The following is a 57671-nucleotide window of genomic DNA, read 5'->3' as shown; positions in this document are numbered from 1 at the left end:
TCTGGCCAGCGCATGAACCAGAGGCGCCATCTTGATGGCCTCCGGCCTGGTGCCAAATACGGTTAGTACTTTCACATCGATTCTCTTCGATTAGACGATGAAGGCCGCAGCCTTCATCGTAGACGGCGTTCTTAGTTTGTGCGGCGACGTAATAACGCTACGCCAGCGCCAGTCAGTGCGCCCACAATCCCCCACATGATCATCAGGAATGCGCGACGCGGACTATCGCGTTTTACAGGCTCTTCAGGCGTTCTTAAATAACGATAGGTCTGAAAACGCGGGTCCAGCGTTGGACCGACGTTGAGCGTATTGAGCATGGCGCGGTTTTGGTCGTAATCAAGGTCAAAGTCAGGGCCAACGGCCTGGATATTTTCCAGACGTGCCTGAAGCATTGGGCGACCAAGAAGGAACATTTCTGAATCAGGGAGTTCGTCAGCCGGAACATCCGTTTCGCTACGGGAAATATTGTGCTGTTCCGCAATCTTCAGCGCCTGCTCAATATTATGCACGCGACGGGCGAAGATGGCCTTAGCGACCTCTTCCTGACGTTTGACCTGCGCTTTCATCTGGATAGTTCGCGCAGCCCAGGCGCCTTTCAGCTCGTCATTCAGATGACTGGCCGCACGCTGGCTGGCAAAAGCAACGTACTGACGCAACAGGTTATTGGCGTCAGGCGCCGTTTCCGCAATCAGCTTCACGCTGTCGCTAACGTTACGGAGCACATCGCCAGGCATAAACTGAATGTTGTTGATTAAATCATCCAGCAGCGCGGCATCCGCTTTGCTGTTACCGACCATGCGCTGCTTGTAGTAGTCTGTCTGGGACCAGAAATCGCGACGTGTATCCCACGACGCCAGCTGCATCACAAACTCTTTGTAGGACTCATCCATCACCGAGGCCTGATCCGGGGTCGCCAGATTGGCCTTGATATCAAGATTACGCAGGAATTGCTGCTGGGAGTAGTAGCCTCCAAGCATATTCACCGTTGGTCGGTCTGTGATCGCCGTGGCGCTCCACTCTTGTTTCGCAAAGAAGGTGTAGGCAAGCGCTAACAGCGCGAACCCCAGGCCAATCCCCATAATCCACAGTTTGCCCTGCCATAACACTCGAAACAAACCACGAATATCCAGCTCGTTCTCAGTGCCCACTGATTTCGCTCCCGCCAACGGTTGAGTCATCATAGTCCCGGTTTTACTTAGTTAATGTTGTGTTTTTGCCACTGTTCCGACGCATCCTGCGTTTTAAACGTTTAATAAAACGCGCGACTTTCCATGCACGCTTGATGCAGTAACCGTACATGAAAAATGCTAGCAAGAATAATACCAACATTACCCATTCAGGAATGAAATGAGCGTATTCCGCGGCAACGCCAATCGCAGCCAGAATAGCAGCCGCTAGCGTAATCAGCACAAACGCCTGACGAGACGTGAAGCCGGCGCGCATAATCAGATGATGAATATGCTGCCGGTCCGCAGAAAATGGGCTCATTCCTTTACGCAGACGACGATACATAATCGCCACCATATCCATCAGCGGAATGGCAATGATCCAAAGCGCTGTAACCGGGCTGATTGGATGTGTTTTACCCTGAGTGGTTTCCAATAAGATCCAGATAATAGTGAAACCAATCAATGTGCTACCCGCATCGCCCATAAAGACTTTATAGCGACGGCCCAGCGCGCCAAGATTTAAAAGAATATAGGGCAGAATGGCCGCAATCATAGCAAAACACCACATTGCCAGGCTGTATTGACCATCAAACCATAAGATTATGCCAATGGCAGCAAATGAAACACAAGATAGTCCGCCCAATAAACCATCAATCCCATCTACCATATTAAATGCATTGATGGCGACCCATACGGCAAAGAGTGTAAGGAAGTAACCAAACGGCCCAAGTACCATCTCCCAAGAACCAAAAATGTATCCAAGACTGCTAAGGTGAAGGTTTGCCGCCACCATCATGGCAAGAGCAACTGCAGCCTGCACGAAGGCTCGAATTTTTACACTGATATCGTAGCGATCATCAAGTGCCCCCACAACAACCAGAACAGACGCACAGCACAGGTACAGCCTGGCATGTGGGATATAGTAATCCGCGATAGCAAAAGTGAAAGAAACACCTGCAAAAACGGAGATTCCTCCCACCAAGGGAATCATACCTTGGTGCCGTTTACGGAAGTTAGGTTTGTCCACTAAACCGACATATTTTGCTACCTTACGTGCTAAAAAAAGAAAGCAAGTAGTGAACAAAAAAATACTGGTGAGTTCAGCAAACGTATCGAATAGGTTCACAACGGATGTTCTCAACATATGTTAGTCAAAGAAGTATAACCATGATGGCATCAAGCCAGAAGGCATAAAGCACACCTCTTGCGACCCATTTGTTTATTATTCAAGCTATTAATATTTTTACTGTGCGAATTTTCTTATTGTCGCACCGACCGGTCAAAATTGGGAGTGTGTGGTAATAGCGTATAGTCCATAAATAAAAAACGCCACGTAAAAACGTGGCGTTTACTGGGATTATTTGCGTTACGAGCGTTTCATCATGTCGAAGAAATCGTCGTTCGTTTTAGTCATCGCCAGTTTGTTAATGAGGAATTCCATTGCGTCGATTTCGCCCATTGGATGGATGATTTTGCGCAGGATCCACATTTTCTGCAGCTCTTCCTGAGTGGTAAGCAGCTCTTCTTTACGGGTACCGGAACGGTTGTAGTCGATCGCCGGGAAGACGCGTTTTTCTGCGATTTTACGAGAAAGGTGCAGTTCCATGTTGCCTGTACCTTTAAACTCTTCGTAAATAACTTCGTCCATTTTGGAGCCGGTATCGATCAGCGCCGTCGCGATAATGGTCAGGCTACCGCCCTCTTCCACGTTACGCGCCGCACCGAAGAAACGCTTCGGACGATGCAGGGCGTTGGCATCCACACCACCGGTCAGTACTTTACCGGAAGCCGGCACCACGGTGTTGTAGGCACGCGCCAGACGGGTAATGGAATCGAGCAGGATGATCACGTCTTTCTTGTGCTCAACCAGGCGTTTCGCCTTCTCGATAACCATTTCCGCAACCTGAACGTGGCGGGAAGCAGGCTCGTCGAAGGTTGACGCAACCACTTCCCCTTTCACCAGACGCTGCATCTCGGTCACTTCTTCCGGACGTTCGTCAATCAGCAGCACCATCAGCACACAGTCTGGATGGTTGTAAGCAATGCTCTGCGCGATGTTTTGCAGCAGCATGGTTTTACCGGCTTTTGGCGGCGCCACAATCAGACCACGCTGGCCACGACCAATTGGCGATGCCAGATCCAGCACACGAGCGGTTAAGTCTTCAGTAGACCCGTTACCACGCTCCATACGCAGACGAGAGTTCGCGTGCAGCGGCGTTAAGTTCTCGAACAGGATCTTATTGCGGGAGTTTTCCGGTTTGTCGTAGTTGACTTCATTAACCTTCAACAGCGCAAAGTAGCGTTCACCCTCTTTTGGAGGACGAATCTTACCTGAAATGGTGTCACCAGTGCGGAGGTTGAAACGGCGGATTTGGCTAGGGGATACGTAGATGTCGTCAGGGCCGGCGAGGTAGGAGCTGTCTGCAGAGCGGAGGAAACCAAATCCGTCTTGCAGTATCTCCAGCACACCGTCGCCAAAGATATCTTCGCCACTCTTAGCGTGTTGCTTCAGGATGGCGAAAATGATGTCCTGCTTGCGCATACGAGCCTGGTTTTCCAGTCCCATATTTTCGCCGAGAGTGATCAGCTCAGAAACCGGCGTATTCTTTAATTCGGTAAGATTCATAATGGTGTGGGTTCTTAAACTCGGGGTGATTCTCGAACTTAATGTTGTGAATGGTATGGCAGGGTCATCCATGCCTGTTTAGCGGCCATCACCTCATGTCTGTTCGCTGTCTGGTCACAGGGAAAGAACGCAGAACTGAAACGACAAGACGGATTGAGTGACAAGCCCGGAATCTAGCAACTTCACGCACTGTTTAAGTTAACAACGGGAAGTATCGGGTAAAACAAGATTCAAACAACAAGATATGTTTAAAACGTAGTCATAGCTAACTTAGCACGACTAAAGCCGGGCGTCCAGAGCTCACCATTAATTAGGCGCTCTGGACGCTCAGCGGAGAAACCTTACGCCAGGTTAGCGTCCAGGAACTCTTTCAGTTGACCTTTGGACAGTGCGCCCACTTTGGTCGCCGCCACGTCACCGTTCTTGAACAGCAGCAGGGTCGGGATGCCACGGATACCGTATTTTGGCGCGGTGCCCGGGTTCTGGTCGATGTTCAGCTTGGCAACGGTCAGTTTGCCCTGATATTCGTCAGCGATTTCATCCAGAATCGGAGCGATCATTTTGCAAGGACCACACCATTCAGCCCAGAAATCAACGAGGATCAGCCCGTCAGCTTTAAGTACGTCCGTGTCAAAACTGTCGTCAGTCAGGTGAATAATTTTATCGCTCATATATAACTCCACAGGAATAAGCCTGGTACGTTGGTTTTGTCTCCACCAACGACGTGTTGATGTCGCATTAACCAACTAAAGGTTGACTTTATTTCACCGGATACGCTTTCGTAAAGCAATAGTAAGCTGATATTCTACCACACTATGAGCAAAACACATTTAACAGAACAGAAGTTTTCCGACTTCGCCCTGCACCCAAAGGTGATCGAAGCCCTTGAAACTAAAGGGTTTCATAACTGCACGCCCATTCAGGCTCTCGCCCTGCCGCTGACGCTGGCCGGTCGTGATGTTGCAGGGCAGGCGCAAACCGGTACTGGCAAAACGATGGCGTTTTTAACGTCAACGTTTCATTATTTACTTTCTCACCCAGCGATTGCAGACCGCAAAGTTAACCAGCCGCGCGCGCTAATTATGGCCCCGACGCGAGAACTGGCGGTACAGATCCACGCAGACGCTGAACCCCTGGCGCAAGCCACTGGCCTGAAACTTGGCCTGGCCTATGGCGGCGACGGCTACGATAAACAGCTGAAAGTGCTGGAAAGCGGCGTAGATATCCTGATTGGGACCACCGGCCGTCTTATCGACTACGCTAAACAGAACCATATCAACCTCGGCGCAATCCAGGTCGTGGTGCTGGATGAAGCAGACCGCATGTACGATCTGGGCTTCATTAAAGACATCCGCTGGCTGTTCCGCCGTATGCCTGCGGCAAACCAGCGTCTGAACATGCTGTTCTCCGCAACCCTTTCATACCGCGTACGTGAACTCGCATTCGAGCAGATGAACAATGCGGAATATGTGGAAGTAGAACCGGAGCAGAAAACCGGGCACCGCATTAAAGAAGAGCTCTTCTATCCTTCTAATGAAGAGAAAATGCGCCTGCTGCAAACCCTGATCGAAGAAGAGTGGCCGGATCGCGCGATCATCTTTGCGAACACTAAACACCGCTGTGAAGATATTTGGGGCCACCTGGCGGCAGATGGTCACCGTGTGGGCCTGCTGACCGGCGACGTGGCGCAGAAAAAACGCCTGCGCATTCTCGACGAATTTACTCGTGGCGACCTTGATATTCTGGTCGCGACCGACGTGGCGGCCCGTGGCCTGCACATTCCAGCCGTGACGCACGTCTTTAACTATGACCTGCCAGATGACTGTGAAGACTATGTACACCGTATCGGTCGTACCGGTCGTGCCGGCGCAAGCGGTCACTCCATCAGCCTTGCATGTGAAGAGTATGCGCTGAACCTTCCGGCCATTGAGACCTATATCGGTCACTCTATTCCACAGAGTAAATACAATCCGGACGCGCTGATGAGCGAACTGCCGCCACCTAAGCGCCTTACCCGTCCACGTACCGGTAATGGCCCGCGTCGTTCCGGCGGTGCGCCGCGTAATCGTCGTCGTTCAGGTTAAAAAATGATGCTCAGTTCCACCTCGCTTTATGCGGCAATTGATCTCGGTTCGAATAGTTTTCATATGCTGGTTGTACGCGAGGTGGCGGGAAGCATACAGACGCTGACGCGCATCAAGCGCAAGGTCCGCCTGGCGGCGGGCCTGAGCAGCGATAATCACCTCTCTCCCGAAGCCATGGAACGTGGCTGGCAGTGTCTGCGCCTCTTTGCAGAGCGTCTGCAGGACATACCGCATGCCCAAATCCGCGTTGTCGCGACCGCGACGCTCCGTCTGGCGGTTAATGCCGTCGATTTTATTGCCAAAGCGCAGGAAATTCTCGGCTGCCCGGTGCAAGTCATCAGCGGTGAAGAAGAAGCGCGTCTGATATATCAGGGCGTGGCGCACACTACCGGGGGCGACGATCGCCGTCTGGTGGTGGATATTGGCGGAGCGAGTACTGAACTGGTGACCGGCACGGGTGCCCAGGCGACCTCGCTGTTCAGTCTGTCGATGGGCTGCGTAACCTGGCTTGAGCGCTACTTTACTGACCGCAATCTCGCGCAAGAAAACTTCGACGAGGCTGAAAATGCCGCGCGTGAAGTGCTGCGTCCGGTCATGGACGAACTGCGCTACCACGGCTGGAAAGTGTGTGTAGGGGCGTCAGGAACTGTACAGGCGTTGCAGGAAATCATGATGGCGCAGGGGATGGATGAGCGGATCACGCTTGCTAAACTCCAGCAGCTTAAACAGCGCGCCATTCAATGTGGTCGTCTGGAAGAGCTGGAAATTGAAGGGCTGACGCTCGAACGTGCGCTGGTCTTCCCCAGCGGGCTAGCCATTCTCATCGCCATTTTCACCGAGCTAAACATCCAGTGCATGACCCTGGCAGGCGGCGCACTGCGCGAAGGTCTGGTCTATGGGATGCTGCATCTTTCGGTGGACCAGGACATTCGAAGCCGTACGCTACGTAACGTCCAGCGCCGCTTTATTGTGGATACCGATCAGGCGCAGCGAGTGGGCCAACTGGCATCGCTCTTTGCGGATCAGGTTAAACCACGTTGGGATATCGAACCGTTAAGCCGCGATTTGCTGCTAAGTGCGTGTGCGTTGCATGAAATTGGGCTTAGCGTTGAGTACAAACAAGCGCCGCTACACGCAGCCTGGCTGGTGCGTAATCTCGATTTGCCGGGCTACACTCCCGCGCAGAAAAAATTGCTCGCGACCCTGCTGCTGAATCAAACCAACGCCGTTGACCTCTCTTCACTTCATCAGCAAAACGCTGTACCGCCGCGCGTGGCCGAACATCTCTGCCGCTTACTTCGTCTGGCGATTCTGTTTGCCAGCCGGCGTCGCGACGATCTCCTCCCGGCCATTACGCTGGTGGCAGACGATGAAAAACTGACGCTGACGCTGCCGGAAAATTGGCTAGAAGATCATCCGCTTGGAGCAGAGTTGATCGAGCAGGAGTGCCAGTGGCAGAGCTATGTGCACTGGGCGCTTGATGTGAAGTGACCCTTTGAAGCGTGCCGGGGGGCGGCTTCGCCTTACCCGGCCTACAAAATTGTTATCCTTTCTCTTTGGCTTTCGCCAGCATGGCGCGTATGTTCGCCACGTTGGCTTGACCCTTGTGCATCCGCTCTTCAGCGGTAATAGCTTTACGCTCCTGCTCCCAGATAAGATCGTCCTGAGGCAACTCCAGCAGGAAACGGCTCGGCTCCGGGCGCACCAGCTCACCATACTGACGGCGCTCTTTGCACAGCGTAAACGTCAGCTCTTTCTGCGCACGGGTGATCCCCACGTAGGCCAGACGGCGCTCTTCGTCGACGTTATCTTCATCAATGCTGCTCTGGTGCGGCAGCAGGCCCTCTTCCATCCCCACCAGATAGACATACGGGAACTCCAGCCCTTTCGAGGCATGCAACGTCATCAGCTGGACCTGATCGGCTTCTTCTTCACTCTCGCCGCGCTCCATCATATCGCGCAGCGTGAAGCGGGTGACCACCTGCGTCAGGGTCATCGGCTCGTCAATCTCAGATCCTTCAAGCATTTCGGTCATCCAGCTGAAGAGCTGGTTAACGTTTTTCATGCGCATTTCTGCCGCTTTCGGGCTGGCGGAGGTTTCATACAACCAGGATTCGTAATCAATGCCGTGGATCAGATCGCGTACTGCCGCCACGGGCTCGCGCTCTGCCAGACGCTGCACCTCACCCAGCCAGTGGGTAAAGCGGGTTAAGGCGTCATAGCCGCGCCCGGTCAGGGTCTGGCTCAGCCCCATATCGAAGCTGGCGGTGAACAGACTTTTGTTGCGGGTCATCGCCCATTCACCCAGCTTTTGCAGCGTCGCAGAGCCAATCTCGCGCTTCGGCGTATTTACAATGCGCAGGAAAGCGCTGTCGTCATCCGGGTTGGTCAGCACGCGCAGATAGGCCAGCAGATCCTTGATTTCCGGACGCGAAAAGAACGACGTACCGCCGGAGATTTTGTAGGGGATGCGGTTCTGCATCAGCATCTTTTCAAAGACGCGCGACTGGTGGTTTCCGCGATAGAGGATCGCGTAATCCTTGTATTCAGTTTTGTTGACGAAGTGATGGGCAATCAGCTCGCCGGTTACGCGCTCCGCTTCGTGCTCTTCGTTATTGGCGCTAAGGACTTTCAGCTCGGTCCCGTAACCCAGTTCAGAGAACAGGCGCTTCTCAAAGACGTGCGGGTTGTTGGCAATCAGGATGTTCGCCGCCTTCAGGATACGCCCGGAAGAACGGTAGTTCTGCTCCAGTTTAATCACCTGCAACGCCGGGAAGTCTTTGCTCAGCAGCACCAGGTTTTGCGGACGTGCGCCACGCCATGAGTAAATCGACTGATCGTCATCGCCTACAACGGTAAAACGCGCGCGCTGTCCTACCAGCAGCTTCACCAGCTCGTACTGGCTGGTGTTGGTATCCTGGTATTCATCCACCAGCAGGTAACGAATTTTGTTCTGCCAGCGCTCGCGCACCTCTTCATTCCGCTGAAGCAGCAGCGTCGGCAGCAGGATCAGATCGTCGAAATCCAGTACGTTGCAGGCTTTCATATGCGCGTCGTACAGGCCATAGCAGTGGGCAAAGATGCGGTCACGCTCGCCTTTGGCACTTGCCGCAGCCTGGGCCGGCGTCATCAGATCGTTTTTCCAGTTCGAGATCGTCGAGATCAGCTGTTGCAACAGCACTTTGTCATCTTCGATCAGCCCTTCCGTCAGCTCTTTGAGCAGCGCCACCTGGTCGGTGTCATCAAAGAGCGAAAAGTTGGACTTCATTCCCAGCGCCGCGTATTCGCGCTTGATGATATCCAGACCCAGCGTGTGGAAGGTGGAGATCATCAGCCCGCGCGCCTCTTTACGGCCCAGCGTCTGGCCGACGCGCTCTTTCATCTCACGCGCCGCTTTGTTGGTAAAGGTGACCGCCGCGATATGGCGCGCCTGGTATCCACAACCCCGAATTAAGTGGGCGATTTTGTTGGTGATCACGCGTGTTTTACCGGATCCCGCTCCCGCCAGCACCAGGCAGGGTCCGGTGACGAATTCGACAGCTTGTTGTTGTCCGGGGTTTAAACGCATAAATGATCACTCAATGAAAGTCGGGAGAGGAGGAAAAACGCGTGGTAGTATACCGATCGTAAACTCGTTGACTCAAGGCACGATCATGGCAAAAACAGCAGCAGCACTGCATATCCTTGTTAAAGAAGAAAAACTGGCACAGGATCTGCTCGAACAGATTAAAAACGGCGCCGACTTCGGCAAACTGGCGAAGAAACACTCGATTTGCCCGTCAGGCAAACGCGGTGGTGACTTAGGCGAGTTCCGCCAGGGCCAGATGGTCCCGGCGTTTGATAAAGTGGTTTTCTCCTGCCCGGTGCTGGAGCCAACCGGCCCACTGCATACGCAGTTCGGCTATCACATTATCAAAGTGTTATACCGCAACTAATCAAAAGCCCGGTGCATTAACTCACCGGGCTTTTTTATTTGAGTGTTCCAGCGTTCAGATACCGTCGCCGTATTCGAAGGTGTGGTGAATACCGTTAAAGTGCTGATCCATATCCATCGACGGTTTATCGCTGTCTGGCTTACCGACGATGCGCGCCGGGACGCCAGCGGCGGTGGTGTGCGGCGGTACAGGCTGGAGCACAACCGATCCCGCGCCAATCTTTGCGCCGCGTCCGACTTCAATATTGCCAAGGATTTTAGCACCCGCGCCGATCATCACCCCTTCACGAATTTTCGGATGGCGATCGCCGCTGGTTTTACCTGTACCGCCCAGCGTAACGGATTGCAGAATCGACACGTCATCTTCGATTACCGCCGTTTCACCGACAACAATGCCGGTGGCGTGATCGAGCATGATCCCGCGGCCAATTTTCGCCGCCGGGTGAATATCGACCTGGAAGGTCACGGAAACCTGGTTTTGCAGGAAGATGGCCAGCGCGCGGCGTCCCTCATTCCATAACCAGTGGCCGATGCGGTACGCCTGTAAGGCGTGGAAGCCTTTGAGATACAGCAGCGGCGTGGAGTATTTATCCACCGCCGGGTCACGCGTGCGCACGGCCTGAATATCGCAGGCGGCAGAAGCAATCATTTCAGGATCGGCAGCGTAGGCCTCTTCCACCACCTCGCGAATAGCGATAGCAGGCATGATAGGGGAAGCCAGTTTATTGGCGAGCATGTAGCTCAGGGCGCTGCCGAGATTTTCGTGCTTGAGTAGCGTCGCGTGATAAAAACTGGCCAGCATGGGCTCACAGTCGGCCAACGCTCGGGCTTCGGCTTTAATATTATTCCAGACGATATCCAGTTCTTCACACGGCATTGCTTGCTCCAGACGATAGTTAATGACCAGCCAGTTCTGCGCTGGCTGGGTCATTCAGGTGACGATACTTCCCGGCTAATTGCTGCTGCGCTCGTCCTTGCGCGCACGACCTAATAAGGTCAATGCTGCCTCGCGCGCATTTTTTCCGCAATACAATACCTGATAAATTTCCTCGGTTATTGGCATTTCGACACCGAAACGATGCGCCAATTCGCGAACTTCTTTGGTATTGCGATAGCCTTCAACCACCTGACCAATCTTCTCCTGCGCGCTTTTGACATCGCTACCCTGTCCGAGCATCATGCCAAAGCGGCGGTTACGCGACTGGTTGTCGGTGCAGGTCAACACCAGATCGCCCAGCCCAGCCATTCCCATAAAGGTGGCCGGATCGGCGCCCAGCGCTTCTCCCAGGCGTGACATTTCGGTCAGGCCACGGGTGATCAGCGCCGTACGCGCATTCGCGCCGAAGCCGATGCCGTCAGACATCCCGGCCCCGATGGCAATGACGTTCTTCACCGCGCCGCCCAGCTGTACGCCGATAAAATCAGGGTTGCTGTACACGCGGAAGCTTTTGCCGCAGTGCAGCAGTTGCTGAAGATCGTCGGAAAATGCCTGGTCGGTGGACGCCAGCGAGATCGCCGTCGGCAAGCCCGCAGCCAGCTCTTTGGCGAATGTCGGCCCGGAGATCACCGCCAGCGGGATCGCTGTTCCCAGCGCTTCGCGGGCAACGTCCTGCAACAGACGTCCGGTTTCCGCTTCCAGCCCCTTCGTCGCCCACACAATACGCGCATCCGCACGCATCAGCGGCTTAATCTGACGCAGGACTTCGCCAAACACATGGCTTGGCACCACAATCAAAATATTGCGGCTGACCGCCAGCGCGGTTGCGAGGTCGCTTTCCAGATACAGAGAGTCAGGGAACGGAACGTCCGGGAGAAACGCCACGTTGCAGCGGTCGTGTTGCAACGTCGCGATATGTTTTGGATCGTGGCCCCACAGGACCACGTCGTGACCATTTCTTGCCAGTGTGATGGCAAGAGCGGTGCCGTAAGAGCCGGCACCGATCACAGTCATTGACGCATTAACAGTGCTCATCAGGCATCCTGATGTTGTTCGGCACCTTCGCCAGCCTGCTGCTGTAGATAGTTCATAAACAGTGCATCAAAGTTGACTGGCGCAAGGTTCAGTTGCGGGAATGTACCGCGAGAAACCAGGCTGGTGATGCATTCACGCGCATACGGGAACAGGATGTTCGGGCAGTATGCACCCAGGCAATGCGCCATCTGGTTACCTTCGATGCCGCCGATAGAGAAGATACCGCCCTGCTGTACTTCGCACAGGAATGCAGTTTCTTCGCCCAGGGAGGCGGTCACGGTGACACGCAGTACGACTTCATACACGTCATCCGCCAGCTGGGTGGATGCGGTATCCAGATCAAGTTTAACCTCTGGCTGCCAGTCTTTCTGGAAAACGTGCGGCGCATTTGGCGCTTCGAAAGAGACATCCTTGGTGTAGATGCGCTGGATCTGGAAAGTCATCTCGGTGTTGTTTTGTTCTGACATGGAAAAACCCTTTTTAATTGTCCTAAAGTCTCTAGCTCAGCAGCGGATCGAGTCCACCGCGGGCGTCGAGCGCATACAAGTCATCACAGCCGCCAATGTGCTGCGCATCAATAAAAATCTGTGGAACCGTTGTGCGACCACTGCGTTGGATCATCTCTTCGCGTTTAATCGCGTCACCATCAATCGGCAGTTCCTTAAACGTTACGCCTTTGCTGGACAGCAGCGCTTTCGCTCGGTGGCAGAACGGGCACGTTGCTTTGGTGTAGATCTCAATATTGGCCATCACTTAACTCCTTATTTACCGCGCACTAAAGGAAGATTCTCCCCGCTCCAGCCGGAGATGCCTTCTTTCAGCACCGTTACGTTTTCAAAGCCTGCTTTATGCAGTGCGTTGGCAGATTCCTGCGCCTGCATGCCAGTGCCGTCAACAACAATAATCGGCTGGGCTTTATGCTTCTCCAGCTCACCAATGTTGTTCGCTTTAATTTCCGCTGGCAGCAGGTTGATAGCACCTGCAATATGGCCCTTGCGGAAATCGTCGCGCTGACGCAGATCGACAACCACGGCGTCCTCTTTGTTGATCAGACGTGTCGCTTCACCGCGGGTGATCACCTTAATTTTAGACGTCAGTCCCTTAAATGTGGTGAACAGTACAGCGACCAGCAGGCCAATCCACGCGATGCTCAGAACCGGGTGGCGGCTAACGAATTGCATAATTTCTTGCATGGGGGGTAACAACTCCCGACTAAGTGATTAAAAAAACCAGGACAGGAGTATACCTGTGCGCTGTGGCAAATACAGCCAGCGACATAAAGCTAATCTATTTTCTGCGGCATGCCACGTAAAAAAAGCCTCAAAATGGCCTGAGAACAGCCTTGCCCCCACGCTTTCTTTGATCTTCTGCGGCTATTTTATCGATTCAGCTGTAGTAAAATTACGCAAATTTTTTGTCTCTTGAGCATGAGGTTGTCGCAATGTCGGTTTCTAAAAAACCTATGGTACTGGTGATTCTGGATGGCTATGGCTACCGTGAAGATCAACAGGATAACGCCATTTTCAACGCCAAAACCCTGGTTATGGATGCGCTATGGGCAAAACGTCCCCACACCCTGATTGATGCGTCTGGTCTGGAAGTCGGCCTGCCGGATCGTCAGATGGGCAACTCTGAAGTGGGTCACGTTAACCTGGGCGCAGGCCGTATCGTTTATCAGGACCTGACGCGCCTGGACGTTGAAATCAAAGAACGTACATTCTTTGCCAACCCAACGCTCACCGGAGCAGTTGATAAAGCCGTTGCCGCAGGCAAGGCCGTTCATATTATGGGCCTGCTCTCTGCGGGCGGCGTTCACAGCCACGAAGATCACATCATGGCGATGGTAGAGCTGGCCGCTGAGCGCGGTGCGGAAAAAATCTATCTGCACGCCTTCCTGGATGGTCGCGATACGCCGCCACGCAGCGCAAAAGGTTCTCTGAAAGCCTTTGAAGATAAATTTGCCGCACTGGGCAAAGGCCGCGTGGCATCCATCGTTGGCCGTTACTATGCCATGGACCGCGACAACCGCTGGGACCGCGTTGAGCAAGCCTATGATCTGCTGACCCTGGCAAAAGGCGAGTTCCAGTTCCCGACCGCCGTTGAAGGCCTGGAAGCGGCTTACGCGCGTGATGAAAACGACGAATTTGTGAAGGCAACCGTGATCCGCGCTGAAGGCCAGGCCGATGCCGCTATGGAAGATGGCGATGCGCTGATCTTCATGAACTTCCGTGCTGACCGCGCGCGCGAAATCACCCGCGCCTTCGTCAACAGCGATTTCGACGGTTTCGCCCGTAAGAAAGTGGCGAAGATCGATTTCATCCAGTTGACCGAGTATGCAGCGGATATCAAAGCCCCATGCGCGTATCCACCCGCTTCCCTGGAAAATACCTTCGGCGAGTGGATGGCGAAAAACGATAAAACGCAGCTGCGCATCTCCGAAACTGAGAAGTATGCGCACGTGACCTTCTTCTTTAACGGCGGCGTAGAAGAGCCGTTTAAAGGCGAAGACCGCATCCTGATTAACTCGCCGAAAGTCGCCACTTACGATCTCCAGCCAGAAATGAGCTCTGCGGAGCTGACCGAAAAACTGGTGGCCGCGATCGAAAGCGGTAAATACGACACCATCATCTGTAACTATCCGAATGGCGACATGGTGGGCCACACCGGCGTGATGGAAGCTGCCGTTAAAGCGGTTGAAGCGCTGGACCACTGCGTTGAGCAGGTCGCGAAAGCGGTTGAATCCGTGGGCGGCCAGCTGCTGATCACCGCTGACCACGGTAACGCAGAACAGATGCGTGACCCGGCAACCGGTCAGGCGCATACCGCCCATACCAACCTGCCTGTTCCACTGATTTATGTAGGTGATAAGTCAGTGAAAGCAGTGGAAGGCGGCAAGCTTTCCGACATCGCGCCAACCATGTTGTCGCTGATGGGTATGGAAATCCCTGAAGAGATGACTGGCAAGCCGCTGTTCATCGTGGAATAATCGCTCCCCATGAGGGGAAAGGCGATTTTTTCAATCACATGGGTCGTGAAGCCGTTTCGGTTATCAGTCAGACCTCTGCTTTGCGCCAGCGCACTCAGCGCTGGCGTATTGCTGTGCGCCGCATCTGCCCACGCGGATGACCGCGACCAGCTCAAATCCATTCAGGCCGATATCGCCGCCAAAGAGCGTGTGGTACGCCAGCAGCAGCAGCAGCGCTCTGCCCTGCTTGCCCAGCTTAAAAAGCAGGAAGAGGCTATTTCCGCCGCCGCGCGTAAGCTGCGTGAAACACAAAACACCCTTGCCCAGCTTAATAAGCAAATCGATGAAATGAACGCATCGATTGCGAAACTGGAGCGTCAGCGCGATGCCCAGGAGCGGAACCTTGCTGCACAGCTTGATGCCGCTTTCCGCCAGGGTGAGCACACAGGCCTTCAGTTGATCCTCAGCGGTGAAGAGAGCCAGCGCGGTCAGCGTTTACAGGCCTATTTCGGCTATCTCAACCAGGCTCGTCAGGAGACCATTGCGCAGCTGAAACAGACGCGCGAAGAAGTCACCACGCAAAAAGCCGAGCTGGAAGAGAAGCAGAGCCAGCAGCAAACGCTGCTCTACGATCAGCAGGCGCAGCAGGAGAAGCTTGAGCAGGCGCGCAATGAGCGTAAGAAGACGCTCGCCGGGCTGGAGTCCTCTATCCAGGCAGGACAAAGCCAGCTGAGCGAAATGCGCGCCAACGAATCCAGACTGCGTAACAGCATTGCCCGGGCAGAAGCCGCGGCCAAAGCGCGAGCCGAAAAAGAAGCGCGCGAAGCGCAGGCGGTGCGTAATAAGCAGCAGGAAGCCTCCCGGAAAGGCACCACCTACAAACCGACTGAAAATGAACGTTCCCTGATGTCGCGTACCGGCGGCCTCGGCTCCCCGCGTGGTCAGGCTTACTGGCCCGTTCGCGGTACGATCCTGCATCGCTATGGCGAACAGTTGCAGGGTGAGCTACGTTGGAAGGGGATCGTTATCGGTGCGTCTGAAGGTAGCGAAGTGAAAGCCATCGCCGATGGCCGCGTGATCCTGGCCGACTGGCTACAGGGTTACGGGCTCGTGGTGGTGGTCGAGCACGGTAAAGGCGACATGAGTCTTTACGGCTACAACCAGAGCGCGCTGGTCAGCGTTGGCACTCAGGTGCGCGCGGGTCAACCCATTGCCCTTGTGGGCAGCAGTGGCGGTCAGGGCCGCCCGTCACTCTATTTCGAAATTCGTCGTCAGGGTCAGGCGGTCAATCCACAGCCGTGGTTGGGAAGATAAGTTTTGCTTCAATTTCGTCGAATTGTTTTTTCCGTCGTCAGCGCACTGGCGCTGGCTGCACCGGTTTATGCAGGCAAACTCGCGATTGTGATTGATGACTTCGGTTATCGACCACACTATGAAAATCAGGTGCTGGCGATGCCGTCAGCCATCTCTGTTGCCGTCCTGCCGAATGCGCCTCACGCGCATGAAATGGCGACCAAAGCGCACAATGGCGGCCATCAGGTCCTCATCCATCTGCCGATGGCCCCTCTCAGCAAGCAGCCGCTGGAAAAAGATACCCTGCGTCCGGACATGAGCAGCGACGAGATCGATCGCATCATCCGCGATGCGTACAATAAAGTGCCGTATGCCGTGGGTCTGAATAACCATATGGGCAGCGCGATGACCTCCAGCCTGTACGGTATGCTGAAAGTGATGCAGGCGCTGGAGCGTTACAATCTCTACTTCCTCGACAGCATGACCATCGGCAACAGCCAGGCGATGCGTGCCGCTCAGGGGACGGGTGTAAAAGTCATCAAGCGCAAAGTCTTCCTGGACGACTCCCAGAACGAAGCGGATATCCGCGTGCAGTTCAACCGCGCGGTACAGCTGGCGCGCCGTAACGGTTCGGCGATTGCCATTGGGCATCCGCATCCGTCTACCGTTCGCGTTTTGCAGCAAATGTTGCCGGGCTTACCCGCCGATATCACGCTGGTACGTCCGAGCGATCTGCTCAATGAACCTCAGGTGGATACTTCCCGTCCGGGTAGCGCGCAACCACCCGCAACGCAGCCGCGTAATCCATTCCGCGGCGTGAAGAACTGCACGCTGAAACAGCCGCCTGAACCGGTCTATGCAACCCGCTTCTTCACGGTGATTGGCGAAAGCATCAGCAGCAGTACGCTGGTTAAATACGTCCAGCAACAGTGGCAGGGTTGGGGAAAAAAAGCCTGATCGGCTAACGCCTATTCTGCCAGATAAGAGTCCGACTGCTCTTTTGCAACGGACTCTTTCTTTTCTCGATCCTGATACCAGGCCTTGAAATACTTCAAAAAACTGTACGCCGTGGCATAAAACCCTGTCACCACACCCACTTTGCCCTTACGCCACGCACCGCTAAACAGATACCATTTGAAAAATGCGCCGATAGCGCTGATCGCGCCGCGACCAAGAGAGGGACGTATCGTCTGATATTGAACCAGGCGAGTGGTATATCCGTTTAATTTATTCAAAAGTTCATGTAGTGAATAAAACGTATCATGTCTGACATAGCCAGGAATACGTTCAGAACGGAGAAAACCTTCAACCTGATCGTCTACTGGCCGGTTATTAAATCGCGACTGCGTACGGTTAAAAAGACGCACCGGATAATCCGGAGATGAGACTGGATAAATCGTTCGGACATTTTCTCCCAGAACAAACCAGTGACGACATATCCGCCACGCCATATCCGGTTCGGGTTCATCGCCCATTTTTAATTTTAAAATAGCACCAACGGTTTCTTGATCGAGTATTTCGTCACTGTCCATGCACAGCACCCAGTCGTTGTGCGCATGGGATACGGCATGATTCATCTGCTCGCCGTGCCAGCTATATTTTTTGAATATGGGCGACAATCCATAACTCTGGCAAATATATATCGTTGCGTCTGTACTGCCGGAATCAACTACAACGAATTCATCCGCTATTTTTAAAAGAGGAGGAATAACATCGTGCAACGTTCTTTCGGAGTTAAACGTTAATAAGCAAACCGTTATTTTAAACATATTCTCACTCTCTCAAAAACAACATAAAATTTTTGCGCTAATACTATCGAATTGAGAAGAGGCGATTAAAGTCTTAAATCGCACTTTTAAAATAAGCGCGTTTAAAACCTTTCCTTATAAAAAGACAAAGAAATACAAAAAATCTATTTTATTTCAGTAAATTCTTTATAATGCGGTCAGATGAAGGGTAGCATACGGATTCAGACATGCCGCAAAAACGTAAAATCCTCCTCCTGGACACAGGCAAAGAATGGGGGGGAGGTACCAACAGTATGCTTGAGCTTCTGAAGCGAATCAACCGCGACAAATTCGACATTACCTGTTGTTTTTACAGTGATTATAGTCGTGCTGAAGGTCAAACGATAGGCCAGGTGCTCAACAGCATTGGGATCCCATTACTCGTTATCCCTCAACGTAAGCAACCGGCATGGGCAAAACTCCTGAAAGAAGCGGGACGTGGTCTGCTGTTTTTCTCGCGTTCGGCGCGCAAAGCATTTACGCGGCATATTGATACCCTGTGGCGTATCCGGCCCAACGTCAGCAAGATCGAGACCATTTTCAGGGAAGGTGGATTCGATACGCTGTATATGAACAACCAGCCAGGCTCTAATGAAGAAGGGTATCTGGCGGGCGCAAACCTGCGTGCACGGATAATCCAGCACTGCCGGATTGAACCAGTGCTGACCCCGCCGCTGGTGAAGCTGGTGAATGCCCATGCCACAAAAATCATTGCCGTCTCGCACGGCGTTGAACGCGTGCTACTTCAGCATGGCGTCCGGCCAGAGCTGTGTACCACGGTCAACAATGCCATCGACATCCATCAGCCTTTGCCGGACCGATGCGCGATGCGCCAGCGACTGAACATTGAAGACGATACGTTTGTATTCGGCAGCATTGGCTCGTTAATCCCTCGTAAGGCCAACCACCACACGCTGGAGGCGCTGGCACAGTTCAGCCAGAGACACCCGCAGGCAAAATGGAAAATGGTGCTGGTCGGTGAAGGGGCTGAACGCGGCGCGCTGGCTGCACAAGCTGATGCATCAGGTATTGCTGAGCACGTCATTTTTACCGGTTTCCAGAACACGCCTTTTGACTATCTCGCCACTTTTGACGCGTTCATTCTGGCCTCGCAGAGCGAAGGCTTGCCCCGCGTCGTGCTGGAAGCAATGCTGCTCAACATCCCCGTGATTGGTTCAAAAGTGACCGGCACGGCAGAATTGATCGACCATGAGTCGACCGGGCTGCTGTTCCCCTGGAGCGACGTGTCGCAACTTGCTCAACATCTGGATAATATCTGGCAGGATCCTGCTCTGCGCGCCCGGCTCGCCGCAGCCGCGCACCAGAATGTCTGCAACATGTATGCCATTGAAAGCTATGTTAACGGTGTCGAGGCCGTTCTTGGCGCGCAATAACCAAACGAGAAGAACATGTTTAAATTCCTGAATGCTCGCTACCGCCACATTACCGGGCGTCATAACATTCCTTACGCTTCCCTTCCGGTCACGCGCGATCTCGTTGCGGTTGATTCCATTGTGATCCCGTGTACGGGCGCAGATTTCGTCGAAGAGGCGTTATTGTCAGCGACCTTTGCAGAGCGTTATGCCTCTGACGTCAGCGAGATTGTTATCGTCAGCGATCAGCCTGAATCCGCTTTCGGCGAACTGCCGCCAAAAACTCGCGTTGTTACCCTCACGCTTCCAAAACGTGAAGAAGGTTACCGCTATAAGCAGATCTACCTCAGTCGTCTGGTGAAGCTTAACGCTCCGTTGCAGGCGCGCGGTGAAGGTGTGCTGATGATCGACTCCGATCTCAACCTGCTTAAAATGCCAGAGATCAACATGGCGGATATGCACATCTACTCCAGCTTCCGTCAGGGCAAAATGATTGCCAAGCTGGACGGCGCGCCAGCGGAGAAAGTGCCGGCGTATTACAAAGAAACGGTGCGCCCGTATCTGGTCGATCATGTTAACGGCGCGTTTCTTGCCGCCACCAAAAAGACCTGGCGCCGTATCTGCCCGCTGTGGCTGACGCTGTTCCAGGATACCTGGGAGCTGATGGACGATACGCAGCCGCCGACCGATCAGCTGCCGCTCGCTGCGCTGCTGGACATGCTGGATGTCAAAACGGTTAACCTGGGCGACTGGATGAACTGGCCGGTCTCCAAGAAGATCGGCGGACAGGAAGCCGTTGTGCCGAAAGAGGTGATTGGCGCGCACGGCGGTTTCCCGCTTTCCGAATGGCAGAAGTATCTGGAATCACCGGATAATAAGCTGCTGTTCAAAGGTCAGGATTACACCCGCAAGGTGCGTTACCTGACGGACGAAGAGAAAAAGAATCAGTAAAAAAGGGGCCTCAGGCCCCTTTTTGATTACTTATCCCAGCTCAGGATCACTTTCCCTGACTGGCCGGAACGCATTGCGTCGAAGCCCTGCTGGAACTCATCGATGGAGAAACGGTGAGTGATAATCGGGGACAGATCCAGACCGGACTGGATCAGCGCAGCCATCTTGTACCAGGTTTCGAACATCTCGCGGCCATAAATGCCCTTAATGAACAGCCCCTTGAAGATGACTTTGTTCCAGTCGATGGACATATCTGACGGCGGAATACCCAGCATCGCGATTCGGCCACCGTGGTTCATGGTGTCGAGCATGGTGCGGAACGCCGGTGGCGCGCCGGACATCTCCAGACCCACGTCAAAGCCTTCGGTCATGCCCAGCTCTTCCATCACGTCTGTCAGGCTCTCTTTCGAGACATCCACCGCGCGGGTGACGCCCATTTTGCGCGCCAGCGACAGGCGGTATTCGTTCACGTCGGTGATCACCACGTTGCGCGCACCCACATGCTTCGCCACGGCTGCCGCCATAATGCCGATTGGGCCCGCGCCGGAGACCAGCACGTCTTCACCCACCAGGTCGAAGGAGAGCGCCGTGTGTACCGCGTTGCCGAACGGGTCGAAGATGGAGGCCAGATCGTCAGAGATATTGTCCGGGATTTTGAACGCGTTAAACGCCGGGATCACCAGGTATTCCGCGAAGCATCCCGGACGGTTCACGCCCACGCCGACGGTGTTGCGGCACAGGTGCGTACGTCCGCCGCGACAGTTGCGGCAGTGACCGCAGGTAATGTGGCCTTCACCGGAGACGCGGTCGCCAATGTTGAAGCCTTTCACTTCCTGGCCAATGCCGACCACTTCGCCGACATATTCGTGGCCGACAACCATTGGCACGGGAATGGTTTTTTGCGACCACTGGTCCCAGTTGTAGATGTGAACGTCAGTACCGCAGATGGCGGTTTTACGAATTTTGATCAGCAGATCGTTATGACCGACTTCCGGCTCCGGCACGTCGGTCATCCAAATCCCTTCTTCCGCTTTCAGTTTGGATAACGCTTTCATCACACGTCCTCAGGCAATTACGCCCAGCTGTTTGCCGATGCGGGTAAAGGCTTCCACCGCACGTTCAATTTGTTCAGGCGAGTGCGCCGCAGACATCTGGGTGCGGATACGCGCCTGACCTTTTGGTACCACCGGGAAAAAGAACCCGGTCACGTAAATCCCTTCTTTCTGAAGCTCACGAGCAAATTTCTGCGCGACAACCGCGTCGCCCAGCATCACCGGAATGATCGCATGGTCAGCGCCGGCCAGGGTGAATCCTGCGGCACTCATTTTTTCACGGAACAGGCGGGCGTTAGCCCACAGGCGGTCGCGCAGCTCAGCCCCGGATTCCACCATCTCCAGCACTTTAATAGAGGCGGCCACAATCGCCGGCGCCAGGGAGTTGGAGAACAGGTACGGGCGGGAGCGCTGACGCAGCCACTCAACCACCTCTTTGCGCGCAGCAGTGTAGCCGCCAGACGCGCCACCAAGCGCTTTGCCCAGCGTACCGGTGATGATATCTACGCGGCCCATTACGTCGCAGTATTCGTGGGAGCCGCGGCCATTTTCGCCGACAAAGCCAACCGCGTGAGAGTCATCCACCATCACCAGCGCGTCGTATTTATCCGCCAGATCGCACACGCCTTTCAGGTTGGCGATCACGCCGTCCATGGAGAACACGCCGTCAGTGGCGATCAGCACGTGGCGGGCACCGGCTTCACGGGCCTCTTTCAGGCGGGCTTCCAGCTCAACCATGTCGTTGTTGGCGTAGCGGAAACGCTTCGCTTTGCACAGGCGTACACCGTCGATGATGGAGGCGTGGTTCAGGGCGTCGGAGATAATCGCGTCTTCTGCACCGAGCAGGGTCTCAAACAGACCGCCGTTGGCGTCGAAGCAGGAGGAGTACAGAATCGCGTCTTCCATTCCGAGGAAGTTCGCCAGCTTTTGCTCAAGCTGCTTGTGGCTGTCCTGGGTACCGCAGATAAAGCGAACGGAGGCCATGCCGAAGCCGTGGGTATCCATGCCGTTTTTCGCCGCGGCAATCAGCTCAGGGTGATTCGCAAGACCTAAATAGTTGTTCGCGCAAAAGTTGATCACATGGCTGCCGTCGGCAACTGTGATGTCCGCCTGCTGGGCAGACGTGATAATACGCTCTTCTTTGAACAACCCTTCCGCACGTGCGGTGTCGAGGTCGCTGTTTAACTGTTTGTAAAAATCACCACGCATTGCAATTCTCCAGACTCGGCAAATTTTGGCACATATTACCCAAACCAATAGTTCATGACGAGATGACGCCGTATCTCTTCTCGTTTTTGCAGCATAAATCACGTGTACCCCTGCTGCATATCGGTGAATGGCTGAAGACCGGGCATTGTGATGATATGATAAAGAGATTAGCGTTCGGGATGTTCCCCGGACTCCACACTTCAAAGGTTACAGTTATGATCATCGTTACCGGCGGCGCGGGCTTTATCGGCAGCAATATTGTTAAGGCCCTCAATGACAAAGGCATCACCGACATCCTGGTGGTGGACAACCTGAAAGACGGCACCAAGTTCGTAAACCTGGTGGATCTGAACATCGCTGACTACATGGATAAAGAAGACTTTCTTATCCAGATTATGGCGGGTGAAGAGTTCGGCGAGATCGAAGCCATCTTCCACGAAGGGGCCTGTTCCTCCACCACCGAGTGGGACGGCAAGTACATGATGGACAACAACTATCAGTACTCCAAAGAGATCCTGCACTACTGCCTGGAGCGTGAAATTCCGTTCCTGTACGCCTCTTCCGCGGCAACCTACGGTGGACGCACTTCAGATTTCATCGAATCCCGCGAGTATGAGCAGCCGCTGAACGTTTACGGTTACTCCAAATTCCTGTTTGATGAGTACGTGCGTCAGATCCTCCCAGAAGCAAACTCTCAGATTGTCGGCTTCCGCTACTTCAACGTCTACGGACCGCGCGAAGGCCACAAAGGCAGCATGGCGAGCGTGGCGTTCCACCTGAACACCCAGTTAAATAACGGCGAAAGTCCGAAACTGTTCGAAGGCAGCGACGGCTTTAAGCGTGACTTCGTCTACGTAGGCGACGTGGCGGCAGTGAACCTGTGGTTCCTGGAAAACGGCGTGTCCGGCATTTTCAACCTGGGCACAGGCCGCGCGGAATCCTTCCAGGCGGTGGCAGACGCGACGCTGGCTTACCATAAGAAAGGCAGCATCGAGTACATTCCGTTCCCGGATAAGCTGAAAGGCCGCTACCAGGCATTCACCCAGGCGGACCTGACTAACCTGCGCGCCGCAGGCTACGACAAGCCGTTCAAGACCGTTGCCGAAGGCGTAACGGAATATATGGCCTGGCTGAACCGTGACCGCGATATAAATTCACAAAATCATTCGAGCGGTATCAAGGCGGCAACTAAGTGAATCTCCGGGAGCTTACAAAAGTAAGTGACTGGAGTGAACGCAGGCAGCCAACGCAGAGACAGCTTGAAGGATGAAGTGAATGAAAATACTGGTGATCGGCCCGTCCTGGGTGGGCGACATGATGATGTCGCAAAGTCTCTATCGCACGCTCAAGGCGCGTTATCCCCAGGCGATAATCGACGTGATGGCACCCGCATGGTGCCGTCCGCTGTTATCGCGTATGCCGGAAGTGAACGAGGCGATCCCGATGCCGCTCGGCCACGGGGCGCTGGAAATCGGTGAACGCCGCAAACTCGGCCATAGCCTGCGCGAGAAACGCTATGATCGCGCATATGTCCTGCCAAACTCCTTCAAATCCGCTCTTGTGCCCTTCTTTGCGGGCATCCCGCACCGTACCGGTTGGCGCGGTGAAATGCGCTACGGCCTGCTTAACGACGCCCGGGTGCTGGATAAAGAGGCCTGGCCGCTGATGGTAGAACGCTACGTGGCGCTGGCCTACGACAAAGGCGTGATGCGCAGCGCGAAAGATCTGCCGCAGCCGCTACTGTGGCCGCAGCTCCAGGTAAGCGACGGGGAGAAATCCCACACCTGCAACGCGTTTGGCATTTCGTCCGAACGCCCGATGATTGGCTTCTGCCCCGGCGCGGAGTTTGGTCCGGCAAAACGCTGGCCGCACTATCACTACGCAGAGCTGGCGAAACAGCTGATCGACGAAGGCTATCAAATTGTGCTGTTTGGCTCAGCGAAAGATCACGAGGCGGGCAATGAAATTCTCGCCACGCTCAGCACCGAGCAACAGGCCTGGTGCCGAAACCTGGCCGGGGAAACGCAGCTCGAGCAGGCGGTTATTTTGATTGCCGCCTGTAAAGCCGTTGTCAGCAACGACTCTGGCCTGATGCACGTCGCCGCCGCGCTGGATCGTCCGCTGGTGGCGCTGTATGGCCCGAGCAGCCCGGACTTCACGCCGCCGCTGTCGCACAAAGCGCGCGTAATTCGCCTGATCACCGGCTACCACAAGGTACGTAAAGGTGATGCCGCAGAAGGCTACCATCAGAGCCTGATCGACATTACGCCGCAGCGCGTTCTCGAAGAGCTCAACGAACTTCTGTTGAGCGAAGAAGGATAACGAATGCGGGTATTGATCGTTAAAACTTCTTCGATGGGCGATGTGCTGCATACGCTGCCGTCACTGACGGACGCGATGCGGGCCATTCCCGGCATTCGTTTTGACTGGGTGGTGGAAGAAGGCTTCGCGCAGATCCCCACCTGGCATGAAGCGGTTGATCGCGTGATCCCGGTGGCCATTCGCCGCTGGCGCAAAGCGTGGTTCTCCGCACAGATTAAAGCCGAACGCAAAGCCTTCCGCGAAGCGGTGCAGGCCCGGCGTTACGACGCGATCGTCGACGCCCAGGGGCTGGTGAAAAGCGCCGCGCTGGTCACGCGTCTGGCGCACGGCGTAAAGCACGGCATGGACTGGCAAACCGCCCGCGAACCGCTGGCGAGCCTGTTCTATAATCGTCGCCACCATATTGCGAAGCAGCAGCACGCCGTGGAACGTACCCGCGAGCTGTTCGCGAAAAGCCTGGGCTATGCAAAACCTGAAGCCCAGGGTGACTACGCTATTGCACAGCATTTTTTGCGCGAGACGGAGGAGCATGCCGAACCGTATCTGGTGTTCCTGCATGCCACAACGCGCGACGATAAGCACTGGCCGGAAACGCACTGGAGAAGGCTGATTGAACTAATGCAACCTTGCGGTATCCATATTAAACTCCCGTGGGGTGCAGAACATGAGCGGCAGCGTGCGGAACGTCTGGCAGCAGGCTTTTCCCACGTTGAGGTGTTACCCAAACTCACGCTGGCGCAGGTTGCCGCACAGCTGGCGGGCGCTAACGCCGTCGTTTCTGTGGATACAGGGTTAAGCCATTTAACCGCCGCACTGGATCGTCCTAATATCACGATTTTCGGCCCGACCGATCCGGGGTTGATCGGGGGTTACGGTAAAAACCAGCATCAGATGGTCAGCCCTACGCAACAAACGAAGGATATTAGCGCAGATGCTATTTTTTCATTTTTACATGGCAGCCATCGGCTTTCCAACAGGGATATTTAACCCATGAGTTATGTATTTCTGCTGATTTTACTCTTTCCGGTGAAACTCCTCCGGAAGCTGTTTCGAAAAGACACGGGCAAAAACCTTGTCATTCAGACAGCCAAAATCGGTGACTTTATTAATGCGACACCTCTACTGGCATATCTGCAAAAAAGCGATGTGTTGGTCAGTCGCAGCGTTGGTGCGCTGGCGAAGCATGATGAGACTATCGAGCAGATCTATTTCATTGAGCAGCATAAGCGCAACCTGTGGCGTAAACTGTGCTTCGCGTGCAGGATCATGAACCGCTACGACAACGTCTACCTGCTACAACCCAACAGCGTGAACCTCTTTTTTGCCGCCGTCTGCAATGCTAAAAACAAACAATTTTTAACCATTTACACGCGCAGGTGGTATCACGGGATTTTCTATCTTGCGGCTGACGGTACCGTTGAGCATGGCAAAAAAACGCTTTCGGTGTCGAACTACCTGAAACTGGCCGACCGCGCACTCACATGGCAAGACTCTCCCAAGCACGCCACAAAGCCGCTCTTTAAACCGACGACCTGGCCGGCCATTCTTGATAAACCTGACGTTATCCGCATCGGCATCAGTATTGCGGCGGGCAATAAAGCCAAAACCGTTCCTCCGGTTATCTGGAAACGGATTGTTGATCAACTCGCTGATTTACCCTGCGAGTTTTATGTCTTCGGTGCGCCAAATGAACAGTCGTGGATGGACGATATCACCCGCCTTTACGGTGAAATCCCTAATTTTATCAATCTTATTGGCAAAATTTCGCTGGAAGAGCTTCCCTGGGCCATTTCTAAGATGGACTGTTATATCGCGTCTGACTCGGGGAATGTGTATATCGCAGACGCCGTTGGCGTTCCGGTAGTCCTGCTGTTTGGTCCGTGTTGTCATTATGAACAACGTCCGCTTGGCAATGTGTTGCTGATCGGGAATGACGACAACATTTGTTCTTATGTGTTTGAAACGCGCTATTACTTCCCGCAAGAACGGGAAGCACTATTCTCTGTCACTGACTCCGCGTTACACGATCTTCAGCAGTTTATCCGTACATTACCCAAAGCCCGCTCACTGGCTAGCGCTACCGACGCTCAAGGAAACTAATTTTTATGGCTTTTTTAAGCGTCATTATTGCTGCGCATAACGCTGAAGCTACGCTGCATGCCACGCTTTCAAGCCTGCTGGCAGCCACCGTTCAAGACACTGAAATTATTATTTTTAATGACAGTTCTGAGGATACCACGCAGGCAATAATTGAAGAGTGGTCACCTAAATTTCCTCAGATCATAACGCGCACCGTGAACTTTCGTAACGTCGGCCGGGTACGAAACAGTGCTGTCGCACTGGCATCCGGTGAATATATTACGATGCTCGACAGTGACGATTGCTTAAAGCCGGGCAGCCTCAGGGACGCAATTACCTTTCTGAAAGCGCAACGTCCGGATATGTTACTGACACGTTTGCTTGAGATTCGCGATCCCCGGAAAATGACTTCAGACTGGCAGGGATTCAACCCTGTGCCATTGTCACAACATGAAGCAGTCGCTCGTTTCTTACGCCATAAAGACTTTCAGGCGCATCTCATTGGCCAGTTTATTCATCGTAGCCTGTACGAGAGCAACCCTATTCCTCCAATGTTATGTTATGAGGATTTCGCTGTCTTCCCCGGAATGTTGATGCAATCGAGCAAAATAGTCTATCAACGCCAGGGGCATTATTATTACGTCAAGCGTCGCGACAGTTTGTCGAGCAGTCTGGACGCCAGCAAAATTTCAACGCTTGTCGAATGCACGTTACAGATGGAAAGAACATTTCCGTCAAGCTACAGGCATCTTGTCAATTGCCACTGGTTTGATATTTACAGCAACCATCGGTCCTGTCTTACAGACCAACAATTGCAACTCGTGAAACAACGCGTAAAGGCCATGTACACATTGTCTTTTTTCCTGTCCACCGATGTTCGTTTTAGCTACAAAAAAAGGGTTATTGAGGCGTTATGGAAAAAATAAAGTTAAGAACTTACCAGTTAACACTCGCATTGAGCCTTATCTCTTTAGCTCTTGTGCTTGTTAATTCAGGGAAACAACGAGAGTTTTTCTATATTGCAATATACGCAAGTATCTTGGGTTTGGCATTTGAGTATAAAAAAATCTCCTGGCATCCTTTTAGTATCGCCTATCCTATTATGCTGATAGGGTTACTTAATCTTATTTGGTATGTCACTTATGAATTGCATAATGAGGGATTAAACGCATACAGTGATTATCTTGGATCGAGTAAAAAATTAATTCTGGCAAGCCTTTTGATTTTTTACCTTGACCGTTTCAAAAATTATGTACCAAAAGATAATTTTGTGAAATACTTCTTAATTAGTACAGCTGTAGGTTATACCCTTGCCACAGCTTATGGCCTTTATCAGGCTGTACAAGGTATTAATCGCGTAGAGATGGCTATAAACCGTCCAACTATCGCAGCGTATGTATATTCTGTTCTATCATTAGCCTTTGTTTACAGCTTATACCTAAAGAATAATGTGAAATTATACCTTTTGGCAGGCGTCGTAGTCCTGATATCTTTCTTCCTGATTCTTTTGACAGCCACGCGTGCCGCCATGGCCCTTTACCTGTTACTGGCTATTATTCTTACACTTTATCATTTCCGAAAAATTCACCTTAAATCATTAATGATTTTTTTATGCATCGTTGCAGGGATCATAATTGTAAGTTATAAACCATTGATATCACCTAAAATTCAACAAACAGTGACTGAGATAACTAAATATCAGGAAGGGCATGATGCAACTTCTCTGGGGGCTCGTTTTTCAATGTGGAACGTGGGTCTTATGACTGGCATTGCGCATCCACTGGGACAGTCTATTGAAAGCAGGGAATCATGGGTTCGAAATTATGTCGCAAATGGACATCAACATGTTGCAGCAGCGCTCGGTTACATTCGAATTCATTTGCACAATGAGTTTATTGAAAAATATTCACTGCAAGGCATTCCTGGACTGCTAATTTTGTGCTTCTTTTTTGTTTCGATAATAGCTTACTCTATTAGAAGTAAAAACGCACTGCTGCTAACCTCGATGCTACTTTTGCTTTTGTATGGACTGACGGATGTCATACTGCTCAGTTCAGAAGCCTTAATCTTCTTTATGGTTTTGTTTGCATTAAGTACACCTTTCACCCAAACAAAGCAGCAATAGCAAATATGCCCGCCTGGCGGGCATAACTATTTTTTGTACTGGTAAAACTCCGCCAGCGTCATCCCCACGGTCTTATCTGATAACCAGGTAAAGAGCTGCTCCAGATCCTGATAAAGCCCCTCAATCGCGGCCTCGTCTTTAAAAGTAGGGCTCCCGCCAGGCATAAATTCCGACGAATGCAGCATGAACTCTACGTAGTCATTTCCCTGAGACAGGCACTGCTGCGCAACCTTAATCATCTCCTGCGCGTTACCGCCGGACGGGCGTAACCAGTTAACTGACGGAGAACGGTATTTACCGCGCAGACGATCGTAACCCTGCTTCAGGGAATTCAGCCATGCCGGGTGTTTATACTGGATGCTCATTGGCACTTCGAGGAGAAGGCTGTTTCCCGGCCGGGAAATGTCGTCTACGTCCAAAAAGTAGGCGCGATCGGGAAAATGCTGGTAATTCGTTCCGCCATTACCCTGTGGGGCACCTTTCGCGTTGCGCCAGTTCACGCGCGGCGTAACGGAACAATCTACCTGATACCCCAGCTCAATCAGTAACCGGGCGTAACGGCTGTCGAATGCCCAGCGCCCGGCGCGATGGCTGAGCATTTTTGTCTGGAAGGTCTCTTCCAGTAGGCGGGTCATGAACAGCACTTTCTCACGCATGACCTCGTCTGAAAACTCAATCAGATAAGGCTGCCAGCGCCAGTCATCACCGGTCAGATCGTGCTCCGGAGGGCTGTTCCAGGCATGGAGATGCATTCCTACCTCGCCCTGCCCCCGGGCTATGACCTCTTTCGCGAACTCAATGAACACCGGTTCGACGGCCATCTCGTAATTGGTGAGCCAGACAGGCTTAAAGCCGAAACGCTCGCAAAGCGTCTGAAACCGCGCCAGGTAGCGCGCGTTTTCCGTTTTGATGACCCGGTGGTTCTGCCAGAGATTATCCCCTTCGGTATCGATCGTGATGATAAACGCTGGTTTTTTCATAATGAGTCCGCAAGACAAAATAGTTAGCGCTATGTTACGCACGCCCGAAAGCAGGAGTAAACCCTTCCAGGGAAATTCCTGACATTATGGAGAAAGAGTGCAAGTCGTTACCAGGTCTATTAGAATTGCCAACAGTACAACGCCGATAAGATGATGATGAATAACTTACCTGACACGCCTGATTTGCGCATTTTACTGATTAAACTTCGCCATCATGGTGACATGTTACTCACCACCCCCGTCATCAATTCATTGCGCCAGAAATGGCCTGAAGCCCAAATCGACGTGCTTCTCTATGAAGAGACGCGAGACATGCTCGCCGCGCATCCGGCAATCGGTACGATCTATGGTATCGATCGTAAATGGAAGCAGTTGGGGACGCTGAAGCACCTGCAAAAAGAGTGGCAGTTGCTTCGTGCTTTACGCGCTCAGCATTATCATCTGGTGATCAATCTTGCCGATCAGTGGCGCAGCGCGCTGGTTACCCGCTTCACCGGCGCACCGGTTCGGCTCGGGTTCGCTTTTAACAAGCGCAATAATGCCTTCTGGCGTTTTTGTCACAGTGAACTGGTCTCGGTCGCCAGCCATCAGAACCTGCACACCGTTGAACAAAACCTGTCCATACTGAAACCATTACCCGTTGCCGCCAGACCCGCCGTCACCATGGCTTACAGCGCGGATGACTGGCACCATGCTCATCACAAGCTGACACAAAAGGGCGTGGGGGAACGCTATATCGTTATTCAACCCACTTCACGCTGGTTCTTTAAGTGCTGGGACGAAGGCAAAATGGCGCAAACTATCGCCGCATTGCAGCAGGACGGCCACACTATCGTCCTTACGGCGGGACCGGATAAGAAAGAGCTGGCGATGATTGACCGCATTCTTGCCGCCTCCCCGCAGACGGGTGTTGTATCGCTGGCAGGGCAGTTAACCCTGCGCCAGCTGGCCTCGCTTATCGATCACGCAGCCCTGTTCATTGGCGTTGACTCCGTCCCCATGCACATGGCCGCCGCCCTTCAGACGCCCTGCGTGGCGCTGTTTGGCCCATCAAAGTTGACGTTCTGGTCGCCATGGCAGGTTAACGGCGAGGTCATCTGGGCTGGTAACTACGGCCCGCTTCCCAACCCTGACGCCATTGATACAAAAACGACGGAACGTTATCTCGACGCCATCCCCGTTGATGCTGTCGTCTCCGCCGCAAGGAGATACCTGCAATGAAGCTTCATCGTCTGGCCATTGTGCGCCAAAAATATCGGCCGGATGGGGGAGCAGAACGTTTTGTCTCCAGGGCACTCACCGCGCTGAGCAATCAAAATCTTGAGCTCAACGTCATCACCCGCGAGTGGCAGGGCGAAAAGCAGGACGACTGGCATATTCATATCTGCGATCCACGAAAGTGGGGCCGCATCAGCCGTGAACGCGGCTTTGCACACGCCGCGCGCGCGCTGTGGCAGCAACAGCAGTTTGATATTGTACAGAGCCACGAACGTATTCCGGGCTGCGATATTTACCGCGCCGGAGATGGTGTACATCGACGCTGGATGCTACAGCGTACGCGTATTCTTCCCGCCTGGCGCGCGAAGCTGCTCATGCACGATCGCTATCACCGCTACGTGATGAACGCCGAACGTGAAATGTACCAGGCTCCCGAGTTGAAAGCCGTTATCTGTAATGCGGAGATGATCAAGCGCGAAATCGTCGAAGACTTTGATATTGACGCAAAAAAGATACATGTGATTTATAATTCAATAGATTCCCGCCGCTTCGTTCCGGCAGAAGAGAGGCAGCGAGCTGTACTGCGTAAGCAATTTGGCTTACCCGCTGATGCCGTCATTTTCTGCTTCGTGGGTTCAGGGTTTGAACGCAAGGGGCTGGCAAGCGCTATTCAGGCTATAGCAGGAACATCGGCGTGGCTGGTTGTGGTCGGTCAGGATAAAGCGGAAAGCCGTTATCGCGACCTCGCCCGTTCATTAGGCTGTGAGGGGCAAATCCGTTTCCTGGGGATGCAAAAAGAGACGCTACCATTTTATCAGCTTTCTGATGGTTTACTGCTGCCGACGCTGTATGATCCTTTCCCTAACGTCATACTTGAAGCAATGGCCTGTGGATTGCCCGTCATTACGTCAGAGAGTTGCGGTGGTTCGGAATTTATTGAGCAAGGCCAGAACGGGTTTTACTGTGATGCACTTGATATCCACACATTGAAGGAGGCCGTCATGTCCATCCCTTCACTGGAAAAAAATAACAATATGGGGCTTGCGGCGCGTGAACGCGTCAGAGAAGCAACCCCTGAAAAACTATCAAGTCAGCTTATTTCGCTTTATCAAAAATTACTGGATTAATAATGCGCATCCTAATGATTATTGATGGTTTACCCGGTGGAGGAGCCGAAAAAACGGTTCTCACCCTCTCCAGCGGACTGACAGAACTGGGGCATCAGGTCACCCTTTTCTCCTTACGGAAGGTGTGCGACTACGCCGTTCCGGAAGGCATCGATTTTCAGGTCGTGCAGGATACCTGTAAAAAACCCTGGCGGAAGCTGACCGAGATCCCGCGTCGCGCCCGTTTGCTGGATCGCGCCATTGAGCAGGCAGAACGCAGCGGTAAATTTGACGTCGTCTTCTCGCATCTGCATAAAACCGACCGTATCGTGGCGCACAGCCGCGTGCTGGATCGCGATAAGGTCTGGTTTTGCGTACACGGGATGTTCTCCTTCTCCTATTTGCGCCATCGCAGCGGGCTTTCTCGCTGGTTTAAGCATTATAAAATTCGTCATACCTATGAAAACCGCAACGTGGTGGCGGTATCCGGCGCCGTGCTGCACGATCTGTCTGAAGTACTCGCGATCCCCCTGCGGCGCAAAGCGGTTATCCATAACCCGTTTGATATCCCTGAAATTCAGCGTCTGGCGGAAGCGCCCTTTGAGATGCAGGGGCAGAATTACATTATCCACGTTGGCCGTTTTCATGAGCACAAACGTCACGACCGGCTGCTGCGGGCGTTTGCGATGAGCAAGATTGACGCATCGCTGGTGTTGATGGGCAAAGGCTCTGACGTGAAAATTAACCAGCTCAAACAGCTTGCCGCTAAGCTGGGAATTGAAAACAAGATCGTCTTCCGCCCGTTTGAAACCAATCCTTATCCGTGGATCAAAGGTGCACGCCTTTTAGTGTTAAGTTCCGACTGCGAAGGTTTTGGTAATGTACTGGTAGAGTCCATTATCTGTCAGACCCCACCGGTGAGTACAAACTGCCCTGGCGGCCCTGCTGAGATCCTTACTGGCCCTCTGGCGCGTAGTCTGACCGCGTTAACCGACGAATCACTGGCGAAAACACTGGCAGAACTGTATGCCTCTCCGCCGGTTGTTGATCGCGAAACGATCGCATCGTTCGGTATCAACGCCATTTGCCAGCAATACATTGCTTTGGTCGACAACCAAAAATAATCAGGTTTCATATGCAAAATTCAGCGCCTTTATTAAGCGTGGTGGTTGCCGTTTATAACGGTGAAGCTTTTCTCGATCAGTTCTTTACCTGCCTTGTAAATCAACACATCGACAGTATGGAAGTCATCATCGTGAATGACGGCTCCACTGACCGCTCGATGCAGATTGTCGAAAAATGGCGCGAACAGCTGCCACAGATGCAGGTCATTGAACAACCTAATCAGGGCGTGTCCATCGCGCGTAATACCGGCCTGGCCGTTGCGACCGGCCAATATCTCTCTTTCCCGGATATTGATGATGTCTTCAAACCCGGCATGTACCAGCGTCTGCTGGATATGGCCGTCACGCAGAACCTGGATGTCGCCACCTGCAACGGCAACTACGTCTGGGAAAATAACAAAAAACCGTCTCGCCCTATCTTCCCTGAAGATAAGCTCGCCTCAACGAGCGTCATGAATGGCGCGGCATGGTTAAAAAAGGCGCTGGATTCACGTAAGTTCCTGCATGTGACCTGGCTGAATATCTATCGTCACGATTTTATTCGTCAGCACGGCTTTCGTTTCGAGCCTGGCCTGCGCCATCAGGATATCCCGTGGACGACTGAGGTGCTGCTTGCTGCAGAACGCGTTCAGTACACCAGCGAACGCTTTTACGACTACTACATTCACTCCGCCTCAGTATCGCACACCCCGGATAATGACGACACGCTGATTCGCTCAGCGCGCCATTACATGAAGATCCTGAAGATGCTAGATGCCATTAACCAGCGCTACCCGGATAAAGTGAAAAATATCCCGGCCTGTCACTGGCAAATCGCCAAAGAGGGTCTGGGAATTATTCATACCTTCGACAACATGAAGGATGAAGCGAAGAAATCAATGATAATCAAAGAGTTCTTCGACACCGGGATCTGGAAGCTCATCTGGAAAAGTGCCAAAAGCCCGCGTTTGCGCTGGCGCCTGGGCCGACGCTACTTCCGTTTAAAACGGTATCTGGCATAAGAGATAGCTTTAGCACGCTTAAATGCTTAGAATTTCCCGGCCGAAACTAAAAAAACGGATAATCGCTTGGAATTGTTGTATACCGCCCTGCTCTACATCATTCAGCCACTGGTGTGGCTGCGACTGTTGCTTCGTAGCCGTAAAGCGCCTGCGTACCGTAAACGCTGGGCCGAACGCTATGGCTACTGCCGCAATAAAGTGGCGCCGGACGGTATTCTGCTGCATTCCGTGTCAGTTGGGGAAACGCTGGCCGCCATTCCACTGGTGCGTGCCTTACGCCATCGTTATCCGTCACTGCCCATCACCGTCACCACGATGACGCCAACCGGCTCAGAGCGCGTGATGTCTGCCTTCGGTAAAGACGTGCATCACGTCTACCTGCCGTACGATCTCCCCTGCGCCATGAACCGTTTCCTGAATACCGTTCGCCCTAAACTGGTGATCGTCATGGAAACTGAACTGTGGCCGAATATGATTTCCGCCCTGCATGCCCGTAAAATTCCTTTGGTTATCGCCAACGCGCGTCTGTCGGAACGCTCGGCGAAAGGGTACGGCAAGCTGGGTAAATTTATGCGTCGCCTGCTCAGCAAAATTACGCTGATCGCCGCGCAGAACGAAGAAGATGCCGCGCGCTTTATCGCCCTCGGCCTGAAGCGCAACCAGCTTGCGGTCACGGGTAGCCTGAAGTTCGATATTTCCGTCACCCCTGAACTCGCCGCCCGTGCGGTAACGCTGCGTCGTCAGTGGGCGCCGCGACGCCAGGTCTGGATTGCCACCAGCACCCATGACGGCGAAGAGGCCATTATTCTTCAGGCTCACCGCCAGCTGCTGGAAAAATTCCCTGATTTACTGCTGATTCTGGTGCCTCGCCATCCTGAGCGTTTTAAAGATGCCCGGGAGATGGTGCAAAAAGGCGGTTTCAGCTTCACCCTGCGCAGCAGCGGCGAAATCCCCTCTGGCAGCACGCAGGTGGTGATTGGCGATACGATGGGCGAACTGATGCTGCTGTACGGGATTGCCGATCTTGCTTTCGTTGGCGGAAGCCTGGTGGAGCGCGGTGGTCATAACCCGCTGGAGCCGGCAGCCCACGCCATTCCCGTGCTGATGGGTCCACACACGTTTAACTTCAAAGATATCTGCGCGAAATTGCAGCAAGCCGATGGCTTAATCACCGTGACCGATGCGGACTCGGTGGTCAAAGAGGTCTCAACCCTTCTGACTGACGAAGATTACCGCCTGTGGTACGGTCGTCACGCCGTTGAAGTCCTGCATCAGAACCAGGGCGCACTGACCCGTCTGCTGCAACTTTTGCAACCTTACCTGCCGCAGCGGAGCCACTAATGTCAACGCGTCTGTCGGTCGTGATGATCGCCAAAAACGCCGCCGACCTGCTTCCGGATTGCCTGGCCTCTGTTGCCTGGGCTGACGAAATCGTCATTCTCGATTCCGGAAGTACGGACAATACGGCGGACGTTGCCCGTGCAGCCGGGGCAAAAGTCTTTACCGACACCGACTGGCAGGGCTACGGTATTCAGCGTCAGCGTGCGCAGAGTTACGCCACGGGCGATTACGTGTTGATGATCGATACCGATGAGCGCGTCACCCCGGAACTCCGACAGGCCATTCAAACGGTGCTTGCCGCGCCACAGCCCGGCGCGGTCTACAGTATCGCGCGTCGTAACTATTTCCTGGGCCGCTTTATGCGCCACAGCGGCTGGTACCCCGACCGCGTGATGCGCCTCTATGCCCGCGAGCGTTATCAGTACAACGACAACCTGGTCCATGAGTCTCTGGCCTGCGATAACGCTCAGGTCATCCCCCTGACGGGCGATCTGCTTCATCTGACCTGCCGCGATTTCGCCAGCTTCCAGCGGAAACAGCTGAACTATGCCACCGCCTGGGCACAGGAGCGGCATGCGCGCGGCAAGAAGGCCACGCTGACCGGCATCTTCACCCACACGCTGGGCGCGTTTCTGAAAACGCTGCTGCTACGTGGTGGCGTGCTGGACGGCAAACAGGGCTGGTTACTGGCGGTAGTGAATGCCCAGTATACTTTCAATAAATACACCGAGCTGTGGGCGCTGAACCGCGGCTACTCAGAGAAAACGTGAGCCATGAGCACAAAAGCGATTTATCCGGGTACCTTCGATCCGATCACTAACGGTCATCTTGATATCATCACCCGTGCGGCGTGTATGTTCGACAAGGTGATTCTGGCCATTGCCGCCAGCCCGAGCAAAAAGCCGATGTTCGACCTGAACGAACGCGTGCAGCTTGCCACCGATGCGATTTCGCATTTGTCGAATGTTGAGGTCGTCGGATTCAGCGATTTGATGGCAAACTTTGCCCGTGCTCAGCAGGCCAATATCCTGATCCGCGGTCTTCGCGCGGTAGCAGACTTCGAATATGAAATGCAGCTGGCGCACATGAACCGCCATCTGATGCCGGAGCTGGAGAGCGTATTCCTGATGCCCTCCAAAGAGTGGTCCTTCATCTCTTCTTCGCTGGTAAAAGAGGTGGCGCGCCATCGCGGGGACGTTACCCACTTTCTGCCGGTTAACGTCCACCAGGCGTTGATGGAAAAGTTAAAGTAACCCTACTTCTGGCACTGACGGCAGTAAAACGTGGCGCGCTGAGCGTGCTTCGTGGCAATAATCGGCGTCCCGCATGCTCTGCACGGTTCCCCCTTACGACCATAAACCTGCAACTCCTGCGCAAAATAGCCCGGCTTCCCGTCGCTTTGCAGAAAATCCTTCAGTGTCGTCCCGCCCTGCTCAATTGAGCGCAGCAGTACCGCTTTAATCACTCTGACCAGCAGCTCGCACTCCTGCGCAGACAGCGAAGAGGCCAGCCGATCGGGATGGATCCCGGCGGCAAACAACGATTCGCTGGCATAGATATTCCCCACGCCCACGACCAGCTTGTTATCCATCAGCCAGGGTTTAATCGGGGTTTTCTTTTTCGCGCACTTCTCTTTGAGATAATCTGCGTTAAACGCCTCTGAGAGCGGCTCAGGTCCAAGATGCGCCAGCACGTTGTGCCCTTCCAGCTCTTTGGTCCACAGCCATGCGCCAAAGCGACGCGGGTCGGTGTAACGCAGCACCTTGCCGTTACTCATCACCAGATCAACGTGGTCGTGCTTTTCCGCAGGCAACTCTTCGGTGAGGATGCGCAGGCTTCCCGACATGCCCAGATGGATAATGATCCAGCCGTCAGGCAGCTCCAGCAGCAGGTATTTCGCGCGGCGCTGTACGCTCAGGACGGGTTTATCGCTTAACGCGTGGATCTCATCGGACACCGGCCAGCGCAGACGCCCGTTGCGAACGACAGCATGAAGAATAGTCGCGCCAACCAGATGGGGCTCAATGCCGCGGCGGCTGGTCTCTACCTCAGGTAATTCAGGCATGGTTCCTCCGTTGAGATGCAGAATGCAAAAAACCCCGCAGATGCGGGGTTTTTCAATACAAGGAGACTAAAATTATTTGATTTTAGCTTCTTTGTACAGTACGTGCTGGCGTACAACTGGATCGAATTTTTTCAGTTCCAGTTTTTCCGGCTTAGTACGTTTGTTCTTCGTGGTGGTGTAGAAGTGACCTGTACCAGCAGAAGAAACCAGCTTGATTTTCTCGCGAATACCTTTAGCCATGATTTATTTCCTCTTTAAGTACTTAGTACTTTTCGCCACGGGCACGCAGTTCGGACAGAACTGTATCGATGCCTTTCTTATCGATTACACGCATACCTTTAGCAGATACGCGCAGGGTGACAAAACGCTTCTCGCTCTCAACCCAGAAACGGTGAGAGTGCAGGTTCGGCAGGAAACGGCGTTTAGTCGCGTTCAGTGCGTGGGAACGGTTGTTACCGGTCACCGGACGCTTGCCAGTAACTTGGCAGACTCGGGACATGTCTATTCTCCAAAAATCAAATTAGCTCGAGCTTCGTATGGGGTATCGGCGCCTCGTCAGGCTTTACAGCCCGGTCATCGCATAGTTCTATTGAACTCTCGATTGCCAGGCCCAAATGCCAAACCCGAGATTCTCAAAGGTGGCGTAGTATACGCTGACTCGGCGGTGTGCTCAAGTCCCGAACAGACAAAGATCCCGATGGATCGCGAGAAAAGGCCTAAATCCAGCCACGTTCGGCAAAAGAAATGTACTCTCCGCGGCCAATTATCAGATGGTCCAGCACACGAATGTCCATGAATTGACAGCATTTGATAATACGTTCGGTAATTGCTTTGTCAGCTCTGCTTGGTTCTGCACAGCCAGAGGGGTGATTATGCGCGAGGATCACGCCGGCTGCATTCACTTTTATCGCTTCCCGCACAATTTCACGCGGATGCACCTCAACGTGGCTCAATGTTCCCGAAAAAAGGCGGGTATGTTCCAGTACCCGGTTTTTGTTGTCGAGAAAGATCACCATAAAGATCTCCCGCTCCAGATCGGAAAGCTGGCTTTGCAGAAATTCGCGGGTCATATCGGGGGTGAGGATCGGGTCTTCTTCCTCCATACGCACGTTGTAAAATCGCCGGGCCAGCTCCGCAATGCCCCGCAGCTGGGCATATTTCGCCACGCCAATGCCCTCAACGTGCGTAAACGCCTCCAGCTCGGCGGTCAACAATCCATACAGTGAGCCGAAATGCTCTATCAGCTCTTTCGCCAGCGTAAATACCGTTTTCCCCGGCGTGCCTGTGCGTAAAAAGAGCGCCAGCAGCTCGTCGTCCTTTAACAACGTGACGCCATGGCGCAGCATTTTTTCACGCGGTAGCAGCAGTTCAGTCTCTTCCATGCCCGGCCTCCTTCTGTTTGCCATTATGCTGCCACAGGCAAATTCGGGGCTCGACGCTGGCGTTTCGTTCTTGCGTAGCGCCTCGCAAAGTGAATTAAGGACATCATCACCCCGTTTTAGGGATTGTGATAAAATGCCCGCTCTCTGGTGAAACCCAACAGGAAAGAATCATGATGAGCCTGGCCGGTAAAAAAATCGTTCTTGGCGTCAGCGGCGGTATTGCTGCCTATAAAACGCCAGACCTGGTGCGCCGTTTGCGCGAGCGCGGGGCCGACGTACGGGTCGCGATCACCGAAGGCGGCAAAGCCTTTATCACCCCGCTGAGCCTGCAAGCCGTCTCGGGATACCCGGTATCCGACAGCCTTCTCGACCCGGCAGCCGAAGCCGCAATGGGCCATATTGAGCTGGGGAAATGGGCCGATCTGGTTATCCTTGCCCCCGCCACGGCAGATGTAATTGCCCGCGTGGCGGCCGGGATGGCGAACGATCTGGTAACGACCATTTGCCTCGCCACGCCTGCGCCCGTCGCGGTTGTACCCGCAATGAACCAGCAGATGTATCGCAACGCCGCTACCCAGCATAATCTGGATACGCTGGCCTCGCGCGGCCTGCTAATTTGGGGACCGGAGAGCGGCAGCCAGGCCTGTGGCGACGTGGGGCCAGGGCGTATGCTCGACCCATTGACGATTGTTGATATGGCCGCCGCCCATTTCTCGCCTGTCAACGATCTGCAACATCTCAACATCATGATTACCGCGGGCCCCACGCGCGAGCCGCTGGATCCGGTGCGATACATCACCAACCACAGCTCCGGCAAAATGGGCTTTGCAATTGCTGCCGCGGCAGCCAAACGCGGCGCGAACGTGACGCTGGTGAGCGGCCCGGTGTCGCTTACCACCCCTGCGTTTGTGCGGCGTATTGATGTAACTACCGCGCTGGAAATGAACGCCGCCGTACAGGCGCATGCTCAACAACAGCATATTTTTATCGGCTGTGCGGCCGTCGCTGATTACCGCGCCGAAACCATTGCCGACGCCAAAATTAAAAAGCAAGGTGATGAATTAACAATAAAAATGGTGAAGAACCCGGATATCGTTGCCGGTGTCGCCGCATTGAAAACTCATCGTCCTTACGTTGTTGGGTTTGCCGCAGAAACGAATAATGTGGAAGAATATGCCCGGCAAAAACGTACCCGCAAAAACCTCGATTTGATTTGCGCGAACGACGTATCGCTGTCCACGCAAGGATTTAACAGCGACAGCAACGCATTGCACCTTTTCTGGCAGGATGGAGATAAAGTCTTACCGCTTGAGCGCAAAGAACTCCTGGGCCAACAATTACTGGACGAGATCGTTACCCGTTATGATGAAAAAAATCGACGTTAAGATTCTGGACCCGCGCGTTGGCGAGCAATTTCCGCTGCCAACGTATGCCACCTCCGGCTCTGCCGGTCTTGACCTGCGCGCCTGTCTCGATGACGCCGTAGAACTGGCGCCGGGTGCAACGACCCTGATCCCGACCGGGCTGGCGATTCACATTGCTGACCCGTCACTGGCAGCGGTGATCCTGCCGCGCTCTGGCCTGGGCCATAAGCATGGCGTCGTGCTGGGTAACCTGGTCGGCCTGATCGACTCTGACTATCAGGGTCAGCTGATGGTATCCGTCTGGAACCGTGGCCAGGACAGCTTCACCATTGAACCGGGCGAGCGTATTGCGCAGATGGTGTTTGTACCGGTGGTGCAGGCAGAATTTAACCTGGTGGCAGACTTCGACGCTACCGACCGTGGCGAAGGCGGCTTCGGCCATTCCGGGCGCAAATAACCGCCCGACAAACACGCATCTCACAGCGCCATAATGCAATAACAAACCGCAAACGTCAGTTTGCGGGTCGCTGTGTGGTTGCCAGCCTGACAAGTGCGTATTTTCAGGGGTATTTTGTAACATGGCAGAAAAACAAACCGCGAAAAGGAATCGTCGCGAAGAAATACTTCAATCTCTGGCTCTGATGCTTGAATCCAGCGACGGCAGTCAACGCATCACCACCGCCAAGCTGGCGGCCTCTGTGGGCGTGTCAGAGGCGGCGCTGTATCGTCATTTCCCGAGCAAAACCCGGATGTTCGACAGCCTGATCGAGTTTATCGAAGATAGCCTGATCACGCGCATCAACCTGATTCTGAAGGATGAAAAAGACACCAGCACGCGTCTGCGTCTGATTGTGCTGCTGATTCTGGGCTTTGGTGAACGTAACCCGGGTCTGACCCGTATTCTTACCGGCCACGCGCTGATGTTTGAACAGGATCGTCTGCAAGGCCGTATAAACCAGCTTTTTGAGCGTATCGAAGCCCAGCTTCGTCAGGTTCTGCGCGAGAAGAAAATGCGGGAAGGTGAGGGATATAATACGGATGAGACGCTGCTGGCAAGCCAGATCCTGGCATTTTGCGAAGGGATGCTCTCCCGGTTTGTGCGCAGCGAGTTTAAATATCGACCAACGGACGATTTTGACGCCCGCTGGCCGTTAGTGGCAGCACAATTACAGTAACGCCATCGCCGGATGGCGGCTTCGCCTTATCCGGCCTACGAACAGGTAGGCCCGGTAAGCGTAGCGCCACCGGGCAACGCAATTAAACCCCGAACTCTTCGCGATACGCTTTTACCGCCGCCAGGTGATCCGCCATCTCAGGCTTCTCTTCCAGATATGCAATCAGGTCTGTCAGCGTGATGATAGAGATCACTTTGCAGCCATAATCGCGTTCCACTTCCTGAATAGCAGAGATGTCGCCACGCCCGCGTTCCTGACGATCAAGCGAAATCAGCACACCCGCAAGCGTTGCACCGTTAGCCTGGATAATCTCCATCGATTCACGGATCGCGGTGCCTGCGGTGATCACGTCATCCACCAGCATCACGCGGCCCTGCAACGCACTGCCGACCAGATTGCCGCCTTCACCGTGGGTTTTGGCCTCTTTACGGTTAAAGCAGTACGGTACGTCGCGGTCATGTTGCTCCGCCAGCGCCACCGCCGTGGTGGTTGCAATTGGAATGCCTTTGTACGCGGGGCCAAACAGCAGATCGAAATCAATCCCGGAATCTACCAGCGCTTCGGCATAGAAGCGGCCTAACAGTGCCAAATCGCGCCCGGTATTAAACAGCCCGGCGTTGAAGAAATACGGGCTTTTACGACCGGATTTCAGCGTGAACTCGCCAAACTTAAGTACCTGCTTGTTAAGCGCAAACTCAATAAACTGGCGCTGATACGATTTCATGGATTTGCTCCTTTGTCTTTTCAGTCTTACAGGCAAAAAAAAGGCGACTCATTGGTCGCCTTAAAATCAATTTTCTAACGCCGCTTTCTGCGTCGCTACAATAGATTCAATACCCCCTCGGGCCAACGCCAGCAAGGTGAGTAGTTCTTCGTGAGTGAATGGCTCGCCTTCTGCCGTGCCCTGCACTTCAATGATGCGACCATCTTCGGTCATCACCACGTTCATGTCGGTTTCTGCGGCAGAATCTTCAACGTATTCCAGATCGCAAAGCGCTTCGCCGTTAACAATACCAACGGAGACAGCAGCAACCATCCCTTTCATTGGGTTGGTTTTCAGCTTACCGGCGGCAACCAGCTTGTTCAGCGCATCTGCCAGCGCCACACAGGCACCGGTAATGGAGGCCGTACGCGTGCCGCCATCGGCCTGGATCACGTCGCAGTCCAGCGTGATGGTGAACTCACCCAGCGTTTTTAAGTCAACCGCGGCGCGGAGCGCACGTGCGATCAGGCGCTGGATCTCCATAGTACGGCCGCCCTGCTTACCTTTTGCCGCTTCACGGGCATTACGGGTATGGGTTGCGCGCGGCAACATACCGTATTCGGCGGTGATCCACCCCTGCCCCTGACCTTTCAGGAAGCGAGGCACGCCCTCTTCGATGGACGCGGTGCAAAGCACCTTGGTGTCACCAAACTCAACCAGCACGGAGCCTTCAGCGTGTTTTGTATAGTTACGGGTCAGGGTGACGGGACGCACCTGGTTGGCGCTACGACCTGCTGGACGCATGATGGATTCTCCGGCTTGAAACGAATGTGGCTGCGCATTATACGGATAAAGGACGCTTATTCCTATCCTGAGAAGCCCCTGAAAGCTATAATCCCCCCATCTCTCCTTTAAAAACGGGAATGTCTATGATCCGCAGTATGACCGCCTACGCCCGGCGTGAAATCAAGGGTAGCTGGGGTAGCGCTACCTGGGAAATGCGCTCGGTAAACCAGCGCTATCTGGAAACATATTTCCGTATGCCGGAACAGTTCCGCAGCCTGGAGCCTGTGGTGCGTGAGCGTATCCGTACGCGTCTGACCCGCGGGAAAGTGGAATGTAATTTGCGGTTTGAGCCCGATGCCAGTGCCCAGGGCGAACTGATCCTGAACGAAAAGCTGGCAAAACAGCTGGTTAATGCGGCGAACTGGGTCAAAATGCAAAGCGATGAAGGCGAGATCAACCCGGTTGATATTCTGCGCTGGCCTGGCGTGATGGCCGCCGGAGAGCAGGATCTGGACGCGATTACCGCTGAAATCCTGGCTGCACTCGACGGCACGCTGGATGACTTTATCGTTGCCCGCGAAACCGAAGGCCAGGCGCTGAAAGCGATGATTGAGCAACGCCTTGAAGGCGTGAGCGCCGAAGTGACTAAAGTGCGCGCGCATATGCCAGAAGTGCTGCAATGGCAGCGTGAGCGACTTGTCGCCAAACTGGAAGAGGCGGAAGTTCAGCTGGAAAACAACCGTCTGGAACAAGAGCTGGTGCTGATGGCGCAGCGTGTAGACGTGGCTGAAGAGCTGGATCGTCTGGAAGCGCACGTTAAAGAGACCTACAACATCCTGAAGAAGAAAGAAGCGGTAGGCCGCCGTCTCGACTTTATGATGCAGGAGTTCAACCGCGAGTCGAACACGCTGGCGTCTAAGTCTATCAATGCAGAGGTGACCAATTCAGCAATTGAACTGAAGGTCCTGATTGAGCAGATGCGCGAGCAGATCCAGAATATCGAGTAATACCTTTCAGGGTGGTGTCTGGCACATCACCCATTACTTTTTCTAATCCTTATTTATCCTTACTTTCTTTTTCTCCCGCCTTATCACAAGCCCGCCTGCCATGCGTTGATAAATTTCTGTAGGGCAAATCCCCTCGCCTTAGAAAATCTCAATCGTGATCTTGCGCACAAATCGCTAATCTCCTCCTCTTCATTCCGGAGGGTTTATGCTGCTTCACATTCTCTATCTTATTGGCATTACCGCAGAAGCCATGACCGGCGCGCTCGCCGCCGGACGTCGCCGTATGGACACCTTCGGCGTGATCATTATTGCCACGGCCACTGCGCTCGGCGGCGGGTCCGTGCGCGATATCCTGCTTGGCCATTATCCGCTCGGCTGGGTAAAAAACCCTGAATACGTCATTATCGTGGCAACGGCAGCCGTGTTAACCACGATTGTAGCCCCGGTGATGCCTCATCTGCGCCGCTTGTTCCTGGTGCTGGATGCGCTTGGGCTGATTGTTTTTTCCATCATTGGCGCACAAATTGCTCTCGATATGGGTGAAGGCCCGGTTATCGCCACCATTGCGGCGGTGATCACGGGCGTGTTTGGCGGGGTGCTGCGCGATATGTTCTGCAAACGTATCCCGCTGGTTTTCCAGAAGGAACTGTATGCCGGCATCTCCTTTGCCGCGGCAGTGCTTTATGTCGCCTTGCAGCACTATGTCACCAACCACGATGTGGTGGTTATCTCCACGCTGCTGTTTGGTTTCACCGCGCGTATGCTGGCATTGCGCCTGAAGCTGGGCCTGCCGGTTTTTCATTACAAGCACAATGCGCATTAAGGTCAGAACCCGTTAATGTGCTGCTCAGCCAGCCACCTTGCCAGCCTATCAACAGGAGGCGCATGCAGCCAGTTAACGACCTGCTGCGCCTTCTCTTCACCTGTTCCCGGCAAAGCCTGCCAGTCAGCGGCGCTCCGCTGATTCAGCGCCTGCCACGACGCCGCCCCAACCGCATTCAGCGTGGCTTTTGTCAGCGGGATCCCCATCGCTGTGACCCAGCGAATAAAAGGTTGCTTGCGCACCATATTAAAACGATGCCAGAGCGATAACCCGCGCCCGGCGGAAAAGCCAGGCGTGGACTGTAGCTGCGCCTGCGTCAGTGTTAACCACGAAAAAATATGCTCGAAACGATGCGCCTGATGAAGCGTTCGCCAGCCCGCCTCGCCTAACCCCTCGATCCCTAGCCCTTGTTTCGAGCTAAGCCACGTCAACCGGGCAAAGAACTGTTCCATACACGCTGGTGAGGCATAAAAACAGGTCAGCGAGTGGTACTGCAGGGCCGGAGGTTCTGGTTTTTCCCTGTTCGCTCCCCGCCAGACAACTCGATCGAATCGGGGGATCCCCTGCCCGGCGAGGCTTATCAGAACCTGATCGCCGGGAACAATATCCAGCCGCTGCCAGCGTGTGACCGACCCCAGGCTCACCCGCCGCACCTGTTTATCATCAAGCTTTACTGGATCCAGTTCGGCTACAACGGACACCTTGCCCGTTCGCCCGACGCCAAACTGTATCCCTCGTACTTCAGCAACCTGAGCGACAGGCGTATATTTCCATGCGACAACCCAACGGCCTTCACCGGGTAACCAACCGTCGCCCGCGGGTTCATCCGCTGAACGCACCACAATGCCGTCCGTGGCAAAGGGCAATGCTGTTGTATGCCACGCTGAACGCTGCGCTTCGACCGCATTCACAGACGCGGCGGGCAGCGTATAACGCGCCGTCAGGGTGAACCCGGCTTTTGACAACGCATCCAGAGATACCTGCATCTCTTTAGGTCCATCCGGCCAGGCCCAGATAAACACGCCGAGCTGCCTGAGAAGTGCGCTATCGTTATGACGCATCATGGCGCCCGCCACTTTTGCCCGCATGTTCATCCCCCCCATCTGACGCTGGATGTGGTTTTCATGAATCCAGAACAGTTCACCCTGTAAGACGCTATTTGCCAGGGGGCCGGACAGGTTTTGCGGAACAGAGGGGATTGATCGAACCTGCGCCGTCCAGTCTTCACCTTTCACACCGTTGCCACGGCTAATGGCCCGGACAAGCTTCCCGCCCTGGTACACCAGCGTCACAGCCACGCCATCCACTTTGGGCTGCATCCAGAGATGTTGCCGGGCTCGCATCCACTGGCTGAGCTCAGCTTTACTGGCAACCTTATGCACGCCCGTATGCGCAACCGGGTGTGTCACACTACCTGTCAGAGGTGGCGGTCTCTCTTCGGAAGAGACATGACCAAAGCAGCGCTGCCACTGGTTCAACCGCGCGTTAAGCTGATCGTAAACCCCGTCATCAACGTCACTGACTCCCTGCTTCCAGTAAGCATCGTCCCAGCGTTTGATCTGCGCGCTCAGCGCTACAATTTCCTTTTCTGCTTTTGCCTGCGACCATACCGGGCATACCGCTAACCCGGTGCTACACCACAACAGCGCAAACCCGCTTATCCATCGCCACATTATTACCCCTCCTTTGCGTTGGAGGAGGTATAACCCGGTATTGAAAACGACGCGAATGGCAACGTTACGCTTTACGAGGCGTTATCCAGCGTTTCTTTTTGTTGCTGCAAACCGCAGACAAAACCTGAAAACGGCACGCAAAATTTAATCATCCACGGGAAAAAGTGTGACAAAGGCTACGTCACACAGCGGCGACGTGTATAATAAGCCCGTATGTAGGACTTCTTCGTTAACACATACAAAAGACTCTCATGGCTCAAGGCACGCTTTATATTGTTTCTGCCCCTAGTGGCGCGGGTAAATCCAGCCTTATTCAGGCACTGTTAAAAACCCAACCGCTGTACGATACACAGGTTTCTGTTTCTCACACCACGCGAGCACCGCGTCCGGGTGAGGTGCACGGTGAACACTATTTCTTTGTGAATCACGACGAATTCAGAGCGATGATTGGCAGAGACGCGTTTCTTGAACACGCAGAAGTATTCGGTAACTACTACGGTACTTCGCGTGAAACCATTGAGCAGGTTCTGGCGACCGGCGTGAACGTGTTCCTGGATATCGACTGGCAGGGCGCGCAGCAAATTCGTAAGAAAATGCCTGATTCGCGCAGTATTTTTATTCTACCGCCATCGAAAGATGAACTGGATCGCCGCCTGCGGGGTCGCGGCCAGGACAGCGAAGAAGTTATCGCGAAGCGTATGGCACAGGCTGTTGCAGAAATGAGCCATTACGCGGAATATGATTACCTTATTGTGAATGATGATTTTGATGCCGCGCTGAGCGATCTCAAAACTATCCTTCGCGCAGAACGTCTGCGTATGAGCCGCCAGAAGCAGCGACATGACGCATTAATCACCAAACTGTTGGCAGACTGAACCCACTTTCAGTATCATGCCCAGTCATTTCTTCACCTGTGGAGCATTTTAAGTATGGCACGCGTAACTGTTCAGGACGCTGTAGAGAAAATTGGTAACCGTTTTGACCTGGTACTGGTCGCCGCGCGTCGCGCTCGTCAGATGCAGGTAGGCGGTAAAGATCCGCTGGTACCGGAAGAAAACGATAAAACCACCGTTATTGCACTTCGCGAAATCGAAGAAGGTCTGATCAACAACCAGATCCTCGACGTGCGTGAGCGCCAGGAGCAGCAAGAGCAGGAAGCCGCAGAACTGCAGGCCGTAACCGCCATTGCTGAAGGTCGTCGTTAATTAAACCTGCGGGTCGCCCTTGTATCTGTTTGAAAGCCTGAATCAACTGATTCAAACCTACCTGCCTGAAGACCAGATTAAGCGTCTTCAGCAGGCGTATCTCGTTGCACGTGACGCTCACGAGGGCCAGACACGTTCAAGCGGTGAACCCTATATCACGCACCCGGTAGCGGTGGCCTGTATTCTGGCCGAGATGAAACTCGACTACGAAACGCTCATGGCCGCCCTGCTGCATGACGTGATTGAAGATACCCCTGCCACCTACCAGGACATGGAACAGCTGTTTGGCAAAAGCGTTGCCGAGCTGGTGGAAGGGGTCTCTAAGCTTGATAAGCTGAAATTCCGCGATAAGAAAGAGGCGCAGGCCGAAAACTTTCGCAAGATGATCATGGCGATGGTGCAGGATATCCGCGTCATTCTCATCAAACTTGCTGACCGCACCCACAATATGCGCACGCTGGGCTCACTTCGCCCGGATAAACGTCGCCGCATCGCCCGAGAAACCCTCGAAATCTACAGTCCGCTGGCGCACCGTTTAGGTATTCATCACATTAAAACCGAGCTGGAAGAGCTGGGTTTTGAAGCGTTATACCCGAACCGCTATCGCGTGATTAAAGAGGTGGTGAAAGCCGCTCGCGGTAACCGTAAAGAGATGATTCAAAAGATCCTCTCTGAAATCGAAGGGCGCTTGCAGGAAGCCGGTATTCCGTGCCGCGTCAGCGGTCGCGAAAAGCATTTGTACTCTATCTACTGCAAAATGGTGCTCAAAGAGCAGCGTTTCCACTCGATCATGGATATCTACGCGTTCCGCGTCATCGTCCACGACTCTGACACCTGCTACCGCGTGCTGGGGCAGATGCATAGCCTGTACAAGCCACGTCCGGGGCGCGTCAAAGATTACATCGCCATTCCAAAAGCGAACGGATATCAATCTTTGCACACCTCCATGATTGGCCCGCACGGCGTTCCGGTTGAGGTGCAAATTCGTACCGAAGACATGGATCAGATGGCGGAAATGGGTGTCGCGGCGCACTGGGCTTATAAAGAGCACGGCGGCGAAAGCAGCACCACCGCGCAAATCCGCGCCCAGCGCTGGATGCAGAGCCTGCTGGAGCTGCAACAGAGTGCAGGTAGCTCGTTTGAATTTATCGAGAGCGTTAAATCCGATCTCTTCCCGGATGAGATTTACGTTTTCACGCCGGAAGGGCGCATTGTCGAACTGCCTGCGGGCGCGACGCCGGTCGACTTCGCTTACGCCGTGCATACCGATATCGGCCATGCCTGCGTGGGTGCCCGCGTCGACAGGCAGCCTTATCCGCTGTCGCAGCCGCTCTTCAGCGGGCAGACTGTCGAAATTATTACCGCGCCGGGCGCACGTCCTAACGCCGCCTGGCTGAACTTTGTCGTGAGCTCAAAAGCGCGCGCAAAAATCCGCCAGCTGCTGAAAAATCTCAAGCGCGACGACTCCGTTAGCCTGGGACGTCGTCTGCTCAATCACGCGCTGGGTGGCAGCCGCAAACTGGCAGAGATCCCACCAGAAAACATTCAGCATGAGCTGGAGCGTATGAAGCTCGCCTCGCTGGATGACCTGCTGGCAGAGATTGGCCTCGGAAACGCCATGAGCGTGGTCGTGGCGAAGAACCTGCAACAGGGCGAAACGACAGCCGTTCCTGCTAACGCGCAAAATCATGGTCACCTGCCAATCAAAGGCGCTGACGGGGTGCTCATCACCTTCGCCAAATGCTGCCGCCCTATCCCGGGCGACCCGATTATTGCGCACGTCAGCCCGGGTAAAGGGCTGGTGATCCACCACGAATCTTGCCGTAACATCCGTGGCTATCAGAAAGAGCCTGAGAAGTTCATGGCGGTCGAATGGGATAAAGAGACAGCGCAGGAATTTATCACTGAAATCAAGGTGGATATGTTTAACCACCAGGGTGCACTGGCGAACCTGACGGCAGCGATCAACACGGCCTCGTCAAACATTCAGAGCCTGAATACTGAAGAAAAAGATGGCCGCGTTTACAGCGCCTTTATTCGCCTGACCGCCCGTGACCGCGTACATCTGGCCAATATTATGCGCAAGATCCGCGTGATGCCGGATGTCATTAAAGTCACCCGTAACCGAAACTAGCATTATGAATTCAACACGTTACGAGCGAATCTGCGAAATGCTCGCCAGGCGTCAGCCTGATCTGACGGTCTGCATGGAGCAGGTCCATAAACCTCATAACGTCTCTGCTATCGTTCGCACCGCAGATGCCGTCGGCGTGCATGAAGTCCACGCCGTCTGGCCAGGCGCACGTATGCGTACCATGGCCTCCACCGCCGCAGGCAGCAACAGCTGGGTATCCGTGAAAACTCACCAGACTATTGGTGAAGCGGTCTCGCACCTGAAAGGGCGTGGCATGCAGGTTCTGGCAACCAACCTCTCTGCTAAAGCCGTGGATTTCCGTGAGATCGACTACACCCGTCCGACCTGCATTTTAATGGGCCAGGAGAAAACGGGGATCACGCAGGAAGCACTGGATTTGGCTGACCGGGACATCATCATTCCGATGATCGGCATGGTCCAGTCACTCAACGTGTCGGTCGCCTCAGCGCTGATCCTGTATGAAGCGCAGCGCCAGCGTCAGAATGCCGGAATGTACGAGCGCAGCAACAGCATGCTGCCGGAAGAGGAGCAGCAGCGCCTGCTGTTTGAAGGTGGCTATCCGGTGCTGGCTCGCGTTGCGAAGCAGAAGAAATTGCCTTACCCCCACGTCAACGCGCAGGGCGAAATTGAAGCCGATGCCGAGTGGTGGTCCACCATGCAGTACGCAGGGTAAATCATGAAAGGCCGCCTGCTGGACGCCATACCGCTCAACAGCCTGACGGGCGTGGGCGCGGCACAAAGCAGTAAACTGGCGAAGATTGGCCTGCACACCGTGCAGGATCTCCTGCTCCACCTCCCCCTGCGTTACGAAGACCGTACTCAACTTTATAAAATTGGCGATCTGCTGCCCGCTATTTACGCCACCGTTGAAGGGGAAGTGCTGAACTGCAACATCACCTTTGGCGGACGCAAGATGATGACCTGCCAGATCAGCGACGGCACCGGCATTCTCACCATGCGCTTTTTCAACTTCAATGCGGCGATGAAAAACAGCCTTGCCACCGGACGACGCGTACTTGCGTACGGTGAAGCCAAACGGGGCAAATACGGCGCGGAGATGATCCACCCGGAATACCGCGTGCAGGGCGATCTCAGCTCACCTGAGCTACAGGAGACGCTCACCCCGGTCTATCCAACCACCGAAGGCATTAAGCAGGCCACGCTGCGCAAGCTCACCGACCAGGCGCTGGAGCTGCTCGATACCTGCGCCATTAACGAGCTGCTGCCGCCGGAGCTGGCGCAGGGCATGATGAGCCTGCCGGAGGCGTTGCGCACCCTGCACCGTCCGCCGCCGACGCTTCAGCTCATAGACTTAGAAAGCGGTAAACACCCCGCACAACGGCGTCTTATCCTTGAGGAGTTACTGGCTCATAACCTGAGCATGCTGGCACTGCGCGCCGGTGCGCAGCGTTTCCACGCTCAGCCTTTAGGCCCGCATGATGAGCTCAAAGATAAGCTGCTGGCCTCACTCCCGTTTAAACCCACCGGCGCACAGGCGCGGGTTACCGCCGAGATTGAACGCGATATGGCGCTGAATGTGCCGATGATGCGCCTGGTGCAGGGCGACGTGGGTTCCGGGAAAACGCTGGTTGCCGCGCTGGCCGCTTTACGCGCTATCGCCCACGGCAAGCAGGTGGCGCTGATGGCGCCGACAGAACTGCTGGCCGAGCAGCACGCCAACAATTTCCGTAACTGGTTCGCCCCACTGGGGATCGAAGTGGGCTGGCTGGCCGGGAAGCAGAAGGGCAAAGCACGTCTTGCGCAGCAGGAAGCCATTGCCAGCGGGCAGGTGCAGATGATTGTCGGCACGCACGCCATTTTCCAGGAACAGGTGCAGTTTAACGGCCTGGCGCTGGTCATTATCGACGAACAACACCGCTTTGGTGTTCATCAGCGTCTGGCGCTGTGGGAGAAAGGTCTGCAACAGGGCTTCCACCCGCATCAGCTGATCATGACCGCCACGCCGATTCCGCGCACCCTGGCGATGACGGCCTATGCCGATCTGGATACCTCCACCATCGACGAGTTGCCGCCGGGCCGAACGCCGGTGACCACGGTTGCCATACCGGACACGCGGCGCAGCGACATCATTGACCGCGTGCGCAACGCCTGTACGCAGGAAGGGCGTCAGGCGTACTGGGTCTGCACCCTGATTGAAGAGTCTGAGCTGCTGGAAGCGCAGGCTGCCGAAGCCACATGGGAAGAGTTAAAGCTCGCCCTGCCAGAGCTGAACGTCGGTCTGGTTCACGGGCGCATGAAGCCTGCCGAGAAGCAGGCGGTGATGCAGTTGTTCAAACAGGGCGAGCTGCACTTACTCGTTGCGACCACGGTTATCGAAGTGGGCGTGGATGTGCCGAACTCCAGCCTGATGATTATTGAGAACCCGGAGCGTCTGGGCCTGGCGCAGCTCCACCAGCTACGAGGCCGCGTGGGCCGTGGTGCGATCGCCTCTCACTGCGTGCTGCTCTACAAAGCCCCGCTGTCGAAAACCGCGCAGATGCGTTTGCAGGTATTACGCGACAGCAATGACGGCTTCGTCATTGCGCAAAAAGATCTGGAGATCCGCGGCCCGGGCGAACTGCTGGGCACGCGTCAGACGGGTAACGCCGAATTTAAAGTGGCGGATTTGCTGCGTGATCAGGCCATGATCCCCGAAGTACAACGCCTTGCGCGTCATATTCATGAACGCTACCCCGAACAGGCGGCAGCGTTAATTGAACGCTGGATGCCGGAAACCGAGCGGTATTCCAACGCCTGACGGTCAGCCAAACATCGGCAGCATCAGGTAGAGCTTAATGACCAGCGCGTTGACGATATCAATGAAGAATGCGCCCACCATCGGCACCACCAGAAACGCCATGTGCGACGGGCCGAACCGTTCGGTGATCGCCTGCATATTCGCGATGGCCGTTGGTGTCGCTCCCAGACCAAATCCACAGTGACCCGCAGCCAGTACCGCCGCATCATAGTTTTTGCCCATCATGCGCCAGGTAACAAAGATGGCATACAGCGCCATAAACACGGCCTGTACCGCCAGGATCGCCACCATCGGCAGCGCCAGCGAGGCCAGCTCCCACAGCTTGAGGCTCATCAGCGCCATCGCCAGGAACAGCGACAGGCTGACGTTCCCCAGCACGGACACCGCGCGTTCGAAGACGCGGTAGAAGCCCATCTGCGCCAGACCGTTGCTCAGGATCACCCCGATAAACAGCACGCAGACAAAGGTTGGCAGTTCGAAAGCCGTTCCCGCCAGCCATTGCGCAACGATTTTGCCCACGGTGAGGCAGATGGCAATCATGGCGATGGTTTCAATCATCACCAGCGAGGTGATGCTGCGACCAACGTCCGGTTTTTCGAACGCGGTCGGCACCATTTCATCGTCTGGTCTGCCTTCCGGCGTAGTGGAATGTTTCACCAGATAGCGCGCCACCGGGCCGCCAATCAGCCCGCCAAGCACCAGGCCAAAGGTCGCGCAGGCCATTGCCACTTCCGTTGCGTTTTCAAAGCCATAGCGTTCGATGAACAGCTTGCTCCACGCCGCGCCCGTTCCGTGGCCACCTGACAGGGTAATCGACCCCGCCAGCAGACCCATCAGCGGATCCAACCCCAGCAGCGACGCCATACCGATGCCGATGGCGTTTTGCATCAGCAGCAGGCCCACCACAACAATCAGAAACACGCCCAGCACCTTGCCGCCTGAACGCAGGCTTGCGAGGTTAGCGTTTAGGCCGATAGTGGCAAAGAAGGCCAGCATCAACGGATCTTTCAGGGACATATCAAAATCAATTTCCCAGCCCATGCTTTTTTTCAGCACCAGCAGGGCAAGCGCCACCAGCAATCCACCGGCTACAGGTTCAGGAATGGTGTACTTTTTCAGAAAGGAAACACTGTGTACCAACTTGCGACCAAGCAGAAGAACCAGCGTTGCGGCAACAAGGGTCGACAACGTATCGAGATGAATCATAAAAGGCTCCTGTTATGCGCGTGTTCCATACACACGCGGCGTTATCCTGGGCCGGGTGTTGCTCGTCATGAGCCGCCGGCGCGAAAAGTGTAATTTTTTTTTCCTGTTCGTTGTAGAAAACCTGTTCACACCGGCAGATTTTCTCTCTTTTTTTTGCTGGCAATCGTTTGCTTTTACCAGGTGGTCAGCTAAAATGCCCGCTTTTCCACCGTGGGATTGCCGCCGATGTCTGTTAACACTCTGGAGTCTGCTGATGCGCAACCGATTGCGCAGAAGCAAAACAGTGAACTGATTTACCGCCTTGAAGATCGTCCCCCGCTACCTCAAACCCTGTTTGCCGCCTGCCAGCATCTGCTGGCGATGTTCGTTGCGGTCATCACGCCGGCTCTGCTGATTTGTCAGGCGCTGGGGTTACCGGCGCAGGATACGCAACACATCATCAGTATGTCTCTGTTCGCTTCCGGTGTAGCCTCCATCATTCAAATTAAAGCCTGGGGTCCGGTGGGTTCGGGGTTGCTGTCGATTCAGGGCACCAGCTTTAACTTTGTGGCGCCGCTGATCATGGGCGGTACGGCACTGAAAACCGGCGGCGCAGATGTCCCGACGATGATGGCGGCGCTATTCGGCACCCTGATGCTGGCAAGCTGCACAGAGATGATCATCTCCCGCGTTCTGCACCTTGCGCGCCGGGTGATCACCCCGCTGGTCTCCGGCGTGGTGGTGATGATTATCGGCCTGTCGCTGATTCAGGTGGGTCTGACCTCCATCGGGGGCGGCTACGCGGCAATGAGCGACCATACCTTCGGCGCGCCGAAAAACCTGCTGCTGGCAGGCGTGGTGCTGGCGATCATTATTCTGCTTAACCGCCAGCGTAACCCGTACCTGCGCGTGGCTTCGCTGGTGATCGCCATGGCGGCCGGTTACCTGCTGGCGTGGGCGCTGGGCATGCTGCCGGAAAACACCACCCCAACCAACAGCGCGTTGATTACCGTGCCAACGCCGCTCTACTACGGCCTGGGCATTGACTGGAGTCTGCTCCTGCCACTGATGCTGGTCTTTATGATCACCTCGCTGGAAACCATTGGCGATATCACTGCCACCTCCGACGTGTCCGAGCAGCCGGTCTCCGGCCCGCTGTACATGAAACGTCTGAAAGGCGGCGTGCTGGCGAACGGACTGAACTCGTTTGTCTCGGCGGTGTTCAACACATTCCCGAACTCCTGCTTCGGCCAGAACAATGGCGTGATCCAGTTGACCGGCGTGGCCAGCCGCTACGTGGGCTTCGTGGTGGCGCTGATGCTGGTGGTCCTCGGCCTGTTCCCGGCGGTAAGCGGGTTTGTGCAGCACATCCCTGAGCCGGTCCTGGGCGGCGCGACGCTGGTCATGTTCGGTACCATCGCGGCCTCCGGCGTGCGTATCGTCTCCCGCGAGCCGCTGAACCGCCGCGCAATCATGATTATTGCGCTGTCTCTCGCCGTAGGACTTGGCGTCTCCCAGCAGCCGTTGATTTTGCAGTTTGCCCCGGACTGGGTGAAAAACCTGCTCTCTTCCGGCATCGCCGCGGGCGGTATTACCGCTATCGTGCTGAATCTCATTTTCCCGCCTGAAAAGAACTGATCCCCACACGGCAGGCTGTCAATGCCTGCCGTGACATCTCTTTACACCATTCCCGCCTTGAGCATTGCGCATAAATCGTGCATAACACCCTTATGTGCGTTTCGCGGGAAGGAAGACCATGAAATTTATTGGAAAGCTGCTTATCTATCTTCTGGTAGCCCTGCTCATTGTAGTGCTCGCCTTTTATTTTCTGCTCCAGACCCGCTGGGGCGCATCGCAGGTCAGTAGCTGGATCACGGTGAATACCGATTACGAGCTCAACTTTGACCTGATGGATCACCGCTTTTCATCCCCTTCTCACATTCTTCTGGAAAACGTTACCTTCGGACGAGATGGCAAACCGGCCACGCTGGTCGCTAAAAAAGTGGATATTGGCTTAAGCAGCCGCCAGATCACCGACCCGCTGCATATGGACGCCATCACCCTGTTCGATGGCACGCTGAATTTATCTCCACAGACGGCGCCGCTGCCGTTCCAGGCCGATCGTCTGCAACTGAATAACATGGCCTTTAACAGCCCGAATACGGAGTGGGATCTCAGTGCGCAAAAGGTGACCGGCGGCGTCAGCCCGTGGCAGCCCGAGGCGGGGAACGTACTGGGGAAAAATGCGCAAATCCAGATGAGCGCCGGGTCGCTCACGCTCAACGGCATACCGGCCAACAACGTGCTGATTCAGGGACAACTCAACGGCAAAGAGGTGGTGCTCAATACCATCGGTGCCGATATGGCGCGCGGCTCGCTTACGGGGTCGGCTCAGCGTAATGCCGACGGTGGCTGGGTTATCGACACCCTGCGTCTGAATGAGATACGCCTGCAAAGCGACAAATCGCTGCTGGATTTCTTCGCCCCTCTCTCCACCCTGCCTTCGTTACAGATTGGGCGGCTGGAAGTGACCGATGCCCGTCTACAGGGGCCAGACTGGGCGGTAACCGACCTCGATCTCAGCCTGCGTAACCTCACCCTGAGTAAAGGTGACTGGCAAAGCCAGGAGGGACGGTTATCCCTGAACGCCAGCGAATTTATCTACGGCTCGCTGCATCTTTTTGATCCTATCCTGAACGCGGAATTCTCCCCGCAGGGCATTGCGCTGCGTCAGTTCACTTCCCGCTGGGAAGGGGGCATGGTGCGCACCTCCGGCAACTGGCTGCGCGACGGGAACGCGCTGGTGCTGGACGACGTTGCCATTGCCGGGCTGGAATATACGCTTCCGGAAAACTGGAAAACGCTGTGGATGGATCCGCTTCCGGCATGGCTGAACAGCGTGACGCTGAAAAAATTCGGCCTGAGCCGCAACCTGGTGATCGACATCGATCCGGCGTTCCCATGGCAGATCACCTCCCTCGACGGTTATGGCGCTAATCTGCGTCTGGCGCAAGACCACAAGTGGGGCGTGTGGGGCGGTAACGCAACCCTGAACGGGGCGGCAGCAACCTTTAACCGCGTCGACGTGCGACGCCCGTCGCTGGCGCTGAATGCCAACGCCGCAACGGTAAACATTACCGACCTGAGCGCCTTTACCGAGAAAGGGATCCTGGAAGCGACCGCCACCGTGTCACAGCTGCCACAGCGACAAACCACCGTGAGCCTGAACGGGCGCGGCGTACCACTCAACGTCTTGCAGCAGTGGGGCTGGCCAGCGCTGCCGATTGCGGGCGACGGCAATATTCAGCTCACCGCCAGCGGCAGCGTGCAGGCGAATGCGCCGCTGAAGCCGACGGTGAACGGGAAGCTGAGCGCGGTAAATATGGATAAACAGCAGGTGCAGCAGACGATGACCGGCGGGATGGTGTCGGCGGTGGCTCCGGCACAGTAAAAAGCCGGGTGGCGGCTTCGCCTTACCCGGCCTACGAGGTTTTGGTTCCTTCTACCGTGGGTGAGGGCATCAGACCGCATAATTACCGTAGGCCCGGTAAGCGAAGCGCCACCGGGCATTTTTACGGCTCAGAGGTGAACCACCACCTCATCCCCGTCGGCTTTCACCACCACACCCCACTCGCTGCCCACATGTGAACCGCCTTTTACGCCGCCGACCTTCTGCACG

Annotated in this window: 57 protein-coding genes (2 of these 57 running past the window's edge); 33 read left to right on the top strand and 24 right to left on the bottom strand. The window is 54.5% G+C overall.

The genetic code is table 11. From position 1 onward, the window contains the following. The 5 genes from wecB to trxA all read right to left on the bottom strand — a co-directional run. On the bottom strand, positions 1–75 hold the 5' end (the start) of the coding sequence (wecB, locus tag L3069_RS00840; protein WP_038415035.1) for a non-hydrolyzing UDP-N-acetylglucosamine 2-epimerase. 1056 nt of this gene lie to the left of the window's left edge; 75 of the gene's 1131 nt are visible here — the first part of the coding sequence; it begins with the start codon at positions 73–75; the stop codon falls past the left edge of the window. A 56-nt stretch (positions 76–131) separates the two neighbouring features. Beyond that, on the bottom strand, positions 132–1178 hold the full coding sequence (gene wzzE / locus L3069_RS00835) for an ECA polysaccharide chain length modulation protein (RefSeq protein ID WP_038415034.1): 1047 nt from the start codon (positions 1176–1178) through the stop codon (positions 132–134). 13 nt (positions 1179–1191) lie between these two features. Then, on the bottom strand, positions 1192–2313 hold the full coding sequence (wecA, locus tag L3069_RS00830; RefSeq protein ID WP_047359830.1) for a UDP-N-acetylglucosamine--undecaprenyl-phosphate N-acetylglucosaminephosphotransferase: 1122 nt from the start codon (positions 2311–2313) through the stop codon (positions 1192–1194). A gap of 222 nt (positions 2314–2535) precedes the next feature. After that, complete coding sequence (gene rho / locus L3069_RS00825; protein ID WP_001054528.1) at positions 2536–3795, bottom strand: transcription termination factor Rho; 1260 nt, start codon at positions 3793–3795, stop codon at positions 2536–2538. 341 nt (positions 3796–4136) lie between these two features. Beyond that, on the bottom strand, positions 4137–4466 hold the full coding sequence (gene trxA / locus L3069_RS00820; RefSeq protein ID WP_006812392.1) for a thioredoxin TrxA: 330 nt from the start codon (positions 4464–4466) through the stop codon (positions 4137–4139). A gap of 144 nt (positions 4467–4610) precedes the next feature. Here trxA and rhlB point away from each other — a divergent pair, with 144 nt between their 5' ends. Both rhlB and gppA read left to right on the top strand, forming a co-directional pair. Beyond that, positions 4611–5879: an ATP-dependent RNA helicase RhlB gene (gene rhlB, locus L3069_RS00815; RefSeq protein WP_022646644.1), complete on the top strand. Its 1269-nt coding sequence runs from the start codon at positions 4611–4613 to the stop codon at positions 5877–5879. 6 nt (positions 5880–5885) lie between these two features. Then, positions 5886–7370, top strand: coding sequence for a guanosine-5'-triphosphate,3'-diphosphate diphosphatase (gene gppA / locus L3069_RS00810; RefSeq protein WP_038416966.1), 1485 nt, complete (start codon positions 5886–5888; stop codon positions 7368–7370). A gap of 52 nt (positions 7371–7422) precedes the next feature. Here the strand turns inward: gppA and rep are convergent, their stop codons facing one another. After that, a complete protein-coding gene (gene rep, locus L3069_RS00805) occupies positions 7423–9447 on the bottom strand; it encodes a DNA helicase Rep (protein WP_022646642.1) in 2025 nt (674 codons plus the stop codon). A gap of 85 nt (positions 9448–9532) precedes the next feature. Between rep and ppiC the strand changes: the two genes are divergently transcribed. Beyond that, positions 9533–9814, top strand: coding sequence for a peptidylprolyl isomerase PpiC (gene ppiC, locus L3069_RS00800; RefSeq protein ID WP_006812396.1), 282 nt, complete (start codon positions 9533–9535; stop codon positions 9812–9814). A gap of 54 nt (positions 9815–9868) precedes the next feature. Here ppiC and cysE read toward each other — a convergent pair whose 3' ends face one another. The 5 genes from cysE to L3069_RS00775 all read right to left on the bottom strand — a co-directional run bounded on the left by cysE (position 9869) and on the right by L3069_RS00775 (position 12978). Next, positions 9869–10690 (bottom strand): serine O-acetyltransferase, encoded by an 822-nt coding sequence (cysE, locus tag L3069_RS00795; protein ID WP_022646641.1) that lies wholly within the window; start codon positions 10688–10690, stop codon positions 9869–9871. A gap of 75 nt (positions 10691–10765) precedes the next feature. Next, entirely contained in the window at positions 10766–11785 is a 1020-nt protein-coding gene (gene gpsA / locus L3069_RS00790; protein ID WP_032626563.1) for an NAD(P)H-dependent glycerol-3-phosphate dehydrogenase, read from the bottom strand. Next, entirely contained in the window at positions 11785–12252 is a 468-nt protein-coding gene (gene secB / locus L3069_RS00785) for a protein-export chaperone SecB (RefSeq protein ID WP_003860835.1), read from the bottom strand. The genes gpsA and secB overlap by 1 nt, the downstream gene beginning before the upstream one ends. A gap of 31 nt (positions 12253–12283) precedes the next feature. Next, entirely contained in the window at positions 12284–12535 is a 252-nt protein-coding gene (gene grxC / locus L3069_RS00780; protein ID WP_003860837.1) for a glutaredoxin 3, read from the bottom strand. Between the two features lie 11 nt (positions 12536–12546). Beyond that, on the bottom strand, positions 12547–12978 hold the full coding sequence (locus L3069_RS00775) for a rhodanese-like domain-containing protein (protein ID WP_003860840.1): 432 nt from the start codon (positions 12976–12978) through the stop codon (positions 12547–12549). A gap of 248 nt (positions 12979–13226) precedes the next feature. Between L3069_RS00775 and gpmM the strand changes: the two genes are divergently transcribed. From gpmM to L3069_RS00760, 3 genes are read left to right on the top strand one after another with little or no spacing between them, the layout of a single operon-like run. Then, a complete protein-coding gene (gpmM, locus tag L3069_RS00770; RefSeq protein ID WP_038415033.1) occupies positions 13227–14771 on the top strand; it encodes a 2,3-bisphosphoglycerate-independent phosphoglycerate mutase in 1545 nt (514 codons plus the stop codon). A gap of 33 nt (positions 14772–14804) precedes the next feature. Further along, on the top strand, positions 14805–16064 hold the full coding sequence (envC, locus tag L3069_RS00765; protein WP_230259580.1) for a murein hydrolase activator EnvC: 1260 nt from the start codon (positions 14805–14807) through the stop codon (positions 16062–16064). Between the two features lie 3 nt (positions 16065–16067). Beyond that, a complete protein-coding gene (locus L3069_RS00760; RefSeq protein WP_032622054.1) occupies positions 16068–17000 on the top strand; it encodes a divergent polysaccharide deacetylase family protein in 933 nt (310 codons plus the stop codon). Positions 17001–17011: 11 nt separating this feature from the next. On the opposite strand, the gene L3069_RS00755 is transcribed toward L3069_RS00760, so the two are convergent. Then, positions 17012–17812, bottom strand: a complete 801-nt coding sequence (locus tag L3069_RS00755; RefSeq protein WP_038415032.1) for a glycosyltransferase family 2 protein — start codon at positions 17810–17812, stop codon at positions 17012–17014. A gap of 206 nt (positions 17813–18018) precedes the next feature. Here L3069_RS00755 and L3069_RS00750 point away from each other — a divergent pair, with 206 nt between their 5' ends. Further along, positions 18019–19224, top strand: a complete 1206-nt coding sequence (locus tag L3069_RS00750) for a glycosyltransferase (protein ID WP_022646636.1) — start codon at positions 18019–18021, stop codon at positions 19222–19224. Between the two features lie 15 nt (positions 19225–19239). Further along, positions 19240–20154: a hypothetical protein gene (locus tag L3069_RS00745; RefSeq protein WP_023305215.1), complete on the top strand. Its 915-nt coding sequence runs from the start codon at positions 19240–19242 to the stop codon at positions 20152–20154. 26 nt (positions 20155–20180) lie between these two features. Here L3069_RS00745 and tdh read toward each other — a convergent pair whose 3' ends face one another. Both tdh and kbl read right to left on the bottom strand, forming a co-directional pair. After that, a complete protein-coding gene (tdh, locus tag L3069_RS00740) occupies positions 20181–21209 on the bottom strand; it encodes an L-threonine 3-dehydrogenase (RefSeq protein WP_017383610.1) in 1029 nt (342 codons plus the stop codon). Between the two features lie 9 nt (positions 21210–21218). After that, positions 21219–22415, bottom strand: a complete 1197-nt coding sequence (kbl, locus tag L3069_RS00735) for a glycine C-acetyltransferase (protein ID WP_015570030.1) — start codon at positions 22413–22415, stop codon at positions 21219–21221. Positions 22416–22630: 215 nt separating this feature from the next. Here kbl and rfaD point away from each other — a divergent pair, with 215 nt between their 5' ends. From rfaD to L3069_RS00705, 6 genes are all read left to right on the top strand, one after another. After that, positions 22631–23611 (top strand): ADP-glyceromanno-heptose 6-epimerase, encoded by a 981-nt coding sequence (gene rfaD / locus L3069_RS00730; RefSeq protein WP_022646634.1) that lies wholly within the window; start codon positions 22631–22633, stop codon positions 23609–23611. Positions 23612–23690: 79 nt separating this feature from the next. Further along, positions 23691–24737: an ADP-heptose--LPS heptosyltransferase RfaF gene (rfaF, locus tag L3069_RS00725; RefSeq protein WP_023305214.1), complete on the top strand. Its 1047-nt coding sequence runs from the start codon at positions 23691–23693 to the stop codon at positions 24735–24737. A gap of 3 nt (positions 24738–24740) precedes the next feature. Beyond that, on the top strand, positions 24741–25724 hold the full coding sequence (gene rfaC / locus L3069_RS00720; protein WP_038415031.1) for a lipopolysaccharide heptosyltransferase RfaC: 984 nt from the start codon (positions 24741–24743) through the stop codon (positions 25722–25724). 3 nt (positions 25725–25727) lie between these two features. Further along, complete coding sequence (locus L3069_RS00715; protein WP_022646631.1) at positions 25728–26837, top strand: glycosyltransferase family 9 protein; 1110 nt, start codon at positions 25728–25730, stop codon at positions 26835–26837. A 5-nt stretch (positions 26838–26842) separates the two neighbouring features. Then, entirely contained in the window at positions 26843–27742 is a 900-nt protein-coding gene (locus L3069_RS00710; RefSeq protein ID WP_023305212.1) for a glycosyltransferase family 2 protein, read from the top strand. After that, entirely contained in the window at positions 27730–28941 is a 1212-nt protein-coding gene (locus tag L3069_RS00705; protein ID WP_038415029.1) for an O-antigen ligase, read from the top strand. The genes L3069_RS00710 and L3069_RS00705 overlap by 13 nt, the downstream gene beginning before the upstream one ends. 26 nt (positions 28942–28967) lie before the next feature. Here L3069_RS00705 and L3069_RS00700 read toward each other — a convergent pair whose 3' ends face one another. Then, positions 28968–29921 (bottom strand): polysaccharide deacetylase family protein, encoded by a 954-nt coding sequence (locus L3069_RS00700; RefSeq protein WP_022646628.1) that lies wholly within the window; start codon positions 29919–29921, stop codon positions 28968–28970. A gap of 150 nt (positions 29922–30071) precedes the next feature. On the opposite strand from L3069_RS00700, the gene rfaQ reads away from it, so the two are divergent. The 7 genes from rfaQ to coaD all read left to right on the top strand — a co-directional run bounded on the left by rfaQ (position 30072) and on the right by coaD (position 36964). Next, positions 30072–31142: a putative lipopolysaccharide heptosyltransferase III gene (gene rfaQ, locus L3069_RS00695; protein ID WP_038415028.1), complete on the top strand. Its 1071-nt coding sequence runs from the start codon at positions 30072–30074 to the stop codon at positions 31140–31142. Continuing rightward, the gene (locus L3069_RS00690) at positions 31139–32266 is read left to right on the top strand and encodes a glycosyltransferase family 4 protein (RefSeq protein ID WP_038415027.1); all 1128 of its coding nucleotides are present in this window, start codon (positions 31139–31141) and stop codon (positions 32264–32266) included. Before rfaQ ends, L3069_RS00690 begins: the two co-directional genes overlap by 4 nt. 2 nt (positions 32267–32268) lie before the next feature. Next, positions 32269–33369: a glycosyltransferase gene (locus tag L3069_RS00685; RefSeq protein ID WP_100167767.1), complete on the top strand. Its 1101-nt coding sequence runs from the start codon at positions 32269–32271 to the stop codon at positions 33367–33369. 11 nt (positions 33370–33380) lie between these two features. After that, entirely contained in the window at positions 33381–34370 is a 990-nt protein-coding gene (locus tag L3069_RS00680) for a glycosyltransferase (RefSeq protein WP_023299021.1), read from the top strand. 66 nt (positions 34371–34436) lie between these two features. Next, a complete protein-coding gene (waaA, locus tag L3069_RS00675) occupies positions 34437–35711 on the top strand; it encodes a lipid IV(A) 3-deoxy-D-manno-octulosonic acid transferase (protein WP_003860874.1) in 1275 nt (424 codons plus the stop codon). Then, on the top strand, positions 35711–36481 hold the full coding sequence (locus L3069_RS00670) for a glycosyltransferase family 2 protein (RefSeq protein WP_022646623.1): 771 nt from the start codon (positions 35711–35713) through the stop codon (positions 36479–36481). The genes waaA and L3069_RS00670 overlap by 1 nt, the downstream gene beginning before the upstream one ends. A 3-nt stretch (positions 36482–36484) precedes the next feature. After that, on the top strand, positions 36485–36964 hold the full coding sequence (gene coaD / locus L3069_RS00665) for a pantetheine-phosphate adenylyltransferase (protein WP_022646622.1): 480 nt from the start codon (positions 36485–36487) through the stop codon (positions 36962–36964). Positions 36965–36966: 2 nt separating this feature from the next. On the opposite strand, the gene mutM is transcribed toward coaD, so the two are convergent. The 4 genes from mutM to radC all read right to left on the bottom strand — a co-directional run bounded on the left by mutM (position 36967) and on the right by radC (position 39158). Then, a complete protein-coding gene (gene mutM, locus L3069_RS00660; protein ID WP_003860879.1) occupies positions 36967–37776 on the bottom strand; it encodes a bifunctional DNA-formamidopyrimidine glycosylase/DNA-(apurinic or apyrimidinic site) lyase in 810 nt (269 codons plus the stop codon). A gap of 72 nt (positions 37777–37848) precedes the next feature. Beyond that, positions 37849–38016, bottom strand: a complete 168-nt coding sequence (gene rpmG / locus L3069_RS00655) for a 50S ribosomal protein L33 (protein WP_003024094.1) — start codon at positions 38014–38016, stop codon at positions 37849–37851. Between the two features lie 22 nt (positions 38017–38038). After that, positions 38039–38275: a 50S ribosomal protein L28 gene (gene rpmB, locus L3069_RS00650; protein WP_002436699.1), complete on the bottom strand. Its 237-nt coding sequence runs from the start codon at positions 38273–38275 to the stop codon at positions 38039–38041. A 217-nt stretch (positions 38276–38492) separates the two neighbouring features. Beyond that, complete coding sequence (gene radC, locus L3069_RS00645) at positions 38493–39158, bottom strand: DNA repair protein RadC (protein WP_038415024.1); 666 nt, start codon at positions 39156–39158, stop codon at positions 38493–38495. 173 nt (positions 39159–39331) lie between these two features. Here radC and coaBC point away from each other — a divergent pair, with 173 nt between their 5' ends. The 3 genes from coaBC to slmA all read left to right on the top strand — a co-directional run bounded on the left by coaBC (position 39332) and on the right by slmA (position 41697). Further along, on the top strand, positions 39332–40543 hold the full coding sequence (gene coaBC, locus L3069_RS00640; RefSeq protein ID WP_088581797.1) for a bifunctional phosphopantothenoylcysteine decarboxylase/phosphopantothenate--cysteine ligase CoaBC: 1212 nt from the start codon (positions 39332–39334) through the stop codon (positions 40541–40543). Beyond that, entirely contained in the window at positions 40521–40979 is a 459-nt protein-coding gene (gene dut / locus L3069_RS00635; protein WP_015570042.1) for a dUTP diphosphatase, read from the top strand. Before coaBC ends, dut begins: the two co-directional genes overlap by 23 nt. Before the next feature lie 121 nt (positions 40980–41100). Further along, positions 41101–41697, top strand: a complete 597-nt coding sequence (gene slmA / locus L3069_RS00630) for a nucleoid occlusion factor SlmA (RefSeq protein WP_003860901.1) — start codon at positions 41101–41103, stop codon at positions 41695–41697. A gap of 82 nt (positions 41698–41779) precedes the next feature. On the opposite strand, the gene pyrE is transcribed toward slmA, so the two are convergent. Both pyrE and rph read right to left on the bottom strand, forming a co-directional pair. Beyond that, positions 41780–42421, bottom strand: a complete 642-nt coding sequence (gene pyrE / locus L3069_RS00625; protein ID WP_038415022.1) for an orotate phosphoribosyltransferase — start codon at positions 42419–42421, stop codon at positions 41780–41782. A 66-nt stretch (positions 42422–42487) separates the two neighbouring features. Further along, positions 42488–43204: a ribonuclease PH gene (rph, locus tag L3069_RS00620; protein ID WP_015570044.1), complete on the bottom strand. Its 717-nt coding sequence runs from the start codon at positions 43202–43204 to the stop codon at positions 42488–42490. A 125-nt stretch (positions 43205–43329) separates the two neighbouring features. Between rph and L3069_RS00615 the strand changes: the two genes are divergently transcribed. Beyond that, positions 43330–44193, top strand: a complete 864-nt coding sequence (locus L3069_RS00615; protein ID WP_038415021.1) for a YicC/YloC family endoribonuclease — start codon at positions 43330–43332, stop codon at positions 44191–44193. Positions 44194–44398: 205 nt separating this feature from the next. Further along, positions 44399–45016: a trimeric intracellular cation channel family protein gene (locus L3069_RS00610; RefSeq protein ID WP_023299016.1), complete on the top strand. Its 618-nt coding sequence runs from the start codon at positions 44399–44401 to the stop codon at positions 45014–45016. Positions 45017–45018: 2 nt separating this feature from the next. Here L3069_RS00610 and ligB read toward each other — a convergent pair whose 3' ends face one another. Further along, positions 45019–46689 carry an NAD-dependent DNA ligase LigB gene (ligB, locus tag L3069_RS00605; RefSeq protein WP_038415020.1) on the bottom strand — a complete coding sequence of 557 codons (1671 nt, stop codon included), beginning with the start codon at positions 46687–46689 and terminating at the stop codon, positions 45019–45021. A gap of 251 nt (positions 46690–46940) precedes the next feature. Here ligB and gmk point away from each other — a divergent pair, with 251 nt between their 5' ends. Genes gmk through recG form a run of 5 tightly spaced genes read left to right on the top strand, consistent with a single transcriptional unit; the run spans position 46941 to position 52807 of the window. Continuing rightward, positions 46941–47564, top strand: a complete 624-nt coding sequence (gene gmk, locus L3069_RS00600) for a guanylate kinase (protein WP_006177710.1) — start codon at positions 46941–46943, stop codon at positions 47562–47564. Between the two features lie 54 nt (positions 47565–47618). Then, positions 47619–47894 carry a DNA-directed RNA polymerase subunit omega gene (gene rpoZ, locus L3069_RS00595; protein WP_000135058.1) on the top strand — a complete coding sequence of 92 codons (276 nt, stop codon included), beginning with the start codon at positions 47619–47621 and terminating at the stop codon, positions 47892–47894. 19 nt (positions 47895–47913) lie between these two features. After that, on the top strand, positions 47914–50028 hold the full coding sequence (gene spoT, locus L3069_RS00590; RefSeq protein ID WP_022646616.1) for a bifunctional GTP diphosphokinase/guanosine-3',5'-bis pyrophosphate 3'-pyrophosphohydrolase: 2115 nt from the start codon (positions 47914–47916) through the stop codon (positions 50026–50028). Between the two features lie 4 nt (positions 50029–50032). Continuing rightward, positions 50033–50722, top strand: coding sequence for a tRNA (guanosine(18)-2'-O)-methyltransferase TrmH (trmH, locus tag L3069_RS00585; protein ID WP_032622047.1), 690 nt, complete (start codon positions 50033–50035; stop codon positions 50720–50722). A 3-nt stretch (positions 50723–50725) separates the two neighbouring features. Beyond that, positions 50726–52807, top strand: coding sequence for an ATP-dependent DNA helicase RecG (recG, locus tag L3069_RS00580; RefSeq protein ID WP_038415019.1), 2082 nt, complete (start codon positions 50726–50728; stop codon positions 52805–52807). A 3-nt stretch (positions 52808–52810) separates the two neighbouring features. Here the strand turns inward: recG and gltS are convergent, their stop codons facing one another. Beyond that, positions 52811–54013 (bottom strand): sodium/glutamate symporter, encoded by a 1203-nt coding sequence (gltS, locus tag L3069_RS00575; RefSeq protein ID WP_006812438.1) that lies wholly within the window; start codon positions 54011–54013, stop codon positions 52811–52813. A gap of 225 nt (positions 54014–54238) precedes the next feature. On the opposite strand from gltS, the gene xanP reads away from it, so the two are divergent. Together xanP and L3069_RS00565 are read left to right on the top strand one after the other, a co-directional pair. Continuing rightward, the gene (gene xanP / locus L3069_RS00570) at positions 54239–55630 is read left to right on the top strand and encodes a xanthine/proton symporter XanP (RefSeq protein ID WP_032626600.1); all 1392 of its coding nucleotides are present in this window, start codon (positions 54239–54241) and stop codon (positions 55628–55630) included. 118 nt (positions 55631–55748) lie between these two features. Next, complete coding sequence (locus L3069_RS00565; protein WP_038415017.1) at positions 55749–57443, top strand: AsmA family protein; 1695 nt, start codon at positions 55749–55751, stop codon at positions 57441–57443. A 128-nt stretch (positions 57444–57571) separates the two neighbouring features. Here L3069_RS00565 and yicI read toward each other — a convergent pair whose 3' ends face one another. Beyond that, positions 57572–57671, bottom strand: the 3' portion of a protein-coding gene (gene yicI, locus L3069_RS00560) for an alpha-xylosidase (protein WP_038415016.1). The gene runs 2219 nt beyond the window's last position; 100 of the gene's 2319 nt are visible here — the last part of the coding sequence; its start codon lies off the right edge, out of view — the gene reads right to left on this strand; it ends in the stop codon at positions 57572–57574.

The organism is Enterobacter cloacae complex sp. ECL411 (genome assembly GCF_021869665.1).
Taxonomy (GTDB): Bacteria; Pseudomonadota; Gammaproteobacteria; order Enterobacterales; family Enterobacteriaceae; genus Enterobacter; species Enterobacter intestinihominis.
This window is presented reverse-complemented; position numbering and strand designations above follow the sequence as displayed.

Bases quoted from the DNA above. Each gene is read 5' to 3' on its own strand.
- coaD (WP_022646622.1), top strand. From the start codon at position 36,485: ATGAGCACAAAAGCGATTTATCCGGGTACCTTCGATCCGATCACTAAC.
- dut (WP_015570042.1), top strand. From the start codon at position 40,521: ATGATGAAAAAAATCGACGTTAAGATTCTGGACCCGCGCGTTGGCGAG.
- rfaD (WP_022646634.1), top strand. From the start codon at position 22,631: ATGATCATCGTTACCGGCGGCGCGGGCTTTATCGGCAGCAATATTGTT.
- xanP (WP_032626600.1), top strand. From the start codon at position 54,239: ATGTCTGTTAACACTCTGGAGTCTGCTGATGCGCAACCGATTGCGCAG.
- mutM (WP_003860879.1), bottom strand. From the start codon at position 37,776: ATGCCTGAATTACCTGAGGTAGAGACCAGCCGCCGCGGCATTGAGCCC.
- L3069_RS00610 (WP_023299016.1), top strand. From the start codon at position 44,399: ATGCTGCTTCACATTCTCTATCTTATTGGCATTACCGCAGAAGCCATG.
- L3069_RS00715 (WP_022646631.1), top strand. From the start codon at position 25,728: ATGAGTTATGTATTTCTGCTGATTTTACTCTTTCCGGTGAAACTCCTC.
- L3069_RS00690 (WP_038415027.1), top strand. From the start codon at position 31,139: ATGAAGCTTCATCGTCTGGCCATTGTGCGCCAAAAATATCGGCCGGAT.
- pyrE (WP_038415022.1), bottom strand. From the start codon at position 42,421: ATGAAATCGTATCAGCGCCAGTTTATTGAGTTTGCGCTTAACAAGCAG.
- rhlB (WP_022646644.1), top strand. From the start codon at position 4,611: ATGAGCAAAACACATTTAACAGAACAGAAGTTTTCCGACTTCGCCCTG.
- rfaC (WP_038415031.1), top strand. From the start codon at position 24,741: ATGCGGGTATTGATCGTTAAAACTTCTTCGATGGGCGATGTGCTGCAT.
- L3069_RS00670 (WP_022646623.1), top strand. From the start codon at position 35,711: ATGTCAACGCGTCTGTCGGTCGTGATGATCGCCAAAAACGCCGCCGAC.
- recG (WP_038415019.1), top strand. From the start codon at position 50,726: ATGAAAGGCCGCCTGCTGGACGCCATACCGCTCAACAGCCTGACGGGC.
- L3069_RS00685 (WP_100167767.1), top strand. From the start codon at position 32,269: ATGCGCATCCTAATGATTATTGATGGTTTACCCGGTGGAGGAGCCGAA.
- ppiC (WP_006812396.1), top strand. From the start codon at position 9,533: ATGGCAAAAACAGCAGCAGCACTGCATATCCTTGTTAAAGAAGAAAAA.
- L3069_RS00615 (WP_038415021.1), top strand. From the start codon at position 43,330: ATGATCCGCAGTATGACCGCCTACGCCCGGCGTGAAATCAAGGGTAGC.
- gppA (WP_038416966.1), top strand. From the start codon at position 5,886: ATGCTCAGTTCCACCTCGCTTTATGCGGCAATTGATCTCGGTTCGAAT.
- rho (WP_001054528.1), bottom strand. From the start codon at position 3,795: ATGAATCTTACCGAATTAAAGAATACGCCGGTTTCTGAGCTGATCACT.
- L3069_RS00565 (WP_038415017.1), top strand. From the start codon at position 55,749: ATGAAATTTATTGGAAAGCTGCTTATCTATCTTCTGGTAGCCCTGCTC.
- gmk (WP_006177710.1), top strand. From the start codon at position 46,941: ATGGCTCAAGGCACGCTTTATATTGTTTCTGCCCCTAGTGGCGCGGGT.
- rph (WP_015570044.1), bottom strand. From the start codon at position 43,204: ATGCGTCCAGCAGGTCGTAGCGCCAACCAGGTGCGTCCCGTCACCCTG.
- gpsA (WP_032626563.1), bottom strand. From the start codon at position 11,785: ATGAGCACTGTTAATGCGTCAATGACTGTGATCGGTGCCGGCTCTTAC.
- gpmM (WP_038415033.1), top strand. From the start codon at position 13,227: ATGTCGGTTTCTAAAAAACCTATGGTACTGGTGATTCTGGATGGCTAT.
- rpoZ (WP_000135058.1), top strand. From the start codon at position 47,619: ATGGCACGCGTAACTGTTCAGGACGCTGTAGAGAAAATTGGTAACCGT.
- trxA (WP_006812392.1), bottom strand. From the start codon at position 4,466: ATGAGCGATAAAATTATTCACCTGACTGACGACAGTTTTGACACGGAC.
- rpmG (WP_003024094.1), bottom strand. From the start codon at position 38,016: ATGGCTAAAGGTATTCGCGAGAAAATCAAGCTGGTTTCTTCTGCTGGT.
- L3069_RS00745 (WP_023305215.1), top strand. From the start codon at position 19,240: ATGTTTAAATTCCTGAATGCTCGCTACCGCCACATTACCGGGCGTCAT.
- L3069_RS00710 (WP_023305212.1), top strand. From the start codon at position 26,843: ATGGCTTTTTTAAGCGTCATTATTGCTGCGCATAACGCTGAAGCTACG.
- kbl (WP_015570030.1), bottom strand. From the start codon at position 22,415: ATGCGTGGTGATTTTTACAAACAGTTAAACAGCGACCTCGACACCGCA.
- coaBC (WP_088581797.1), top strand. From the start codon at position 39,332: ATGAGCCTGGCCGGTAAAAAAATCGTTCTTGGCGTCAGCGGCGGTATT.
- tdh (WP_017383610.1), bottom strand. From the start codon at position 21,209: ATGAAAGCGTTATCCAAACTGAAAGCGGAAGAAGGGATTTGGATGACC.
- wecA (WP_047359830.1), bottom strand. From the start codon at position 2,313: ATGTTGAGAACATCCGTTGTGAACCTATTCGATACGTTTGCTGAACTC.
- rfaQ (WP_038415028.1), top strand. From the start codon at position 30,072: ATGATGATGAATAACTTACCTGACACGCCTGATTTGCGCATTTTACTG.
- L3069_RS00755 (WP_038415032.1), bottom strand. From the start codon at position 17,812: ATGTTTAAAATAACGGTTTGCTTATTAACGTTTAACTCCGAAAGAACG.
- grxC (WP_003860837.1), bottom strand. From the start codon at position 12,535: ATGGCCAATATTGAGATCTACACCAAAGCAACGTGCCCGTTCTGCCAC.
- L3069_RS00775 (WP_003860840.1), bottom strand. From the start codon at position 12,978: ATGCAAGAAATTATGCAATTCGTTAGCCGCCACCCGGTTCTGAGCATC.
- L3069_RS00680 (WP_023299021.1), top strand. From the start codon at position 33,381: ATGCAAAATTCAGCGCCTTTATTAAGCGTGGTGGTTGCCGTTTATAAC.
- gltS (WP_006812438.1), bottom strand. From the start codon at position 54,013: ATGATTCATCTCGATACGTTGTCGACCCTTGTTGCCGCAACGCTGGTT.
- secB (WP_003860835.1), bottom strand. From the start codon at position 12,252: ATGTCAGAACAAAACAACACCGAGATGACTTTCCAGATCCAGCGCATC.
- ligB (WP_038415020.1), bottom strand. From the start codon at position 46,689: ATGTGGCGATGGATAAGCGGGTTTGCGCTGTTGTGGTGTAGCACCGGG.
- rfaF (WP_023305214.1), top strand. From the start codon at position 23,691: ATGAAAATACTGGTGATCGGCCCGTCCTGGGTGGGCGACATGATGATG.
- rpmB (WP_002436699.1), bottom strand. From the start codon at position 38,275: ATGTCCCGAGTCTGCCAAGTTACTGGCAAGCGTCCGGTGACCGGTAAC.
- rep (WP_022646642.1), bottom strand. From the start codon at position 9,447: ATGCGTTTAAACCCCGGACAACAACAAGCTGTCGAATTCGTCACCGGA.
- trmH (WP_032622047.1), top strand. From the start codon at position 50,033: ATGAATTCAACACGTTACGAGCGAATCTGCGAAATGCTCGCCAGGCGT.
- slmA (WP_003860901.1), top strand. From the start codon at position 41,101: ATGGCAGAAAAACAAACCGCGAAAAGGAATCGTCGCGAAGAAATACTT.
- L3069_RS00750 (WP_022646636.1), top strand. From the start codon at position 18,019: ATGCCGCAAAAACGTAAAATCCTCCTCCTGGACACAGGCAAAGAATGG.
- radC (WP_038415024.1), bottom strand. From the start codon at position 39,158: ATGGAAGAGACTGAACTGCTGCTACCGCGTGAAAAAATGCTGCGCCAT.
- L3069_RS00700 (WP_022646628.1), bottom strand. From the start codon at position 29,921: ATGAAAAAACCAGCGTTTATCATCACGATCGATACCGAAGGGGATAAT.
- L3069_RS00705 (WP_038415029.1), top strand. From the start codon at position 27,730: ATGGAAAAAATAAAGTTAAGAACTTACCAGTTAACACTCGCATTGAGC.
- cysE (WP_022646641.1), bottom strand. From the start codon at position 10,690: ATGCCGTGTGAAGAACTGGATATCGTCTGGAATAATATTAAAGCCGAA.
- wzzE (WP_038415034.1), bottom strand. From the start codon at position 1,178: ATGACTCAACCGTTGGCGGGAGCGAAATCAGTGGGCACTGAGAACGAG.